The following is a 56,805-nucleotide window of genomic DNA, read 5'->3' on the forward strand; positions in this document are numbered from 1 at the left end:
GCTCGCCGCAGCTGTCGAAGCCCTGCGCGCGTAGAGCCGATCGCCCACCCGCGCACCCACGAGGCCACGATCCCCCGCACCCACGAGGACACGATGAGCAGCACCACTGTCATCACCAACATCGCCACGCTGGTCACCAACAACCCCTCCCTGGGTGACGGTTCTCCCCTCGGTCTGATCCAGGACGCGGCCGTCGTCATCGACGGCGACCGCATCGCGTGGACCGGTGAGACAAGCAAAGCACCCGCCACTGACAATCGGGTCGACGCCGGTGGGCGGGCGGTCCTGCCGGGCTTCGTGGACTCCCACTCGCACCTCGTCTTCGCGGGCGACCGCACGCAGGAGTTCAACGCGCGGATGTCCGGGCGGGCGTACAGCGCGGGCGGCATCCGCACGACGGTCGCGGCGACGCGCGCGGCGAGCGACGCGGAACTGGAGGCGAACCTCACCCGCTACCTGGACGAGGCGCTCCGCCAGGGCACGACGACGTTCGAGACGAAGTCGGGCTACGGCCTGACGGTCGCAGATGAGTCCCGAGCCCTCCGGATCGCCGCCGCGCACACGGACGAGGTGACGTACCTCGGCGCACACATCGTCTCGCCGGACTACGCCGACGACCCGGCCGCGTACGTCTCCCTGGTCACCGGCGAGATGCTCGACGCCTGTGCCCCGCACGCCCGTTGGATCGACGTGTTCTGCGAGAAGGGCGCGTTCGACGGCGACCAGGCGCGCGCGATCCTGACGGCGGGCAAGGCGAAGGGCCTGCACCCGCGCATCCACGCCAATCAGTTGTCGTTCGGCCCGGGCGTCCAACTCGCCGTAGAACTGGACGCGGCGAGCGCCGACCACTGCACCCACCTCACGGACGCGGACGTGGACGCGCTGGCGAGCGGCGCGACGGTCGCGACCCTGCTCCCCGGCGCGGAGTTCTCGACGCGCGCGGAGTGGCCGGACGCGCGCCGCCTGCTGGACGCGGGCGTCACGGTCGCGTTGTCGACGGACTGCAACCCGGGCTCCTCCTTCACATCCTCCGTCCCCTTCTGCATCGCGCTCGCGGTACGGGACATGGGGATGACGCCGGACGAGGCGGTGTGGGCGGCTACGGCGGGTGGGGCGGCGGCGCTGCGACGGGATGACGTGGGGCGGATCGCGGTGGGGGCGCGGGCCGACCTGGTGCTGCTGGACGCGCCCAGCCATGTGCATTTGGCTTATCGGCCGGGGGTGCCGTTGGTGAGTGGGGTGTGGCGGCGCGGGGCACGGGTTGTCTGACTGATGTCGGGGCGGGGCTCGGGGGAGGGTCGGGGAGCGGGTGGCCGGTAGGGCAGGCGGTTGGTATCGCGGCGACTGCCACGTGCACTCGACGTGTTCGCACGGCGGTGAGCTGACGCCGGAACGTCTCGCTGTCGAGGCCCGTGCGGCGGGGCTGGATTTCCTGGCGGCGACCGAGCACAACAACGTGGAAACGCATGGCACTTGGGGCCGGTGCGCCGGTGACGATCTGCTGGTGGTTCTGGGGCAGGAGGTCACCACCCGGACCGGGCACTGGCTTGCGCTGGGGGTGCGACCGGGGCAGGTGGTCGACTGGCGGTACGGCGTGCGGGACGGGGTGGTCGGCCGGCATCTCGACGAGGTCCGTCGCGGTGGCGGGTTGTGCGTGGCGGCTCATCCGCACGCGCCGTACGACTCGGGCATGTTCCTGTATCCGTACCAGGGGTTCGACGTGGTCGAGGTCTGGAACGGGCCGTGGAGTTCGGACCTGCCCTGGCAGGCGGACAACGAGGCGGCGTTGGCGGAGTGGGGACGGAGTCTCGGCACGGACATCCGGCGGCAGGGCGGGTGGCGGCCGGTGATGGGGAACAGCGACGCGCATCTGTCGGGCCAGATCGGTGTTCCGCACACCGTCGTGCGGGCCGAGGAGTTGAGTACGGATGCGGTGCTCGCCGGGATTCGTGCCGGGCGGAGTTGGATTGCCGAGTCTGCTGCCGTGGAGTTGTCGTTCACGGTCTCCGCCGGTACCGGTGCTCAACGGGTGGGTGTCGGTGAGCAGTTGGAGGGCGTTCGCGGACCGGTCGTGGCTCGGGTGGGCGTGCGTGGTGTGCCCTCGGGGGCGGTCAGTTTTCACACTGAGCGGGGGAAGGCTCATGTTGCTTCGCTGCCGGGCGCGGGAGTTGGCGTGGTGGAGTGGCGTACCGGTGCGCGAGAGCTGGCATTCATCCGGGTCGAGGTACGGCATCCGGGAGGGCGGATGGCGGCGCTGAGCAACCCGGTAACTCTGCTCTGATCACGGGGTGTTGGGGCTCCCGGCGCACAACGCGTGGTCGATCAGGGCGCTGGCCGCGTTCTCCTGGGCGAGGATGTGTTCCAGGGTGTCACCGCGGGCCTCGGACATGGAGACCACGGCGCTTCGACTGCCGTTGCCGGTGACGCCGTTGAGGGTGATGTAGCCGCCGTCCCCGCCCTCGTGACTCCAGTAGGTTCCTCCGCAGCTCAGGGGGCGTTCGGCCAGACCGAGTCCGTATCGGCCGCCGGGCCACAGTTGTTGGACCTCCGCACTCACGGGGACGGTCCGCTTCATCTCGGTGAGTTGACGTGTCGGCAGCAGATGGCCGGCGAGCAGCGCGCGGAAGAAGGTGTTCTCGTCCCGGGTGGTCGTGACGAACGAGAGGTTCTCGTAGTCCACCGGTATCTGGTCGGTGACGTCCACCACGGAATCGGGCCCGAAGAGTTGATAGGCCTTCGCGTGCGGACGGGGCAGGGTGGACGAAGTACCGCCCCAGCGGGTCTGGTTGAGGCCGAGCGGACGCACGATACGGTCGTCGATCTCCCGGTGGGCGGGTCGGCCGGTGGCCTTCTGGATGATGGTGCCGAGCAGGACGTAACCGGTGTTGGAGTAGCTCCAGCCCTCGCCCGGTGGGAAGTCCGGAGCGTGGGCCATGGCGCGGGCGATCAACTGCTCGGGGCTGTAGACGTCGTAGCGCTGCTGGTAGTACTCCTCCGGCGTGGTGTACCCGGGTAGGTCGTCGTGAATTCCGCTGGTGTGCTGGAGCAGTTGGCGGATGGTGATGCGGGTGCCGTCGTTGCCGTTGCCCCGCACCACACCTGGCAGCCAGCGGTCGACCGTGTCGTCCAGCGACAGCCTGCCCTCGGCCTCCAGCTGAAGTACCACGGTGGCGACCAGGGTCTTGGACGTGCTGGCCATCCGGAAGTAGCCGTCGGAACGGACCGGGCGGCCGGTGTCCAGATCGGCGGTACCGCTGGTGGCGACGGCTTCCCGGCCGTCCGGCGCGACCGTACGAGCCTGCACCCCGCTGACACCGAGGGCGTGGATCGCCTTGGTGTCCCGACGCAACTGCTCCGCGGGGGAGGGGGCAGCAGGTTGGGCTACGGCGATGCCCGCCTCGGTGGCGAGCAGTGTGACGATGCCGAGTGCCAGGGCGAGGTGCTTCCGCAGGGCCGAAGTCATGGCTGAACGCTAGTTTCGGCTTCGGCGGGGGGCGATCCGGTGTGCCTCAGGATCGGAGTGGGGGATAGCCCCCCGGGCGGGGCGTGCTCAGGTGCGGAAGCGGGCTGACTTGACGGCGTGTATGAGGTGCGCCAACGGGGTTGCGTTGATGGTGAGTTCGGTGGTGGGGCTGTCGCTTTCGCGGAGGTGGAGGGTGGTGGGTGAGGTGGCGGCGAGTTCTACGCAGGTGTTGCCTTCGCCGCCACCCGAGAAGGTGGACTTCTGCCAGTGCCTGGGCTGGGGCATACGGGTCCTCGCGCTTCCTTCTGCCTGGTGCCGCTGGTCAGGCCGTTGGGTGGAACGGGTGCCCTGACTTCACGCCGCGTATGAGATGGGCCAACGGGGTGCTGGTGGTGGTGAGTTCGGTGTCGGGGGTGTCGCTCTCTCGGAGGTGGAGGGTGGTGGGTGAGGTGGCGGCGAGTTCTACGCAGGTATTGCCGTCCCCGCCTTCAGAGAAGGAGGACTTCTGCCACTGGGCGGCCTGGGTCATGCTGACGCCTCACAATTCCTTTGCGATTTGGTGGATGAAGTCCCGGGATGCGGCCGGGCCAAGCGCTGTCTTCTCCACTTTATGGAACAGCTGTCGGAAGCGTTCCAGCTGGGATCCGGTGTCCACGAAGGCCGTGCCGTGGGGTGAGTCCCGGAGAACTGTGTCCAGTTGAGTGATCGGTCCGCCGATGTACATCATCGCGCTGCTGGCGCCGGCGAACCCGTCTGTGTCGAACGGGACGAGGCGTACCGTTGCCCGCTCCTCCTCGATGGTCCGGAGGACTTCAAGGAGTTGGGCCCGGGCGACCTGGCGGTCGGCGACGCGGATCCGCAGCGCCGACTCGTGGATGACTGTCTCGTACGTGGCTGGGTCGTCGCCTTCGAGAGCCGCTCTGCGCTGCATGCGGTGCTCGACACGTGGGGCCAGTTCGCTCGGTGGCAGCTCCGGGACCATGTACCCGAAGACGGCACGGGCGTAGTCCGGGGTCTGCATCAGCCCCGGTACATGGGTGATCACGACCTCCCGCAGGAAAGTCGCATGGTGCTCCAACTCGGCTACGTCGAGGAAGACCGGCGGCAGGACACCTCGGTACTCCTCCCACCAACCCCGGGTCCGATCGGCCGCCATTGCCACCAAGGCTTCGACCAGTGACTCGTCCGCGCAGGCGCAGTGCGCTGCCAGCCTGCGCAGACGTTCCTCGCTGATGCCGGAACTGCCTGCCTCGATCTGGCTCATGTGTGTCGAGCTCGAATTCAGCAGGCCTGCAACCTCCTTGGCAGACAACCCGGCTGCCTCCCGCAACCTGCGCAGTTCGGCACCCAGGCGCACCTGGCGTGCGGTGGGTTGGTTCCGCATGGTCATTCCGGTAACTGCCTCTCTGGGACTCCTCGTTCGGGTGTCAGATTACGCGAGCGGCTTGCCCAGGTTGGAATTACTACCCTACCTTCAGTGATGCGACGTACACGCTGCGGAAGCGCACCGCTTCGTCCTGCCATGACGGCTGCGGCAATGCCACCGCCCGCGCCACATCAACCGCCACCCCTCTGGAGCTGACGCATGCCCGAAAACGAGGAAGCCGAGCCCGAACCCTGGGAGTACTCCCTCTCCGTTCCGCACGATCGCCGTGCCGTCACCGTCTGCCGCCGCACCCTGCGCCTCGTCCTCACCGCGCACGGCCTCATCCGGGTCGTGGACACCGCCGAACTCCTCGCGACGGAGCTGGTGGCCAACGCTGTACTGCACACCAAGGGGCCGGTGATGCTCCGGGTGCGGTGGGCGGCAGGGGTGCTGCGGGTCGGCGCGTGGGACGCGGACCCCGAACCCCCTGAACCGCCGGGGCAGTTGGGGGAGCTCTTGGACGCCGAGGCAGGGAGAGGGCTCGCGTTGGTGCGGGCCTGTGCCGACTGCTGGGGGTGGCAGCCGTTGTCCAGGAACGGGCAGCGCGGCAAGTACGTGTGGTGCGAACTGGAGGTGGCGTAGTGCCCAGTTCGTCCCACGAGGCGCTGCACCGGATCTTCCAGAAGGATCCCGCGCCTCTGACCCGTGCCCTTCAGAGCGTGTTACGCATCCCCTTCCCCGAACCGCGTGAGTTCGCCGCCATGAACGTGGACCTCACCGAGATCGAACCGGTCGAGAAACGCGTGGACACGCTGCTCCGGGCGGAGACCGACGACGGGGCCTACCTCCTGGTCGTTGAATCACAGGGCAAGCCCGACGACAGGAAACGCGGCAGCTGGCCGTACTACCTCAGCTACCTGCACGAGAAGTACCGCTGCGAACCGGTGCTCATCGTCATAACCCAGAACAGCGCAACAGCCCGCTGGGCGGCGGAGCCCATTCACCTCGGGGTACGTGGATGCCCCCCGCTGACGGTGCGCCCGTTCGTCCTGGGACCGGACAACGTGCCGGTGATCGTGGACGATCGGGAGGCCGAACGGGACGTACCCCTTGCGGTGCTTTCGGCGATGACACATGGCAAGGGTCCGCAGGCCGCCGCCATACTGGAAAACCTGGCCACCGCCCTGCGGACCATCGACCCGGACAGTGCCGCGGTCTTCGTGCAGTTCGTCGACTCATGCCTGGCAGACCGCCAGGCCCAGCAGATGTGGAGGGACCTGATGACGGCGATGCAGTACTTCTGGCGGCACCCGCTGGCGGAGCAGGTGCGAGGTGAAGGCCGGGAGGAAGGCCGGGAAGAGGGCAGGGAGGAAGGGCGCGCCGAAGGATGGGCGGCTGCCATTCTGCGTACCTTCCAACGGCGTCGGATCGACGTACCTGACAGCGTCCGCGACCGCATCCTCGCCTCCACCGACCTCGACGAACTCGGCACCTGGTTCGACCGCTCCCACGAGGTCGCCGACGCGCGGGAGTTGTTCACCGAGGGGTCCTGAAGCAGAGGGCCGATCCGCCGGGCCTCACCCCGTCCCCCGCCCGGCGGACGCCCGCCCCATCGCCCCGTCCAGATGCGCGATGACAGCCGCCACGTCATCGCTCTCCGTGTGGCGGATCAACTCCAGCGCCGGCCGGACGAGAAGACCCGGCCGCGCGATCAACCGAGCCAGTACCGCAGCCCGCACATCGAGCCGTTCGATGGTCGCCTCGCGTTGCGCCTCCGTCTGGCCGGCCAGCAGGACCGCGTTGTACCAGGCCTCCTGGCGGGACTGGACGACGCTGAAGTCCAGGATCGCCTCGTCCGTACGGCCCCCGACCTTGTCCAGCAGGGACAGGAGCGGGGACAGGGCACCCACCGAGTCCTCCAGCACCAGCACCACCCGCGCGAGGATGTCGTTGATCAGCAGGAAGTCGTGCTGCAGTGCATGGATGTCCTCGCCGGGGCTGGTCCCCGCGGCGGCCACGGCCAGGTCGAGGTTGATGTGCGCGTTCACGCCGAGGATCAGGTGCTGGACGATGACCGTGTCGGAGTCGTCGAGCAGGCCGAACGTCTCGCGCCAGCAGCGCGGTCCGCTCCGGTCGCGGAGCCAGGCGTCGTGCGCTGCGAAGTAGCGGTTGCCGAAGAGCGTGTCGAAGCGGTCCATGCGGGGGCCGTCCTCGAACTGTCCCTCGTGGATGGCCTTGCGGATCTCGACGGTCACCTGTCGGTACAGGGCCGCGAAATACCCCATACGGTCACCGGCGCGGGTCGCCTCCCGCACGATCCCCGCAAGCCCGTCCACGACCTCGTCGATGTTCTGTGCCGCCATGCCAGTGGTACCCGCCATGCCCAACTCCCTTCCCGCAGTGGTCCGTTCGGCCCGCGCACCGGCCGCTGTCCGCAGTGCCGGTCCCCGTCCTACCACCGTCCTCCGGGAGTTGAGCCCCCTTTTCTCAACCTCCCGTGAGCCGTCGTAGCGAGGCACGGGCCGGCGGACCCCACGTGGACTTGCCGCCGGGGCGCCCGTGGTCGCCGGCATGGCCGATGTGGAGGCCCGCGAGGGCGCGCAGCACCGCACAGCCCCGTGCGCGGCGCAGGGTCGCGGCGTCGGGGGTCGGACTGCAAGCCTCGTGGAAGACCTCCGCCGCGCCGTCCGGCAGCAGGATCCAGGCGGCGGCGAGGTCATAGGCGGGGTCGCCGGCGCAGAGGTCGCCGAAGTCGACCACGCCGGAGAACGTGCCGTTCGTGGTCAGGACATTGGCCGGATGGAGGTCGGCGTGCAGCCACAGCGGCGGGCCCGCCCACTCGGGCGCGGCCACGGCGTCCTCCCAGACGGCACGGACGGCGTCCGGGTCGGGGATCAGGCCCAGTTCGGTGGCCGAGGCGAGCCCTCGGGCGAGGCCTTCGGCGTGGTCGGCCAGCGGGCCCCCGCGGTCCCGTCCCGTCGGCGCACCCTCGGGGGCGGGGCGGTGGAGCGCGGTCAGGAAGGCGGCCAGGGCTACGGCCGCCTCCGCGCCGCGCGTCACGGTCACGGGGGCGCGGTCGGCCGGCTCGCCCGGTACCCAGGTGGTGATGAGCCAGGGGCGTGGAAAGCGTTCGGAGGGTTCACCCAGGTGTTGCGGGACCGGGACCGGCAGCGGAAGGTGCGGGGCGAGACCGGGCAGCCAGGCGTGTTCCTTGCGCAGCAGCGCGTCCGCGGACTCCGTCGCCCACGGCAGGCGGACGGCGAGGTCGTCGCCGAGCCGCCACACCTGGTTGTCCCAGCCGAGCGCACCGAGCGTCAGGGGGCGGTCCGCCAGGTCGGGGTACTGCTCGCGCAACAGGCCCCGGATCAGGCCCTCGGTGATGTCCGTCTCGGTGACTGTCATGCGGAGCAACGGTAGTTGGCCTCGGTTTCACCCCGCCGGCTTCCGCTTCCCCTCGCCGGCCTCGGTTTCACCCGGCCCGCCTCCGCTTCCCTCCCGCCCGCGTCCGTTCCCCCCGGCCCGCGTCCGTTCCCCCCGGCCCGCGTCCGCTGCCCCCGGTCGGCCTCCGCTTCCCCCGGCCCGTCTCCGCTTCCCCCCGGCCCGCCTCCGCTCCTCCGGTCGGCCTCCGCCCCCTCGCCCGCCTCCGCCCCCCCCGGCCGCCTCCCGCTTCACCCCGCCCGCCACCGCTGCTCCGCACCCCCGCTGAGCGGCACCAGTGACACGCCCTCCTCCCCGTCCGGCGCCATCCCCGTCAGGATCGCGATCGCCGGCCGGATCACCCCGTCCGCGTCCACCGTGAACCTCAGGTTGTCGCCGTGACTCCCGTCCACGGAATCGCACTCCCAGACGCCGACCCCCTTGTCCACGGACCCCCGGCTGTCCAGGCACAGGTCGGAGTCCGCGGACGACTGCACCACCCCGCGGGCCGAGTCCACCCGCCACAACTGGGTGTCGGACGAGGTGCAGGGGGCCGTGATCACATCCGTGCCCTCCGTCAGGTCGCCGTCGCGGATGTCCAGGCACCGGCCCGTGGAGACGTTCACGACCTGGGCGTACGCGCCGTTCGGCGCGTGAGCGGCCGGAGTCGGTGAGGACGTCGGACTCGCCGATCGCGTCGGCTTCGAACTCCTCGTCGGAGACGGTGACTTGGACGGGGAAGGGCTTGTCGACGGCGTCACCGGGACCGTCGCCGTCACCGTCACCTCGGACGGGGTCGACGGAATCGCCCCCGCGCCCGCCGCCGCTCCCGGCTGTGATGAACCGCCCGGCCGCAGCAGAAAGAACAGCAGCGGCACCAGTGCCACCCCCAGCGCCGCCGAGGCCAGCACCAGTCGACGCGAGGGTGACCAACTCGCCGGAGTCTCAGGGGCGTTGCCCCTCACCTCGTCGCGCCCCCTCATCGCGTACGACGCCCCCGCCCACGGCAACAACCCCTCGGCCAGCGTCGCCCGCGGAGCGTCCCGCAGCGCCGTCAGTTCCTCGTACGCGCCCGTGCAGTGGGCGCAGTGCGCCATGTGGGCGTGCAGGTCGGCGCTGACGCGGGGGTTCTCGGGGCGTACGGACTCCTCGATCAGGCGCCGGAAGTCACCGCAACGCGGGTCGTCGGAGGCGGCCAGGCGGGACTTCAGGCAGACCTGGGCCATGGCCTGGAGGGCCTGTTCGGTGCCGTGGACGACGTCCTCGCGGGTGAGGCCGAGGAAGGCGGCGGTCACGGTTTCCGGTTCCCCGTCGACGATGCCGTACCAGACCAGGCCCTGTGTCCGAGAGGGGAGCGAGAGAAACGCCGGAAGCATGGAAGGTGCCGGGTCCGTCGTGTTCAGGAGCAGGAGCAGGCCGGCATCCAGGCCGGACGAGCGGTCGTCCTGGGACCATGACGCGGCCACCCGCCCGGTCAGCAGCAGGAGTTGGTGCCGCCAGGGGACGGCCGGGTCCACGCCGCGTGCCGTCTCGCGGGCCGCGAGGGTGAACGTCTGTGCCGCCAACTGCCGTGCCGCCGACTCGCTCGTGGTGCACAGGCGGGCGTAGGACAGGACGGACTGGTTGTGCCGGGTGCGGAGTTCTTGCAGGGCCGCGTAGACCGTGGACGTGTCGGCGCGCAGTAGTTCCGTGAGCCGCGCGTCGGGGGCGTGCGTGTGCGCGCCGCCGTCCTCGTCGGAGCGAACCATTCGCCCGCCTCCTCGCACCTGTCCTGACAGACCAGCCAGTTTGTCGGGTGACCATAGTGGTGGAAGGAGACCGGTGGGGAAAGAGGTTTCTGTGGGTAACCCCGGCAACGGTGGGGGAGAGCCCGAGAACGGAGAGGGAGAGTCCGGGAACGGCGGGGGAGAGTCCGGGAACAGCCTGAGCGCGGCGCACGCACACGCGCGCCGCGCTCAGCACAGGCAGGGGAGACGACTCGCGGCCGGCTCCCGGAGGGACCCTGGAGGGACCCGCGGAGGGGGCCGTAGGGCCTACTCCTCGACCGTGAGTCCCTTGCGCAGCCGCACCAGTGTCCGCGACAGCAGCCGCGACACGTGCATCTGCGAGATGCCCAGCTCGTCGCCGATCTCCGACTGCGTCATGTTGGCGACGAAGCGCAGGGAGAGGATCTGCCGGTCCCGGGACGGGAGTTCGGCGATCAGGGGCTTCAACGACTCGACGTACTCGATGCCTTCGAGTCCGTGGTCCTCGTAGCCGATACGGTCCGCGAGGGCGCCCTCGGAGTCGTCCTCCTCGGGTTGCGCGTCAAGTGAGCTGGCCGTGTAGGCATTTGACGCCGCCATGCCCTCGACGACCTCCTCCTTGGAGATCTGGAGGCGCTGAGCCAACTCGGCCACGGTGGGGGCGCGGTCGAGTTGCTGGGCCAGTTCGTCGCCGGCCTTGGCCAGGTCGAGCCGGAGTTCCTGCAGCCGGCGCGGGACGCGCACGGACCACGAGGTGTCGCGGAAGAAGCGCTTGATCTCACCGACGATGGTCGGCATCGCGAAGGTCGGGAACTCGACCCCGCGGCTGAGCTCGAAGCGGTCGATCGCCTTGATCAGGCCGATGGTGCCGACCTGGATGATGTCCTCCATCGGCTCGCTGCGCGAGCGGAAGCGGGAGGCGGCGAACTTGACCAGCGCGAGGTTGAGTTCGACGAGGGTGTTGCGGACGTACGAGTACTCGTACGTGCCTTCCTCGAGCGATTCGAGCCGCTCGAAGAGGGTCTTGGAGAGCGCCCGCGCGTCTACGGCGCCGACCTCGTCGTACGGGGGGATCTCGGGGAGCCCCTCGATGGCATTGGGATCCAGTTGTGCCGGTGGGGGTGTCGACGTCGCTGTCGGGGTAGGCGATGCGTCGAGCCGGGGTGACATGGCGTCCTCCATCGTTCTCGGCATATGGCTGCCGAAGCCGGTGCGTGCACTGCGGAGTGCGGCGCCTCCAAAGCCGGTCGTGTCGGTCGGTCGGTCGTATCGGCACTCGGGTCGAGATCCGGTCGGTGGCCGGACTTGTCCGTCGTGTCGAATGTCCAAATACTTGTCTCTACTAGCCCTACCCGTTTTCCGGAGCCCGCCGCAAGTGCGCTCTGCACCCATATGTCCACTTATGGGCGGTTGTTCGGGTGTTGGAGAGTGTGAGGAAGGCGTAGTGTTCCAGGGCGAACGTCAACAGCCACGACCTCGGGAGAGAGAGACGGCATGGACCGCGGGACGGTCGGCAGCGCACAGTCTGGCCGGCTTCTGGTCGAGGTGCGGAAACAGGGCCTCAGCGCTGTCGTGACACCGGCGGGTGAGTTGGATCACCACACCGCCGATCTGTTGCGCGAGCCGCTGGAGGACCTGCTCGCCCATGGGTACGCACGGCTCGTCGTGGACTGCTCACGGCTGGAGTTCTGCGACTCCACGGGCCTGAACGTACTGCTCGGCGCGCGCCTGAAGGCGGAAGCCGCAGGTGGCGGGGTGCACCTCGCGGGGATGAAGCCCGCGGTGGCGCGCGTGTTCGAGATCACAGGGGCGGAAGCGGTCTTCACCGTCCACGACACCCTCGGGGCCGCCCTCGCCGACGAGTCCGGCTGAGTCCCGTTCTCCCCCGTGCGACCGGCGGATTCCCCGTGCCTCGTCTTCCGTGCCGAGTAAGGGGTGTTTTGCCGGTTCGCTCGGGCAGGAGAACATCTGAACCTGTCGAGACCCCGAGCGACCAAATCGCTCCTGATCCACGTACTGACTCTTGAACACGTACCGACTGACTCTTGAACACGTACCGACTCTTGAATCGTGAACCGGTGAATCGGTGAGGTGAAGCGCTGATGAGCACCACCCGGCCCTACCCGCCGGGCGACCGCCCGGAGTCCGGTGGCGCCGCGGAGGCGCCCGCCGGAGGCGCTGCCGTGCCGTCCGTCGGGGACGACGCCGAACCGGCCGTGGGCCGGAACACCCGCAGACTCAGTTTCGCGGGCGAGAGCGGGGTCGTGCCGTTGGCCCGCGACTTCGCCCGCCAGGCCCTGTACGCCTGGGGCTGGCTGCCCGCCGAGGGCGCCGACCGGCGCGCCGCCGCCGAGGACGTGCTCCTCGTCGTCTCCGAGCTGGTCACCAACGCCTGTCTGCACGCCGAAGGCCCGGACGAGATGTGGATCACCTGCGAGAACAAGGTGATCCGGGTCGAGGTCTCCGACCGCGGCACGGGCCAGCCCGCCCCCAGAACCCCGCACCGCGCGGGCCGCCCCGGCGGCCACGGCATGTTCATCGTGCAGCGGCTGTGCCTGGACTGGGGGGTCGTCCGCGCCCCGGGAGTCACCGGCAAGACGGTATGGGCGGAGCTGGGCGCGCCGGCCTAGCCGGGAAGTCCGTCTCTCCGTGCCCTGACCTGGCCCTCCGCTCGCCCACCTCGGGTTACCTCCGGTCACCCCCTCCACTCGGTCACACCTTCGCGCACGCCGGATCGTCACAACTCCGGCGTGCGCCTTGTCTTCCCTCCTCACGACCCCGGGCGTACCTTGACGGCCGATCTGATGTGCCGTCAGGAATGAGGGGACCGTGTCGTACCAGAAACGAACCGCAGCGCTCGCGTCCGTCGCGGCTCTGGCCGGCTCGGCGGTATTCATGGCCGCCCCCGCAGCCCGGGCCGACGTGGTCGACGTCAACTACAAGTGCCAGACGCCCATCGGCGTCAAGACCGCCGTCTCGCCGATCGACATCAAGGGTGTCAAGAGCGGCAGCGGCTACAAGCTCACCATGTCCTGGCAGAAGGGCGTCTCGTCCAGCCCCGTCGAACTCGGCAAGGGTGCGATGAGCCCGAGCGCCACCATCAAGGTGGGCGGCGCGGACAGCGGCACGGTCTCGGTGTCGGGGCCGGCCAACCAGGCCGCGATCCCCGCCAACACCCCCATCAAAATCAACGACTTGACGGGCACGTACACCCCGAAGGCGTCCGGCAAGGTCACGTTCACGGCGGCCATTCTGACCATCAAGGCCCTCGGTACGACGACGACGTGCACCCCCACCAACAGCCCCGGCCCGTCCCTCACGCTGGACGTCACGTCGGCGAGTGGTTCGTCCGGATCCAGTGGTTCGTCCGGAGCCAGCGGCTCGACGGGTACCAGCGGCACCACCGGTACCGGTACCGATTCCGGCGGCACGCTCCCGAAGACCGGCCCCGACGACTCGGTCATCGCCCTCGGCACGCTCGGCGGCACGGTGCTGCTCGCGGGCGCGGCGGGCACCCTGTGGCTGACCCGGCGCAACCAGACGGCCCGCGCCCGCCGCTGACAGCCCCCTCCAAGCCTGCTGGAGCCGCCCATGCTGTCGTCGACCACCCGCGTCCTGTGTCTGTCCCTCCTCGCCCTCCTGGCGGCCGCGCCCACCGCAACGGCCGCCGAGGGATGGACCGTTGCGCCCGCGGGCGGCGGCCGCCCGACGTTCTACGCCGAGGGCGAGCCCGGCACGACCCTCCAGGACACGGTGTCCGTGACCAACCCCACCGCCCGCCCGATCACGGTACGGCTGCGCGCCACGGGCGTCCCGGTCACCTTCGCCGACACGGGAGTCGGCGTCCCGGCCCGCACCCGGGCCGACATCCCGTTCACGGTGAACGTCCCGGCGACCGCCGCCCCCGGCGACCGCACCGCCACGATCATCGCGCGGGACACGAGCGGTCGCGAGGCGACGGCACGACTCCAACTCCACATATCCGGCCCGGCGTTGTCCGCACTGACCGTCGAGCATGTCGCCGTCCACGGCGACCGCATCACCTACGAACTGGTCAACCGCGGCACCACCCCCCTCACCCCGAGACTCGCCGTCCACGCCACCGGCATCTTCGGCACCCTCCTGGACCGCACCCCCCGCACCCTCCCCGTCCAACTCCCGCCGGGCCAACGCCTGAAGCTCACCGAACCCTGGCCCGGCCACCCCACCCTGGACGCCGTCGACCTGCGCCTCACGGTCACGGCGACGGGCGGCGCCCACGACACGGCGGACGCGTCGGCGCGGTTCGTGCCGTGGGCGGCGGTGGCGACGGCGGGGGGCGCGCTGCTCCTCTTGGGCCTTCTCGTACGACGTCGGCGGCGCCGTACGGATGACGACGATGCGACGGCCGAACACCCGCGTACGGAAGCCGAGTTGACGGGAGCGGTGATGTGAGCGGCAAGGTTCGGATTCCGGCGCTGGTGGCGGTGCTCGCGCTGCTTCTGCTGCCGTTGGCGGGAGCGACGTCCGCCGCGGCGGCGGGCGGGCCGAGTGTGAAGCTCTCCAAGTCGCAGGCGGGAGCGGGTGGTTCGATCACCGTCTCCGGGAGCGGCTGGCGGGCGCGCGCCCTGCTGATGGTGCTGATCTGCGGGCAGGCGACGCCCGCGCGCGGGGTGATCGGCGGTACCAACTCCTGTGCGAACGCGGACGGCAGAGCCGTCACGACGGACGCCAAGGGCATCTTCAGCAAGAAGCTGCCGGTGTCCGAACCGCCGGTGCCGTGCCCGTGCGTGGTGCATGTGGCGACGGTGACGGGGGCGAGCGCGTCGGCGGACACGGTCTTCCAGGTGGCGGGCCACGCGGTCGAACCACTCCCCGCGGAGCCGTCGACCGGACGGCTGTCGGTCCTCTCCGACCCCCGGCTGGACGGTTCGAGCGGGCTGCTGACCTGGTTCGGGGCACCCCCGTCCCGCACGCTGGTCTTCACCGTCGGCAACGCCGGTTCGTCCCCCGTCAAGAACCCCGTGTTCCAAGTCGGCACCTCCCACGGGGTGTTCGCGCCGCAGTGGGACGACCAGCAGTTCAGCGGCACGATCGCGCCCGGCGGGAAGGCGGAGATCAAACTCCCGGTCGAACTCGCGGCCGGGGCGCACGGCGACTACACCGTCTCGATGAAGTACGGCGGCCGGGTGCTCGCCGAACAGCCGTGGGGCGTGGGCCGCCCCTGGGGCGTGACCCTGTTCTGGATCCTGGTCTGCGTGGTCGTACCGGCGGCGGTGTTCCGTATCGGGATGGCCGTGGTGGACCGGCTACGGCCCCGCAAGGCAGCCCGCAGCATGGGCCCGCCCCGGCACCGGAGCCTGAGCGTGCCCGCCCAAGTCACCCTGCGCATGCCGAAGTTCGGCAAGGCGGCCGCCTCCCGGGAAACAGCCGCGGCCGCCCCCACGACCTCGACCCTGCCGTGGTTCACCCCGGACTCCGATCCGGGCACGGCCGGTCGACTCTCCGCACCGCACGACGACAGCCCGACGAGTCCGACGACTCCCACCAGGAAGGGACTTACGTGAGCAAGCGAAGGAGAGTCATACCGGCCGGCGGAGGCGGTGTACGGAGAGCGGGCGCGGCCGCGTTCGCGCTGGTCCTCGGCGGTGCGGGCCTCGCGCTCGGCCTGAGCGCCCAGGCCGCGCAGGCCGCCGAGGTGTCCTACGCCACCCACTGCGTGCCGCCCGCCGGTATCGACCCGGTCGACGGCACCACCAAGGTCGAGATCACCGCGCCCGCCACGGCGAAGGTGGGCGACACGGTCGACGTCGTCTGGAAGTTCACCCAGGCCGCGTCCAAGAACCCCGACATCATCGATCTGCCCGCCAACTCGGTCCAGCCGTCCGGCACTTTGAAGGCCAAGGGTGCGCAGACCGCCGACATCGCGATGCTGGGCCCGCGCGAGAACCCGGCGATCCCCAAGGGCGCGGCGATGACCCTGTCCGACATGACGGGCAAGCTGAAGCTGACGACGGCGGGATCGGTGACGCTGACACCGGACGCGTACACGGTCAACGCGTTCTCGACGGACACGAAGTGCGCACCGACGGCGACGGTCTCGCCTTCGGCGACGATCAATGTGACGGCGGGGGACGGCAGTTCATCGAGCACGTCCCCCACCCCTTCGGACTCGACGTCGGCCTCCGCGTCGGCGTCGGAATCAGCCTCGGAGTCCGCGTCGCCCAGTGATTCGACATCGGCGAGCCCCAGCGACGGCACCGGGACCGGCCAGACGGACTTCACCGGCAAGGAGGTCTCCGTCCCGTACGCGTGCAAGACGCCGATCGGTGACAAGAACGCGACCTCGCCCGTGCAGATCAACGCCAAGAAGGACGGCGGGAGTTACGACCTCACCGTGAAGTTCAACGGGTCGGTGATGGACAGCCCGGCGGACATCCCCGCGGACTCCGTGAAACCGTCGATGGAGGTGGTCCTGGGCGGTGCCGACAGCGGCACGGTCCACGTCGAGGGGCCGACCAACTCCGCCGCCATCAAGTCCGGCGACCCGATCGCGATTCCTGACCTGACCGGCACGTACAAGCCTGGCGCGAGCGGTACGTCGACGCTGTCACCCGGCGTCCTGACGGTCAACGCCCTTGGCACGACGACGACTTGTACGCCCACGAAGTCGGAGGTCTCCCTGACCCTCGACACGACGGAACAGGCGAGCGGAGCGTCGGGCGGCTCCTCGACATCGGGCGGCACGTCGACGTCGACATCCACCTCGGGAGGCCTGGCGGAGACCGGCTCGAACAGCCACGGCGGCCTGAAGGCGCTCGGCCTGGTCTCCGGCACGGCGATCCTTCTGGGCGTGGCGGTGTTCACGTTCATGCCGGGGCGGAGACGACTCCGGTAGACGCGTGCCGGCCCAACGCGGTCGCTGAGAAACGCCGGGAACACGCACAGGGCCGCCACACCCCGAGGGGTGCGGCGGCCCAGGCGCGCTGACGTGGCCGTGGACGAGTGTCAGTGCACGTTGCCCATGAGTTGCCTGACCTTCTTGCGGTACATCCACACCGCCGCGCCCGCGAGGACCGCCAGGACGGCCTGGAGGGCGACGATGCCCGTCTTGTTCAGGTCGACGCCCGCGATGGACAGGAGGCCTGTCGTGGCGTCGCCCGCCGTGACCGCGAGGAACCAGACGCCCATCATCTGGGAGGCGTACTTCGCGGGAGCCATCTTCGTGGTGACGGACAGGCCGACGGGGGAGAGGGTCAACTCGCCGACCGTCTGGACGAAGTAGATCGCCACGAGCCACATCGCCGCCGCCTTGTGACCGCCGTCGGCGATCGCGAGCGGGGCCAGGAAGAGGAAGAAGGACGCGCCGATCAGGACCAGGCCCATCGCGAACTTCGTCGCCGTGCTGGGCTCCTTGCCGCGGCGGGCCAGGGCCAGCCAGGCCCAGGCGAAGACCGGGGCCAGCGCCATGATGAGGACCGGGTTGACGGACTGGTACCAGGAGACCGGGAACTCCCAGCCGAACACGGTGTTCTTGGCCGAGGAGTCGGCGAACAGGGACACCGTCGAGCCGCCCTGGTCGTAGATCATCCAGAAGACGGCCGCGGCCACGAAGAACCAGATGTACGCGGACATCTTCGACTGGTCGGCGCGGTCGAGGGTCTTGTCGCGCTTGATGCGGGCGATGACCACGACGGGGATGAGCAGGCCGGCGACCGTGATCGGGACCAGCAGCCAGTTCAGCGTGTAGTGGCCGGAGAAGCCGACGACCGCGTAGAAGACGACGGCGACGGCGGCCCACAGCGCGGACTTGCGCAGGGTGGCCGTCCTCTCCGCGGCGGACAGCGGCGTGGGGACGATGTCCGAGCGGGAGCTGAGGTGGCGCGTGCCGAGCAGGTACTGGGCGAGGCCGATGGCCATGCCGACCGCGGCGAGCGCGAAGCCGAGGTGCCAGTTGACGTTCTCGCCGACGGTGCCGATGGCCAGCGGCGCGGCGAAGGCACCGATGTTGATGCCGATGTAGAAGAGGGTGAAGCCGCCGTCACGGCGCGGGTCGTCCGGGCCCTCGTAGAGGTGGCCGACCATCGTGGAGATGTTGGCCTTCAGGAGACCGGAACCGATCGCCACCAGGCCCAGGCCCGCGAAGAACGTGCCCGAGGACGGCAGGGCCAGCGTGAGGTGGCCGAGCATGATGATCACGCCCGCGACGGCGACCGTCTTGCGGGGGCCGAGGACCCGGTCCGCGAACCAGCCGCCGGGGAGGGCGAGCAGGTACACGAGGGACAGGTACACCGAGTAGATCGCGGTGGCGGTGGTCGCACTCAGGTGCAGGCCGCCGGGGGCGACCAGGTACAGGGGAAGCAGGGCCCTCATGCCGTAGTAGGAGAAGCGCTCCCACATCTCGGTCATGAAGAGCGTGGCCAGTCCGCGGGGGTGGCCGAAGAAGGTCTGCTCGGAACCGGGGGTGCCCGGAGTCACCGAGTCCTTCGTCAGGCTGGACGCCATGGTCGATCCTTGCTGGTCGGGAGAGCCGCACGCAAAAGGGACCTTCAGCTGTGAATGCTCGCCAAAGGTCCCCGGTGTCACTACAGGCGGTCCAGTCACCATACGGCAGGACACTGCCGTATATGGAAGGACTTGAGACATCGATCACAGGAAGAAGTGGAACCGCGACCGACCTTTCCAAGGTGTTTACAAGGATGGCATCCCACAGGCGCAGGTTCGGACCGGATTCTTCACGCGAGTGAATCCGACTTGCCCCAAGGTAAGAATCACTCGTGGCGATCACACCTCGACCGCTGTCCGAGGCGGACTACCATCACCTCATGACCCGTGTACTGCTCGCCGAGGACGACGCGTCCATCTCGGAGCCGCTGGCCCGCGCTTTGCGACGGGAAGGCTACGAGGTCGAGGTGCGCGAGGACGGACCGACCGCGCTCGACGCCGGCATCCAGGGTGGCATCGACCTGTGTGTCCTGGACCTGGGCCTGCCCGGTATGGACGGCCTGGAAGTCGCCCGCCGACTGCGCGCCGAGGGCCACACCGTCCCCATCCTCATCCTGACCGCACGCGCCGACGAGGTGGACACCGTCGTCGGCCTCGACGCGGGCGCCGACGACTACGTCACCAAACCCTTCCGGCTCGCCGAACTGCTCGCCCGCGTCCGGGCCCTGCTCCGGCGCGGCGCGGCCGAGCCCGCGCAGCCGCCCGCCACGCACGGCGTCCGTATCGACGTCGAGTCCCACCGTGCGTGGATGGGCGACGAGGAACTCCAGCTCACCGCCAAGGAGTTCGACCTGCTGCGGGTGCTCGTGCGGGACGCCGGCCGGGTCGTCACCCGCGACCAGTTGATGCGCGAGGTGTGGGACACGACGTGGTGGTCGTCGACCAAGACCCTCGACATGCACATCTCCTGGCTGCGGAAGAAGCTCGGTGACGATGCGGCCAACCCCCGGTACATCGCCACCGTCCGGGGTGTCGGGTTCCGGTTCGAAAAGAGCTAGGTCGGCTACGCGCGTTGCGCCTGCGCCGTGGGTGGCTCGTGTGGTGTGCGCGACCGGCCGTTGTGTAGGGCTGGTCGCGCCGTTTCCCGCGCCCCTCTCGGGGCGCTGACAGTCGCCGTTTCCCGGAGAGTGCCGTGCGTCGTCGCCTTATCCAGTCCACGCTCGCCGTGGTGCTCGTGGTCATCGCTGTCTTCGGCGTGTCCCTCGTCATCGTCGAGACGCGCACGATCAGCAACAGCGCCCAGGAACGCGTGGATTCCGAGGCGCTGCGGCTGGCCAGCATCGTGGACAGCCGGATACTCGGCGCGGAGATCGTCGACTCCGAGGTGCTGCGTACGCAGGTCACGGAGGACCGCTACGCCGTGATCCGCATCCCGGGCGACCCGGTGATCGAGGTCGGCACCAAGCCGACCGGTGACGTCATCCGCTCCACCGCCAAGGGCGAGGAGGGCGAGACGGTCACCGTGGAGGAGCCGCGCTCGACCGTCACCCGTGAGGTCGGGCGGACGCTGCTGATCATCGGTGCCGTAGCGCTGCTCGCCGTGGTCGCCGCCGTGCTGCTCGCCGTACGGCAGGCCAACCGGCTCGCCTCGCCGCTCACCGACCTCGCGGAGACCGCCGAGCGGCTCGGTTCCGGTGACCCGCGGCCCCGGCACAAGCGGTACAGCGTGCCGGAGCTGGACCGGGTCGCCGACGTCCTCGACTCCTCCGCCGAGCGCATCGCCCGCATGCTCACCGCCGAGCGCAGGCTCGCCGCCGACGCCTCGCACCAGTTGCGTACGCCGCTCACCGCGCTGTCCATGCGGCTGGAGGAGATCACCCTCACCGACGACCCGGACACGGTGAAGGAGGAGGCGACCATCGCGCTGACGCAGGTCGAGCGGCTCACGGACGTCGTGGAGCGGCTGCTGACGAACGCGCGCGACCCTCGTACCGGATCCGCCGTCTCCTTCGACCTCGACGAGGTCATCCAGCAGCAGCTCGCCGAGTGGCGCCCCGCCTACCGCAGCGGGGGGCGCGCGATCGTCAGCTCCGGCAAGCGGCATCTCCAGGCCGTCGGCACCCCGGGCGCCGTCGCGCAGGTGCTGGCCGCGCTGATCGAGAACTCCCTGATGCACGGCGGCGGCACGGTCGCCCTGCGCACCCGCGTCACCGGCAACCAGGCCGTCGTAGAGGTCACGGACGAGGGGCCCGGTGTTCCCACCGACCTCGGCGCCCGCATCTTCGAGCGCACGATCAGTGGCCGCAACTCCACGGGGATCGGGCTGGCGGTCGCGCGGGACCTCGCGGAGGCGGACGGCGGGCGGCTGGAGATGCTTCAGTTGCAGCCGCCGGTGTTCGGTCTCTTCCTGTCGCGTACGCCGCCGACGAAGCGGCCGTCCGCGGAGGAAGAGGAGCCCACGGTCCGCTGAGGGCCGGAGGGCGTGGGTGAGTCAGCTCACGTGCTGCTTGGGGCGGGGGAGCGGCCCACGCTGGGGCTCGATGACGGCCTCCGCCTTCGCGACCGGTTCCCCGGCCGACTCCGCCTCGTCCTCCACCGGCAGCGCCTTGAACACCCAGCTGCGGTACGACCAGAAGCGGAACAGCGTCGCGATGCCGATGCCGAGCACCTTGAAGATGTTGCGCTGGAGCGAGCTGTCCCAGCCGAAGCCGTAGATCGCCGCGAACAGGACGCCGTTCTCGATCACCAGGCCGACGAGGCTGAACGCCAGGAACAGGCTGAGTTCCTTGGTGCGGGCGCTTTTGTCGCGGTCACGGTAGGTGAAGTACCGGAAGCCGACGTAGTTGCACGCGATGGCGACGATCGTCGCGATCACGTTGGCGCGCACGGCCTGCAGGCTGGTCAGATGCCACAGCAGATTCGAGACCGCGAAGTTCACCACGGTGCCCACCACGCCCACCGCGCCGAACTTGGCGACCTCGCGGGCGAGCCGTTTGAAAGGCCCTTCGGAACCAGGCTCCATGGTTGTGCAGGCCCCTGTCTTCTCGGATTCTCGACCCAGCCATGCTAACCACCGCTTTCCCCCGCCGCCCGTGAAGCCGCTCACAGGTCGGAAAGAGACGCGGAAAAGAACGGTAAGAGGTACGGAAATCAGGCCGACGTGGCGTGACCGATACCCTGGGGGAGTGACGTTCCCGGTAGTCGGCATGGTCGGCGGGGGGCAGCTCGCTCGTATGACACACGAGGCGGGCATCCCGCTCGGCATCAAATTCAAGCTCCTCAGTGACACCCCCCAGGATTCCGCGGCGCAGGTCGTCGGCGATGTCGTCATCGGCGACTACCGCGACCTCGGCACGCTGCGTGACTTCGCGCGGGGGTGCGATGTGATCACCTTCGATCACGAACACGTACCCACCGAGCATCTGCGTGCCCTGGAGGCGGACGGCATCCCTGTGCGCCCCGGCCCGGACGCGCTCGTGCACGCCCAGGACAAGGGCGTGATGCGGGCGAAGCTCACGGAGATCGGTGTGCCGTGCCCCAGGCACCGCATCGTGACCGACCCGGCGGACGTGGTCGCGTTCGCGGCGGAGGGGGACGGCTTCCCGGTCGTCCTCAAGACCGTCCGCGGCGGCTACGACGGCAAGGGCGTGTGGGTCGTCGACTCCCCGGAGGAGGCCGCCGATCCGTTCCGCGCCGGCGTCCCCGTCCTCGCCGAGGAGAAGGTCGACTTCGTACGGGAGCTGGCGGCCAACGTCGTACGCTCCCCGCACGGCCAGGCCGTCGCCTACCCGGTCGTCGAGTCCCAGCAGGTCAACGGCGTCTGCGACACGGTCATCGCGCCCGCCCCCGACCTGGACGAGTCCCTCGCGCTCCAGGCCGAGGAGATGGCGCTGCGCATCGCCAAGGAACTCGGGGTCGTCGGCCACCTCGCCGTCGAGCTGTTCCAGACCGGCGACGGCCGCATCCTCGTCAACGAACTCGCGATGCGCCCGCACAACTCCGGTCACTGGACCCAGGACGGCGCGATCACCAGCCAGTTCGCGAACCACGTCCGCGCGGTCCTCGACCTCCCGCTGGGCGATCCGCGCGCACGGGCCCCCTGGACCGTGATGTGTAACGTTCTCGGCGGCGACTACCCGGACATGTACTCCGCGTACCTGCACTGCATGGCCCGGGACCCCCAGCTGAAGATCCACATGTACGGCAAGGACGTGAAGCCCGGCCGCAAGGTGGGCCACGTCAACACCTACGGCGACGACCTGGACGACGTCCTCGAGCGCGCTCGTCACGCAGCCGGCTATCTGAGAGGCACGATCACCGAATGAGCTCCGTCGCTGGACCCGTCGTAGGAATCGTCATGGGGTCGGACTCCGACTGGTCCGTCATGGAGGCCGCCGCGAAGGCCCTCGACGAGTTCGAGATCGCGTACGAGGTCGACGTCCTCTCCGCGCACCGCATGCCCCGCGAGATGATCACGTACGGCGAGCGCGCCGACGGCCGCGGCCTCAAGGTCATCATCGCGGGCGCGGGCGGCGCCGCCCACCTCCCCGGCATGCTCGCCTCGGTGTCCCCGCTCCCGGTGATCGGCGTCCCCGTGCCGCTCAAGTACCTGGACGGCATGGACTCGTTGCTGTCCATCGTGCAGATGCCGGCCGGTGTCCCCGTCGCCACCGTCTCGGTCGCCGGCGCGCGCAACGCGGGCCTGCTCGCCGCCCGCATCCTGGCCACCCACGACGAGGAACTCCTCGTCCGCATGCGGGAGTTCCAGCAGGACCTGAACGACCAGGCCACCGAGAAGGGCAAGCGCCTGCGCGCCAAGGCCGAGGGTTCCGGCAGCGGCTTCGGCTTCGGGAAGTGACGGCGATGACCTCACTCGACGAGGCGCGGGCACTCCTGCGCGAGTTCCCGGTCGTCGACGGGCACAACGACCTGCCCTGGGCCCTGCGCACGCAGGTCGCCTACGACCTCGACGCCCGCGACATCGCCGTCCACCAGAACGCCCATCTGCACACCGACATCCCGCGCCTGCGCGAGGGCGGCGTCGGCGCGCAGTACTGGTCGGTGTACGTCCGCTCGGACCTGCCCGACCCGGTGCCGATGACGCTCGAACAGATCGACTGCGTACGGCAGTTGCTCGCCCGCCACCCGCGGGACCTGGCGCCCGCGCTGACCGCCGCGGACATGGAGTCGGCGCGCGCGGAGGGCCGTATCGCCTCCCTGATGGGTGCGGAGGGCGGGCACTCGATCGCCAACTCCCTCGGCACGCTGCGGGGGTTGTACGCCCTCGGCGTCCGCTACATGACGCTCACCCACAACGACAACGTGGCGTGGGCGGACTCGGCGACGGACGAGCCGGGCGTGGGCGGCCTGTCGGCGTTCGGCCGCGAGGTCGTGCGGGAGATGAACCGCGAGGGCATGCTCGTGGACCTCTCGCACGTGGCGGCGACGACGATGCGCGACGCGCTGGACACGTCGACGGCCCCGGTGATCTTCTCCCACTCCTCGTCGAGGGCGGTCTGCGACCACCCGCGCAACATCCCGGACGACGTGCTGGAGCGCCTCCCCGCCAACGGCGGCATGGCGATGGTGACGTTCGTGCCGAAGTTCGTGCTCCAGGCCGCCGTGGACTGGACGGCCGCGGCCGACGACAACATGCGCGCGCACGGCCTGCACCACCTGGAGACCACGGAGGAGGCGATGAAGGTGCACCGCGCCTTCGAGGAACTCCACCCGCGCCCGGTCGCGACCGTCTCCACCGTCGCCGACCACCTCGACCACATGCGCGAGGCCGCGGGCGTCGACCACCTCGGCATCGGCGGCGACTACGACGGCACGGCCTTCACCCCGGACGGCCTGAACGACGTCTCCGGCTACCCGAACCTCATCGCGGAGCTGCTGGACCGCGGCTGGTCCAGGCCCGACCTGGCCAAGCTGACCTGGCAGAACGCGGTACGGGTGCTGGGCGCGGCGGAGGACGTGGCGCGCGGGATCCAGGCGACGCGGGGTCCGTCGAACGCGACGATCGAGTCGCTCGACGGCTGACCGGCGCGGCGCGGGAGCGCCCACTCCCGCGCCGTACCCCGAACGCCCCGCTCACCAGGTGGCCCCCTCGCGGGCGTGCGACGGTGACCGTACTGCCGTAACGACGTACGGAGCCCGCCATGGCCGACCTCCAGGACCAACTGCACGCGACGACCGAGGTCGGCGAGCTCGACGACTTGGTCCACGAGCCCTTCCCCGCCGGGGTCTTCCCGCCGGACACCGCGGAACCGTACGACCCCGTCTCCGACCCGGCCGCCGCCCCGCTGGAGCGCGCGCACGCCATCCTCGCCGCGCACCCGGTCGCGGACGGCTACAGCGGGCTGCCGTGGGCGCTGCGGCACCTGCCGTGGTTCGACCTGGAGCTCGGCGAGAGTTCCGTGGACACCGATGTGCCGCGGCTGCGCGAGGGACACGTCGGCGCGCTGTTCTGGTCGCTGCACCTGCCCGAGGGCCTCGCCGGGGACCGGGCGGTCGGCGCCACCCTGGAACAGCTCGACCTCGTGAACACGGTGGTCCGCGCCCACCCCGAGGGCCTGCGCCTGGCGTACACCGCCGGCGAGACCACCGACGTGCGCCACTGCGGCCGTATCGCCGTGCTCCTGGGCCCCGCCGGAGCCGCCGCGCTCGGCGACTCCCTGGGCATCCTGCGCTCCCTGCACGCGCTGGGGCTACGGGTCCTCACGCTGTCCGGGGTGTCCTGGGCGAGCGAGGCCGGGCTGACCCGGTTCGGCGAGGAGGTCGTCCGCGAGATGAACCGCCTCGGCGTGCTCGCCGACCTCTCCGGCGCCTCCGACGGCACGATCCGCCGCGCGCTGGCGGTCTCCAAGGCACCGGTGCTGTTCACCCGCTCCGCCGCCCGCACGCTGCGCCCGCACCCGGCCAACCTCTCCGACGAACTCCTCGCCGCGGTCGGCGCCGCCAAGGGCCTGTGCATGGTGCCGCTCACCGCCGAACAGACCGGCCCGTCCGTCCGGGACGTCGCCGACCACCTCGACCACGTCCACGAGGTCGCGGGCCGCGAGTGCGTCGCCCTGTCCGGCACGTACGACGCCGGCACGGCCCATCCGCAGGACCTCGCCGACGCCTCCTGCTACCCGAACCTCATCGCCGAGCTCCTCCACCGCGGCTGGTCCGAGCCCGACCTCGCCCTGCTCAGCTGGGGCAACGTCCAACGCGCCCTGCGCAGCGCCGACTTCACGGCCCGCGCCGCCCAGCAGCGCCGCGAGCCGTCGACGGCGAAGATCGCCGAGCTGGACAGCTGACACGCGGTCGTACGGGTTCTACGGGTGGTCGATCCGGCAGAGGCAGAAGGGATGCCCTGCCGGATCGGCGTACACCCGGAAGTTCTCCTTGTCCTCCTGGTGCAACGGCCGCGCGCCGAGCGCCAACGCCTTCGCCTCCGCGACCTCCAGTTCCTCCCAGGTCGCCCCGGAGTCGAAGTCGAGATGGAGCTGCTGCGGCCGGTCCGCGCGCGGCCACTGGGGCGGGGTGTAGTCCGTCACCCGCTGGAAGGCGAGCCGCGGCCCGTCCGGAATATCGAGTACGACCCACTCGTCGTGCGCGACGTGGGGTGTGCCGCCGAGGATCCCGGCGTAGAACTCGGCGAGCGCGAGCGGGTCGGGGCAGTCGAGCACGGTGGAACGGAAACGTGCCACGGCGGACATGGTGATCTCCCTGGTGTCGGCTGTGACGGCGGTCTCAGCAGGCGCAGAGGCAGAACGGGTGCCCCGCCGGGTCCGCGTACACACGCCACGCGCGCGAGCGGTCCTCGGTGTCCAGCGGCGTCGCGCCCAGCGCCAGTACGCCCTTCTCGGCCGCGTCCAGGTCCGTGACGGTCAGGTCGAGGTGGAACTGCTGGGAGTCGCCGGACGCGGGCCACTTCGGCGGTACGTGCCCGGGCGCCTCCTGGAACGCGAGCGTCCGCCCGCCCGGCAGGTTCAGGTCCACCCAGTCGCCGCCGTCCTCGTCCTCGACGGTGCCGCCGAGGATCCCGGCGTAGAAGCCGGCGAGCGCGCGCGGATCGGGACAGTCCAGGACGACGGCACCCAGCTCGGCGATGGGGGTGGGGGTGGGATCGGTCATGACGGACTCCTCCTAGTTACCTACAGGTGGCGTTAGCCGGTAACGGTTACCTCATGCTCCCGCATTGGAGGTAACGTCGCAAGCATGAGTGAGAGAGTTCCCGCGCCCGGCGACCTGGCCCTGATCGAGGCCCTGGTCAACACGCTGGACCTGGAGGCGGGCACCGACGAACTCGACACGGTGGACGGCCGCGCACGCTTCGGACTCGCGGAGGGGGAGACGGAGTCGGCGCGCGAACTACGCGAATCGCTGCGGGCGACCCTGCTCGCCCACGCGGGCCACCCCCCGCACCGCGAGACCACACCACTCGGCGAACTCCTCGTACGGGCACCGCTGTTGGTGGTGATCGACCCGCACGACGGCTCCGCGCACCTCGGGCCCGCCGACGGGGACCCTTTGCTCTCCCGCGTCGCGTCAGCCATCGCCCGGTCCCTCGCCGAAGGCACCTGGCCCCGCCTCAAGGCCTGCGAAGCCCCCACCTGCCACTGGGCGTACTACGACCGCAGCCCGGCGGGCCGGGGCCGCTGGTGCTCGATGGCGGTCTGCGGCGCGCGCGCGAAGATGCGCCGCTACCGCGCCAAGTAGCCCTCACGAAAGCCGACTTGAGCGGTCCCGACGCCCAGCACAGCCCAGTGGTGCAGAATGCAGCCAGACGCCGGTCCGGCCGACTGAGCCTCGGCCGGACCGGCGTCGTCCGCTCACGGGCGTGTGCCTATGCGGTGGGACGCCCCATCGCCCGGAACGTCCACCCCGCCTTGCGCCACAGTGCCGGGTCGAGGGCGTTGCGGCCGTCCAGGACCACACGGGCGCGTACGGCCTCGCCGAGGGTCGCCGGGTCCAGCTCGCGGAACTCCCGCCACTCCGTCAGGTGCAGGACGATGTCGGCGCCGCGTACGGCCTCCACGGCGGTGTCGGCGTACCCGAGCGTCGGGAAGAGCCGTAGCGCGTTGGGCATGCCCTTCGGGTCGTACACGGTGACCTGGCCGCCCTGGAGGTGGATCTGGCCGGCGACGTTCAGGGCGGGGGAGTCGCGTACGTCGTCGGAGTCCGGCTTGAAGGTCGCGCCGAGGACGGCGACCCGCTTGCCGAGGAAGGAGCCGCCGCCGAGCGCCTCGCGGGTCATCTCGACCATCTGGCCGCGCCGCCGCATGTTGATGGAGTCGATCTCGCGGAGGAACGTGAGCGCCTGGTCGGCGCCCAGTTCACCGGCGCGTGCCATGAACGCCCGGATGTCCTTCGGGAGACAGCCGCCGCCGAAGCCGATCCCGGCCCGCAGGAACTTCTTGCCGATCCGCTCGTCGTGCCCGATCGCCTCCGCCAGCTTCACGACATCTCCGTCCGCGGCCTCGCAGACCTCGGCCATCGCGTTGATGAAGGAGATCTTCGTGGCGAGGAAGGAGTTCGCGGCCGTCTTCACCAGCTCGGCGGTGGGGAAGTCGGTCACGACGAACGGCGACCCGGCAGCGATCGGCTTGGCGTACACCTCGCGCAGCAGCTTCTCGGCCCGCTCGCTCCGGACACCGACCACGATCCGGTCCGGGTGCAGCGTGTCCTGGACGGCGAAGCCCTCACGCAGGAACTCCGGGTTCCAGGCCAGCTCGGCGTCCGCACCGACGGGCGCGTGCGCGGCCAGATACGCGGCCAGCCGGTCCGCCGAGCCCACCGGCACGGTGGACTTGCCGACGACCAGCGCGGGACGCGTGAGATGCGGGGCGAGCAGCTCGAAGGCCCGGTCGACGTACGACATGTCGCAGGCGTACTCGCCGTGCTTCTGCGGGGTGTTCGTGCACATGAAGTGGACGTCGCCGAACTCCGCGACCTCGGCCCAGTCCATGGTGAAGCGCAGCCGCCCGGTGGAGCCCTCGATCCCGGCGACGTGCTTGCGCAACAGCTCCTCAAGGCCCGGCTCGTACATCGGGACCTCACCCCGTTGGAGCATCTCGATCTTCTCTGGGACGACGTCCAGACCGAGCACCTCGTAGCCCAGCTCGGCCATGGCCGCGGCGTGCGTCGCGCCGAGATAGCCGGTGCCGATCACGGTGATCTTGAGGGCCATGAGTGCTCCAGAAGGGGTACGGGGGCGATGCGCGCCCGAGCATAACCGGCGCTCCCACCGGGCACCTTTCCCCCTGTCGCCAAGCTCACGTATCACTCCCGCGGGCGGGCCCCTAAAATTTGGGTTACTTAACGGTAATTAGCATCGTCATCGCAATGAGCACCGTCATCACAGCGTCCTTGGAGCGTGAGAGACCTTGGCCGGATCGGCTGACTTCGACCTGTACCGCCCGTCAGAGGAGCACGACATGCTCCGCGACGCGATCCGCTCACTGGCCGAGGCGAAGATCGCGCCGTACGCCGCAGCGGTGGACGAGGAGTCCCGCTTCCCGCAGGAGGCCCTCGACGCCCTGGTCGCGAACGACCTGCACGCCGTCCACGTACCCGAGGAGTACGGCGGCACCGGCGCGGACGCGCTGGCCACGGTGATCGTGATCGAGGAGGTGGCACGCGTGTGTGCCTCCTCCTCCCTCATCCCCGCGGTGAACAAGCTGGGCTCGCTCCCGGTGATCCTCTCGGGCTCCGAGGACCTGAAGAAGCGGTACATGACCCCGCTCGCCAAGGGCGACGCGATGTTCTCGTACGCCCTCTCCGAGCCGGACGCGGGCTCGGACGCGGCCGGCATGAAGACGAAGGCGGTCCGCGACGGCGACCACTACGTCCTGAACGGCGTGAAGCGCTGGATCACCAACGCGGGCGTCTCCGAGTTCTACACGGTGATGGCGGTGACGGACCCCGAGAAGCGCAGCAAGGGCATCAGCGCCTTCGTCGTCGAGAAGTCCGACGAGGGTGTCTCCTTCGGCGCCCCGGAGAAGAAGCTCGGCATCAAGGGCTCCCCGACCCGCGAGGTCTACCTCGACAACGTCCGCATCCCGGCCGACCGCATGATCGGCGCCGAGGGCACCGGCTTCGCCACCGCGATGAAGACCCTGGACCACACCCGCATCACCATCGCGGCCCAGGCCCTCGGCATCGCCCAGGGCGCCCTCGACTACGCCAAGGGCTACGTCAAGGAGCGCAAGCAGTTCGGCAAGCCGATCGCCGACTTCCAGGGCATCCAGTTCATGCTCGCCGACATGGCCATGAAGATCGAGGCCGCCCGCGCCCTGACCTACCAGGCCGCGGCAGCGTCGGAGCGTGGCGACAAGAACCTCACCTTTCAGGGCGCGGCAGCGAAGTGCTTCGCGTCGGACGTGGCGATGGAGGTGACGGTCGACGCGGTCCAGCTCCTCGGCGGCTACGGCTACACCCGTGACTACCCGGTCGAGCGCATGATGCGCGACGCCAAGATCACCCAGATCTACGAGGGCACGAACCAGGTCCAGCGCATCGTCATGGCCCGCAACCTGCCGTAGCCGACGAGGAGTTACGAGCAGTAGCGGTATCGAGGGCGCCCCCGGTCTCCGGTGGGTGCCCTCACCGTTTCGTCGGGCATGCTGCGGCCCATGACCGACCCGGCACAGACACGGACCGCCTTCGACACCGCCGAACGCACCATGTGGGCCGGCCGCGCCCACGCCTACGCGGCAAGCTTCGCCCGGCTCTGCGCGCACCCCGTGGAACGGCTCCTGGACGCCGCGGAGGTCGAGACGGGGACGCACGTCCTCGACGTCGGCACCGGGACCGGTACGGCGGCCCTGGCCGCGCTGGCGCGGGGCGCGCGGGTGTGTGCCGTGGACGCCGATGCCGGGATGGTGGCGGTCGCGCGGGCGGCGGGGGTGGCGGCGCGGGCCGCCGTACTGCCCGAACTGCCCTTCCCCGACGGCGAGTTCGAGGCCGTCGTGGGCAACTTCGTCGTCAACCACGTCGGCCGCCCCCGCACCGCCCTCGCCGAACTGCGGCGCGTGCTGAAGCCCGGCGGCCGGATCGCGCTGACCCTCTGGGGCGCGCGGAGGGGCGCCGGGCAGGAGCTGTTCGGGCGGGCGTTCGCGGCGGCGGGGGCGGTGATCCCCGCGGACCTGCCGCGGCTCGACCCGGCCGAGGACTTCGTGCGTACGGCGGACGGGTTCGCGGAGCTGCTCCGCGAGGCGGGCTTCACGGACGCCGGGGCCCGCGAGCTGGAGTGGGACCACCGCACCACCGTCGACGAGTGGTGGGGCGGAGCCGCCGCCGGTGTCGCCACCGCCGGGCTCATCGTCACCTCGCAGGACGAGGGGACGGTCGTACGGATCAGGCGGGAGTACGAGCGGTTGGCCGGCGAATTCGCCGCAGGGGAAAATGAGTTGGCCCTGCCGCACATCGCCTTGGTGGCGTGCGGCAGGGCCCGATGACTGTCAGTCCCTCGGTCTCTCAGTTGCCCGAGACCGTGACCTTCTGGTCGTTGTTCAGCTCGTTCACCAGCGTCTTGACCTTCGCCTTGTCCCAGACGAGGTTGCCGCCCGTGGAGCCGGAGATCGGCATGTTCATCGAGGTGCCGTCACCGCCGCTGACGCCCTTCATCGCCCAGAACATGGAGGCCAGGTCCCAGAGCGACATGTCCTTGTCGACGCTCAGCGAGTCCAGGCCCGCGCCCAGCGTCGGGTAGAGCTTGAAGGGGTTCATGAGGGTGCCCGGGGTCGCCACCTGGTGGGCCAGGGCCGACAGGAACTTCTGCTGGTTCTTCGTGCGCTGGAGGTCGGAGGCGGCGAACGCGTGCCGGGTGCGGACGAAGGCCAGGGCCTCCTCGCCGTTCAGCTTCTGCTTGCCCGCCTTGAAGTCGGCGCCCGAGTACGAGTCCTTGAAGCCCTTGTCGATGTCGATCGTGACCCCGCCGACCGCGTCCACGATGTCCGCGAAGCCGTTGAAGCCGATCTCGACGTAGTGGTCGATGTGCAGGCCCATGTTGTACTCGACGGTCCGGACGAGGAGCGTCGGCCCGTCCTCCGCGTACGCCGCGTTGAGCTTCGTCTGCCGGCCCGTGTTCTGGTACGTCTTGCCCGAGGTGGAGCCCACGTACGAAGGGATCGTGACGTTCGAGTCGCGCGGCAGCGAGATCAGGGTGTCGCCGCTGTCGCCCACGTGCAGGATCATCATCGAGTCCGTGCGCTTGCCCGCGGCGGAACCGGTGTGCAGCTTCTTCTTCTCGGCCGCGGACAGCCCCTCGCGGCTGTCGGACCCGACGATCAGGTAGTTCGTGCCGTCGCCCGCCTCCGGCCGGTCGATCACCTTCGACAGGTCGACGTCGCGGTTCAGCTTGGAGTCGGCCCAGAAGTAGGTCGCCACGGAGGTCACGACCAGCACGGTGACCAGGGTGATCGCGCCCCACTTGATACGACGGCGCCAGTTCGGCGGACGGCGCGGTCCACGCCCGCCGGGCCCCTCGGGACCGCCGGAGCCGCCACCGCCGTAGACCTGGCCGGTGTTGTAGCCGTCGTGCCCGTTGTTGTCGTAGCCGCCCTGGCCGTAGCCGTTCTGGCCCTCGTCATAGCCCTGGCCGCCCGTGTACGACGGCTGCGGCGGGACTCCGGCGCCGTACGGCGGGGCCTGCGGGCCGCGTCGTACCTGGCGCATCACACGTGCGCTCTCCGGCTGTGCGTTCGCGCTACCGCGTCCGTACTCGTTGCCGCGGTTGCCGCCGGACCATCCCTCGGGCCAATCGTTCATGGGGCCCAGTGTGCAGGTAGCGGCCATGTCGTTTACAAGGGTCGTAGGAAAATCAGGGCACTGCTGTTGCGAAGCCAACACAAAGTCCGCAGATGTCCACCCCGGCATAGGGTGGCGTCCATGACAGACCTGCCGGGCAAGCCGACGTCCGCCTCCCGGACCACCCTCAGCCACATCATGACGAACGCCGACACGAACCTCCTCGGCACGGTGCACGGCGGGGTCATCATGAAGCTGGTCGACGACGCGGCGGGCGCCGTCGCAGGGCGGCACAGCGGCGGACCGGCGGTGACCGCGTCGATGGACGAGATGGCGTTCCTGGAACCGGTCCGCGTCGGCGACCTCGTCCATGTGAAGGCCCAGGTCAACTGGACCGGGCGGAGCTCCATGGAGGTCGGCGTACGGGTCATGGCCGAGCGGTGGAACGAGTCGACCCCGGCCACCCAGGTCGGCTCCGCGTATCTCGTCTTCGCCGCCGTCGACGCCGACGGCAAGCCCCGCGCGGTGCCGCCGGTCCTCCCGGAGACGGAGCGCGACGAGCGCCGCTACCAGGAGGCCCAGATCCGCCGCACCCACCGCCTGGCCCGCCGCCGCGCCATCATGGAACTGCGCGAGAAGCGGGCCGCGGAGGGTCTCGACGAGTGAGGAACCGGCGTCCGTTCTGTTACGAACGCCTCACTTGGTCCCTGATACCCGCTCTGTTACGAACACCCCACCTCGTCCCCGGTCACCACCCCGAACTCACCCTGCTGCACATCCGTCGCCCGCACCCGCGTGACCTGCTTGAAGTCACTGCCGGCGATCACCTTCAGCACCGGCCCCTGCCCCTTCACCGCCCGCAGCTCGCTCCCGGGCAGCGCCGCGGAGAGGGACTTCGCGGACCGGTCCCAGCGGGGGTCGTAGGCGACGACCGTCCGTCGTACGGCGTGGTCGGCCGCGCTCGTCGGCAGGTGCGTCGTGCGGAAGCCGGTCGCCGCCAGGGCCGCGTCCACGCGCTTGCCGAGACCGCCCGTCGCCGTCCCGTTCTCCACCTGGACCCGGATCTGCTGCGGGGCCACGTCCACCTTCACGGCGTTGGCGTGCGCCGCCTTGTGCACGGCCAGGGGCTTGTCGTCGCGCAGGGCCTGGAAGAGCTTGGCCGCCTTCGCCCGGTCCCATTTCAGGGTGGAGCCGATGCCCTTCACGACGTAGCCCATCTGCCCGATCGGCACGGTGGTGAACTCGGAGGAGGACGGCGAGAAGGTGCGCATCGCCCGCCCCAGGTCGAGGAGTTCGTCGGTGCCGAAGCCCTTGTCCGCGCGGACCGAGCCGAGGACCGCGCGGGTCACGTCACGGAACTTCAGCGGGTTCAGCAGCACCCCGGAGGAGGTGGCCTGGTCGATCAGCGCCGCCAGGAAACGCTGCTGGCGCTTCATCCGGCCGAGGTCGGAGGCGCCGTCGACGTGCCGCGAGCGGACGTACTGGAGGGCCTGCCCGCCCATCAGCGTGTGTGTGCCGGCGGCGAGATCGAGACCCGTGTACGAGTCCTTCATGGGCTCGGCGGTGCAGATCTTCACCCCGCCCAGGACGTCGACCGTCTTCATGAAGCTGGTGAAGTCGACCTCCAGGTAGTGGTCGATCTTCACGTGGGTCATGGACTCGACGGTCTGGACGGTGAGGTTGGGGCCGCCCTCCGCGTACGCCGCGTTGATCTTGATGGGGTGCGGGCCGTGGTGCTCGCCGGTGGTCTGGTCGGTGTGCGGGGGCGTCTCGGCGTAGGAGTCGCGGGGGAGGCTGACGACGCTGGCGCGCTCCCGGTCCTCCGAGATGTGCACGATCATGATCGTGTCGGTGCAGTGACAGGGCGCGCCGCCGAGGTGGTACTGGCGCCGCTCCTGCTCGGTGATCTTGTCGCGGCCGTCGGTGCCGACGAGGAGGACGTTCATGCCGTGGCCCGCGCGCGGGCGGTTCTTCATGTCCTTGAAGGGGTCGACGCGGGAGATGTCGGCGTCGAGGCTGGTGACCACCGCGTGCCCGATCCCGGCGGACGCGAGCACCACCACGGACAGCGTCGTCGCCGCCCGCATGGCCCAGCGCGGCTTCTTCGGCCGTACGGGGGGCCGTGGGCGGCGCTGTGGGGGACGGGCGGCGGGGGAGCGGCGGGGCGGCGTGGGCATGGGGGACACCTCCGCGAGGGCCGAACGTGGGATCTTGAGCACCGTAGGCCGATACGATCTGATACGACCGCCGCCGCCCCGGGCGGGCGCATCCGTGTCCCCCGTTCGCGGTAACGTGAGCCCCCTATGAACGCCAAGCCCGACGTGCGACTCCCCGCCGTTTCTGTGATCATGCCCGTCCTCGACGAGGAGCGGCATCTGCGCGGAGCCGTCCAAGCGATCCTCGCGCAGGAGTACGACGGCGAGATGGAGGTCGTGATCGCCATCGGTCCCTCGAAGGACCGTACGGACGAGATCGCGGCCCAGCTCGTAGCCGAGACCGCGTCTTCTGAGAACAAGCGCGTCCACACCGTCCCGAACCCCACCGGCCGCACGCCCGCCGCCCTCAACGCCGCGATCAAGGCATCCCGCCACCCGATCGTCGTCCGCGTCGACGGCCACGGCATCCTCTCGCCGAACTACATCGCCACCGCCGTACGCCTCCTGGAGGAGACCGGCGCGCAGAACGTCGGCGGCATCATGCACGCCGAGGGCGAGAACGCCTGGGAGGACGCGGTCGCCGCCGCGATGACCTCGAAGATCGGCGTGGGCAACGCGGCCTTCCACACCGGAGGGGAAGCGGGCTCCGCCGAGACGGTCTACCTCGGGGTGTTCCGCCGCGAGGCACTGGAGCAACAGGGCGGCTACAACGAGGAGTTCATCCGCGCCCAGGACTGGGAGCTGAACTTCCGCATCCGCGAGGCCGGCGGCCTGATCTGGTTCTCGCCGGAGCTGCGCGTCTCGTACCGCCCCCGCCCGTCGGTGAAGGCCCTCGCCAAGCAGTACAAGGACTACGGCCGCTGGCGGCACGTCGTCGCCCGCTACCACGAGGGCTCCATCAACCTGCGCTACCTCGCCCCGCCGACCGCCGTCTGCGCGATCGCGGCCGGCATCGTCGTCGGCGCGGCCCTGACCCCGTGGGGCTTCCTGATCCCCGGCGGCTACCTCGCGGCGATCGCGCTCGGCTCACTCCCGGCGGGCAAGGGCCTGTCGCTCAAGGCCCGCCTCCAGATCCCGGTGGCCCTCGCCACCATGCACATGTCGTGGGGCTACGGCTTCCTCACCAGCCCCAAGTCCCTTGCGCGCAGGGTGATCGCGTCCCGGCGCCCCGCGGTACTCAGCTCGACCAGCAGCTGAGCACCGCCACCCGCTTCGGCCCGGACTACGACCAGACGTAGTTCGGGTCGACGTGCATGCACGCCGTGGTGTCCGAACCGTTCAGGGCGTCGGCCGACGTCGGGGTCGTGTCGTCCTCGACCGGTGCCTTGTACTTGGTGCCGGTGCTCCAGTCCGCGCCGACGACCAGGGTGACCCCGGAGACGCTCGTGGACTTCTTCACCGCGCTCATCGGGATGCCGAGGGCCTTGGCGACCCGCTGGGCGTCGCCCTCCAGATCGGCGCTCGGATAGCGGACGACCGTCGTGCCCTCGCTGAGGATCGCCGACGAGTCGGCCACCGCCTCCTTGAAGCCCTTGTCGACGAGGAGCCCGGCCACCGCGGTCGCCCGCCCCCGTACCGCGCTCGTCGTGTCGGTCCGGGTGCCGTTCTCCACCTGTACGGCGATCTTGTCGTCGGCGGCGGCCGGATCGGTGGACGCCTTCGCCGCCGTGGCCGTCTTCTTCTTGTCCTTGCCGTCCAGCGCGATGTCCTCACGGACCAGCCGGAACAGCTTCGCCGCGTCGGCCGGCTTGGGCACCACCCGGCCGCTGCTGGTCGTCGAGTACTCCCACGGCATCGTCGTCATGGTGATCCGGCCCGTCGGAACCTTCTTCAGTTCCTTGCTCAGGTCGTACAGCTTGGCGACCGTCCCGAGGCCGGTGTCGACCGTGAGCGCCTTGGTGGCCGTCTCGGCGAGGCTGCGCAGCTTCGTCGGATTGCTCAGCGTGGCGTTCTCCCGCAACTGCCGGACCATCGAGTTCATGTACTGGTGCTGCGCCTTGGTCCGGGCGATGTCGGTGTCGTCCTCGAAGCCGTAGCGCGTGCGCAGCCACTGCAGGGCCTGCTTGCCCTTCACGGCCGTGGTGCCCTTCTTCAGCTTCAGGCCGGAGCCCTTGCCGGAGGAGGTGTGCGAGTAGATGTTGGCGTCCACGCAGACCGGCACCCCGCCGATCGCGTCCGCCATGGACACCACACCGGCGAAGTCGACCATCATGAAGTGGTCGATGTGGATGTCGGTGAGCTTCTCCCAGGTCGCCACCGTGCAGCCGGGGCCGCCGCGGCCCAGCGAGTCGTTCGTGATGACGTTCGTCTCGGCCGCGTACGTCTTGCCGGTGTCCGGGTCCGTGCACTTGGGGATGTCCGTCAGGGTGTCGCGCGGCATGCTCACGACCGACATGTTCGAGCGGTCCGCCGAGACGTGCAGCAGCATCTGGACGTCGGCGCGGGGCGCGCTGCCGAAGGTGTCCTTCGCGCCGCCGAGCTTCTCGTTCTCCGCGGAGTCCCGCGCGTCCGAACCGATCAGCAGGATGTTCAACGGCTTCTGCCCGGCCGCGTTGGCCTTGGACTCGGCCGCCCGGTCCTTCTCGTCCCCGATGTTCAGGGGGTCTTTCTTGATGTTGTGGTTGAGGTGCTCGTAGTACAGGTATCCGGCGCCGGCCGTCCCGGTTATGACCACCGCGAGGACGATCGCCGACCAGCGCAACGCCCGCCGCCGACCGCCCTTGCGTCTGCCCCCGTCTCCGTCCGACGGTCTCTTCCCGTCCACCGGCGTGAGCGACATCGTGTCCTCAACCGCCGGCACCTCCCCACGCACGCTGCTCTGAGTCAAGTCCCCACCCCTCCCACGCCGCGCCCTGACACACGGGTCCGCCCCGCGCCCCGTTAGACGCGGAACGGACCCGTGTGGTCACTTACTTGGCGCACTCAACCTTGTCCGCCGTGGACTTCTGGACCCCCTCCGGCGTCGACCCCGCGGTCGAGGTGAGCGGAACGCCGGCTCCCTTGAAGTCCTTGCCCAGGGTCAGCGTCATCGCCGGCAGCCCCTGAGAGTTCTGCACACTCTTTCCCGGCTTCATCGCGGACCCCGAAAGACCCATGATGTCGGCGAGCCGTCGAGCCTGGTCCGCCTGGTCGGGTGCGTACTCGAGGGTCGTCTTCGCGAGCGCCGCCGGAGCGTTGCCCGCGTTCTCGGACTTGAGCACGCCCTCATCATTCTGCAGCCACGTAAGAGTTTCCTGTGCGCTGCCGGCTACGGCCCCTCCGTTGAGGATCCGCACCCGCACCGCGGAGGCGGCGGACTTGGTGCCCTTGAGCCGGGCGGCCACGGCGGCCTTCTCCTTCGCGGCCTGCTGCTTGACCGCGGTGAAGGAGGTGTCGCTCTTGATCAACGAGAAGACCTGCGGGGCGGTCGTGTTGTTGAGGACGACCGTCACCGGGGTCTTCTCCGCCGGGTTGTCGACGACCGGCACGGTGGTGAACGTCAGGTTCTTCGGATTGAGCTTGCCCAGCTCAAGACCGAGGTCCTTCAGCTTGCCGATGGAGTCGAGGTTGTCGTCGACGGTCAGCGCCTTGGTGCCGGCCTCGGCCAGCTTCAGCATCTTCGTGGGGTTGGTGAGCGTGGAGTTGGACTTCAGCTTCCGCATCAGCGCGCTCAGGAACTGCTGCTGGAGCGTGATCCGGCTGAGGTCACCGCCGAAGCCGACCGAGTGCCGGGTCCGCACGAAGGCCAGCGCCTGCTCGCCCGAGAGGTTGTGCGTGCCCTTGGACAGCTTCAGATGCGAGTCGGAGTCGTCGATGTTCTTGGCCAGACAGACCTCGACCCCGCCGACCGCGTCCGTCAGCGTCTTCACGGCGTTGAAGTCGGCCACCATGAAGTCGTCGGGCTGGATCCCGGTCAGCTCGGTGACGGTCCGCACGGTGCAGCTCGCCGTACGGCCGTCCTGCCCGAGGCTGGTGTTGAAGCGGACGCTCGTCGTGCCCGGGATGACCTTGGAACTGCCGTCCGACTGGGCCGTCTCGCAGTCCGGGACGTCGGTGATCAGGTCCCGGGGGATGCTCAACGCGGTCGCGTTCGAACGGTCCTTGGACACGTGCAGCAGGATCGTGGTGTCCGCGTGGCCGACGCTGCCGGAGTCGCCGTAGCCCTCGTTGCCCGCGCCGGTGCGCTTGTCGGTGCCGATCACCAGCAGGTTGATGGCCTTGCCCTTGCTGAAGCCACCGGTGCTCGCGCCGTCGTCGGAGACGGACGTGATGTTGTCGTTGAGGTGCTTGATGTAGAGGTAGCCGCCTCCGGCGACGGCGACCAGCACGAGGGCCAGACCGCCGCCGGTCCACATCAGGATCTTCTTGCCCTTGGCCTTCTTCTTCACCGGCCGGCGCCCGCGCCGCCCCGGTGGCTCCTCGGGCACACCCCGCCGTCTGCGCGGCGCCGGCACCTCACGCCCGGGAGTTCTCGGGACCGTCTCCCGCTCCGGCGCCGCCACACTGCGGTTCTGCGCAGTGGCTCTACGGGGCCCCGGCACCGCTGACTGCGGTGTGGAAGGAGTCAGTCGCAGTTCGTATTCACCAGTGTTCGGATTGAGTACCCACTGGTCTGCGGGGTCGATGTTGTCCGCCCGCCCACGGCCTTGCGCGTCCACGGTTTACCGAATCCTCCGTCGGGGCCACGCGGCGCCTTCCCCCTCCAGGCGCTCGGGTCTCGTTCATCCGGTGGGCAAGCACACAGCCCACCGGATCGCTCACACTATCCGTCCAGTTGAGCGGCAAGTGACTGCGGTGACAAATTCCACGTCCCTACAACCGGTCAATCCGTCCTATTTTTCGGAACAAAAGTTCGTCGACTTGGTGATCGCTTTACCCACAGGTGTCTTCGGCGGCCGTGTTCCCGCGAAACGTCGGCACGGGGGTGACCCCCGAACCCGGCACCGTATTAAGGGCGTTTGCGGCGGAATCCTGCGGAACCTGCTTCGTCACCGCGACGGTCGCGTCCGCCCGGAGCCGGGCGAACAGCTTTTCGGCCTCGGGCTCCACGAGCTGGTCGCGATTCGCGTTGTAAATGTACGACTCCCGCGGAACGGTGAGGAATTGCACATGTTCGGTGGGGATGTTCCGCAGCCCGCGCACCAGTTCGTACAAACCACGCAGATTCGCCAATTCCGGATCGGTGGTGAGCGAAGAGGTGGCCGCGTCCAGCACGGGATACAACTTCACCGGATTGAACAGCACGTCGTCGCTCTGCACCTTGTTGACGAGCGCCCCCAGGAACCCCTGCTGACGGTCCATCCGGTCGGTGTCACTGCCGTTCCCGAGCGACTTCCTGGCCCGCACGTACCCGAGCGCCTGCTCCCCGTCGAGCGTGACCCGCCCCGCGGGCAGCCTCAGCTTGGCGGCCTTGTCCCGAATGGGAGCCTTCAGGCAGACCTGCACCCCGTCCACGGCGTCGACCATGTCCTTGAACCCATGGAAGTCCACCACCATGTGATGGTCGATCCGCACGTTCGTCAGCTTCTCCACGGTCCGGATCGTGCACCCCGAACCCCCCACCTGGAACGCGTAGTTGAACATCGCGAACATCGGCTCGCTCCGCGTCCCGTCCGGCCGCAGACACCCCGGTACGTCCACCATCAGGTCCCGCGGCAACGACACGGCGGTCGCACTGCGCCGGTCGGCCGCCAGATGCAACAGGATCGTCGTGTCCGACCGCTCGGTCCCCGAGTCCCGCCCGTACTCCGCGTTCCCGTCCCCGGACCGCGAGTCGGACCCGATCAGCAGAATGTTCTGCGCCCCCTTCACGAGGGCGGTGGGCCGCTCCTTCTCGTACCGGGCGAGTTCGGCGGCGGCGGCGTCGTCGGGCGTGATGTTCGAGTCGAGCTTGGCGTAGACGCCCCATCCGACACCGGCGGCCCCTACGAGGAGTGCGGCCACCCCGACCCCGGCCCACCGCATCCACCGCCGACGCCGCCGCCGTATGAGCCCCGGCCCGGCCGCGGAGGCCCCCGCACCCGGCCCGAGAACGCCTCCTGCGGTGTCGTCGAACACGTGCGGTTCCACCCCTCATGGCCGAGGACGAGCATGTGGTTCTGCCTGTGGTTCTACGTCGGCTTCTGCTCTTACGACCATGGCGTGGATGGGGTGGGGAGGGCGGGCGTTGCTGACCCGTTCGGGTGACTGGTCGCCTTTTGCTTTCAGGGGCGCGGGGCTGTGTCGATTTGCGGCTCCGCCGCGTGGGCGCGACCAGCCCCCACCGGGCCCGCACCCGCCAAACAACCTTCGCCACCCCCTCTCAGAGGCGCGAAACAGTCACCCGCTCACTCTCAACCCGCTTGGCCAAGGACTCCTCACCCAGCTGATCAAGATTCCGGCACAACACCACGGACCCCCCGGAGGCAAGCGGCGCATACAACCCCGAGCTCAACCCCTCCCACGTGTCGTACGAGAGCCCCGACAACACCCGAGCCCCCGCATCCACACCCCCGTCGGCAAGGGCCCGCTCAACAACCTCCGCCCCGGTCAACTCCACCCCACCCACGACCAACGCGGGCTCCCCAGGATCAACCGGCGAGAACGCAACAAACCGATCCCCCTGACTCGGCACCTCGACGGCATAGTCGGCAAACCCGGCCGGAGTCTGCGGAAAACGCCCCCCGAGCGGCCGCAGGGCAAGAGCAACCCGCTCCCCACCACACGCCCGCGCCGCCTCCAACGACTCCGGCCCACTCACCACCACATCGGCGATGCCGGGATCGCCCCCCACGTCCGCGACCACCCCCACGGACGAACACGCCAGCAACCACACCGCCGTCTGCCAGTGCGCCGGCAACAACACCGAGACCCGATCACCGGGCCCGGCCCCGAGATCCCCCTGAAGGAGATTCGCGGTCTTGGCCACCCAATTGGCGAAGGTGGCCACGGACAATTCGACACGTTCCCCCGTGGCGTCGTCGTAGAAGGTCACCAGGGGGCGGCCGGGATCCGCGGCGAGCGCGGAACGCAGCAGGTCGGCAGGGGTGCGATCGGTGGCGTTCACCCGCGCAAGCGTACGCGGACGCCCGTCGCCGCACGCCCCCGCACGGGCGCTCCGGACCACCGGTTCGGACGAACGGCAGCCGACGGTCCGTCAATTCCCGGATAGACAGATATGTATGACTATGTCCAGGATCAGGGGCATGCGTGGATTCCTTGCTTCCTCGATCGGCGTCACCTGCGCGGCCGCACTGGCCCTCCCGCTCACCCTGCCCGCCGCTGCGGCACCGGCACCGGCGACGCAGTCAACGAGCGGCGCGAGAACCGCGTCGACGACCGCCGCACCGGACCTCCCCGGCAGCACCGAGTCGCTGCCCCTCACCCCCCGTACCCGCGACCGCACCCTGGGCGCGGCCCCCGAACAGGGCCTCACCCGTGACGACGTCCACCGTTTCTCCCTCGTCGGCGTCACCTGGACCGACCCCGACACCGAACTGCGCGGCCAGGTCCAGGTCCGCACCCGGGCCACCGGCACCGGCGAGTGGTCCGGCTGGCAGGACATCGACACCCACAACGAGGACCACGGCGCCGACCCCGGCACCGCCGAACGCGACTCGGGCCACGTCCACGGCTCCACGGCCCCGCTGTGGGTGGGCGACTCGGACGGAGTGGACGTACGGGTAAGAGCGAACACGGCGGCGACACGGACCGTAGGAAACATCGGCGAACAGCCGTCAGCGCTCCCCACCGGCCTGCACCTGGAACTGGTGGACCCAGGCGCGGCACAAGACCCAACCGCGGGCGCCCGCCCCGCGACCGCCAACCGCACCGCCACCCCCCGCCTCGCCGCCACCGAGCTCCCGGCACTGAGCAAGCAGGCCACGGAACGGGACATGGTCGCGCTGGGCGCCAAGCTGCAGCCGTACATCGGCCCGCGCCCGCGGATCGTCACCCGGCACGGCTGGGGTGCCGACGAGAAGCTGCGGGAGAAGGGGTTCGTGTACACGAAGCAGGTCAAGGCGGCCTTCGTGCACCACACCGCCACCGGCAACAACTACCGCTGCTCGCAAGCGCCTTCAGTCATTCGCGGTATCTACCGCTACCACGTCAAGAGCAGTGGCTGGCGCGACATCGGCTACAACTTCCTCGTCGACAAGTGCGGGACCATCTACGAGGGCCGCGCCGGGGGAGTGGCGAAGGCGGTCATGGGCGCCCACACCCTCGGTTTCAACACCAACAGCATGGGGATCGCGGTCCTCGGAACCTTCGGCAGCGCCAAACCGTCCTCGGCGGCAGTGACCGCCATCGCCAAGCTCACCGCCTGGAAGCTCGGCCTCTACGGGGTCAATCCGCGCGGCAAGACATACCTGAAGTCCGGTGGTGGCAATCTCTACCGAAAAGGAAAGAACGTACGACTCAATGTGATCTCCGGCCATCGGGACGGGTTCGCCACGGAGTGCCCAGGACGGCAGCTCTACGGCAAGCTCGGCTCGGCCCGCTCCACGTCGGCCCGGTACCAGGGCCGCTGACAGGGGCGGACCGACAGGGGGGCCGGGAAGGGTCTGCGGAACACGCGCGCAGCCGCACGGACACACAGCTGTGCGCGTGCACGGTCTGCATACACTGGCCGGCCGAAAAAACACTTCGGCCGGTCCCGGCAGGAAGCAGAGACGACAGGTGACAGAAGCGATCCTCCTGGTCGGCGGCAAGGGCACCCGGTTGCGCCCGCTCACGGTGCACACCCCGAAGCCGATGGTCAGGGCGGCGGGGGTGCCGTTCCTCACGCATCAGCTGGCGAGAGCGAGAGCGGCGGGCGTTGACCACATCGTCCTGGCCACTTCCTATCTGGCGGAGGTGTTCGAACCGCACTTCGGTGACGGTTCGTCCCTCGGCCTCCACATCGAGTACGTCACGGAGGACGAGCCCCTCGGCACGGGCGGCGCGATCCGCAACGTGGCCTCGCGTCTCCACTCGGGTCCCGACGACCCGGTCCTGATCTTCAACGGCGACATCCTGACGGGCCTGGACATCAGGGCACTGGTCCACACCCACGAGACGACGGGCGCGGACGTCTCCCTCCACCTCACGAAGGTGACGGACCCGCGCGCGTACGGCCTGGTCCCCACGGACGGGACGGGCCGGGTCCTGGCCTTCCTGGAGAAGCCCCAGACCCCCGAGGAGATCGTCACCGACCAGATCAACGCGGGGGCGTACGTCTTCCGCCGCTCGATCATCGACACGATCCCGGCGGGCCGGCCGGTCTCGGTGGAACGGGAGACGTTTCCCGGTCTGCTGGCGGCCGGCGCCCATCTGCAGGGCCTGGTCGACTCGACGTACTGGCTGGACCTGGGCACTCCAGCCGCCTTCGTCCGAGGCTCGGCGGACCTGGTCCTGGGCCGGGCCCCGTCCCCCGCGATCCCCGGCCGCTGCGGGGACCGCCTGGTCCTCCCCACGGCCAGGGTGGCCCACGACGCCAAACTCACGGGCGGCACGGTGGTGGGCGAGGGCGCGTTCGTCGCGGAGGGCGCGAGGGTCTTCGGCTCGACGATCCTGCCGGGCGCGGTCATCGAACCCGGCGCCGTCATCACCGACTCCCTCATCGGCACCCGAGCCGTCGTAGGCGAACGTTCCATCCTCACCGGCACGGTCATCGGAGACGGCGCGATCATCGGCGCCGACAACGAACTCCGGGACGGCATGCGGGTGTGGTGCGATGCGCGGATCCCGGCGGGGGCGGTTCGGTTTTCTTCGGATCAGTGAGGGGTGGTGGGGCGGCAGACGGGGTGGTGGGGCGGTAGGTAGGGGGAGGGAGACGGGAGGGGGAGGGGTGCTGTCCGTGGGGGCTGCGCCCCGCTGCCTTTGGCTGACGAGGCTGTTCGACCTGGGGAGTCGGATGCTGGGCCAGATAGGGGCGTGCCGAGGTGGCTGGTGCCGACGGCCAGGTGTGCTGGGGTGGTCGGTGGTCGTCGTCCCGGCGTATCGAGTGGGTCGTTGGTTGACGTCTAGGTGTGCCGGGTCGGTGGGTGGTCGTCGTCCCGGCGTATCGAGTGGGTCGCTGGTCGACGTTCAGGTGTGCCGGATCGGTCGGAGGTCGTCGTCCAGGCCTAGCGAGTCGGTCGGCGGCTGACATCTCGGCCTACCGAGTCGAGCGCCGGCGGACTTCCAGGTCTGCCTGGTCTGGTGGTGGTCCGCTTCTGGGCGTGCCGAGTTGCTCGGTTGTCGCGCCTGGGCCTACCGAGTCGGACGGTCGTAGATTTCCAAGGTCGCCGGGTCAGTCGGTGATCGACGCCTTGCCGTACCGAGTCGGTTGCCGGTCGGCTTCTTGGCCTACCAAGTCGATCGCTGGTCGACTTCTCGGTCCACTGAGTCGGTCGCCGGCCGACTTTTCGGCCTACCGAGTCGAGCGCCGGCCAACTTCTCGCCCCGAGTCGATCGCCGGTGCACCTCCCGCCCCCCCCGAGTCGGTTGCCGGTGCACCTCCCGGCCCACCGAGTCTGTCGTTGGCCCACCTCTGAACCCACCGAGTCGGGTGGTGGGTGGGCATAGGCTTGGGGGTCTGGGGGCGGAGCCCCCAGGGACGGTGGGTGGGATCCCGGTGACTTCGCAGCTTCCCGGTGTGACCCCGTGGAACCGTGAAACCCCGGGCAAGTTCACAGCTTCCCGATGTCACCCCGTGGCATCTTCGGTGCCCGTCGCGCCGGCGTACGTCCGCTCAGCAGAATCAACCGAGCCGCCCGATGCCGCTGCCCCGCATACGGCTCCAGCAACGACAGCATCACGGAGTCGTCCGCATCCCGGTCCCCGGCCAACGCCCACCCCACGATCCCGGGCAGATGCAGATCCCCCACGGTCACCGCATCCGCCGCCCCATGACTCCGCTGCACGGTCTCCGCGGACGTCCACACCCCCACCCCTGGCACAACCTCCAACCGGGCCCGCGCATCCTCCGCGGACATCGACACCGCCTGCTCAAGCCGCGCAGCGACCCGTACGGCACGCAGGATCGTCGAGGCCCGCTTGTCGTCGACCCCGGCCCGATGCCACTCCCACGACGGAATCAACGCCCACGCACGAGGCGCCGGCATCACCCACATCCGCCCGCCGACAGGACCAGGCCCAGGCGCCGGCACCCCGAACTTCCGTACCAACAACCGCCAGGCCCGATACGCCTCGTCGGTCGTCACCTTCTGCTCCAGTACCGACGGAATCAACGACTCCAGCACCAGCCCGGTCCGCGTCAACCGCAACCCCGGCCGCCGATGCCGAGCCACCGCCACAAGCCGATGCCGAGGCACGAACGCATCAGGATCGTCAGCGGCGCCGAGCATCTCCGGCAACCGCTCCAACAACCACTCCGCCCCCGGCCCCCAGGCCTCCCCGCGCACCTCACTCCCGTGAGCGGAAACCCGCAGCGTCCCGGGCCCGACGGGCGTAAGACTGGCCCGCCACACGGACCCGTCCGCCGTAGCCCGAAACGTGGGATCCCCGGGCCCCCGCCGTAGCGGACCAAGCACCAGCCCAAGATCAAGCGGCCAGTCCGGCACCCACCTCCGCACCCGCCCCGCTTCGCCGACCTGCCGAGGCACACCCCCAGGCACGACAACATCCCCACCCCGCACGGTCGTACGAGTGGGCCGAGGAGCAAATCGTCCGGCCACAGTGAGATCCAGGGTGATGTGAGAGGTCCGAGAGTGTCACGAGCCTAGGCTGTAGCGCCCTTCAGGGGCGCGGGGCTGTGTCCATATGCGGCTCCGCCGCGTGGGCGCGCTCAGCTCCCACTCACCTGCACTCGCACTCGCATACGGTCCCCCCTCAACGGCGATTCACCGCACCTCGATAAACGCCCCCGCATCCCGCTCAGCCCGAGCGGCAGGCGACGCGGCCGCATGCCCCACAGCCACCGCCCCCATCGGATCCCAGCCCTCCGGCAGCCCCAACACCTTCCGCACGACATCCCGGCAGAACATCGTCGACGAGACCCACGCCGACCCCAGCCGCTCCCCGGCCAACGCCACCAGGAAGTTCTGCACGCCGGCCCCCGCCGCCACCACGAACATCTCCCGCTCGGCCCCGTCCCGCCGCGCGTCCCCGTACGTGTGCGACCCGTCCATGACGAGACACGGCACCACCAGATACGGCGCCCCGCGCAACACGTCCCCGCGCCGCACCCGCTTCGCGATGGACTCCTCGGACTTCCCGTCCCGCCGCAGATCCGCGATCCACGCGTCCCGCATCGCGTCCAGCAGCGAGGTCCGCGACTCCGCGGACTCCAGCAGCACGAACCGCCACGGCGTCGTGTGATGCGGCGCCGGCGCGGTCACCGCCGCGGCCACGGCCCGCCGTACGGCACCGGGATCGACCGCCTCGTCGGTGAAGGCCCGCACCGTACGACGCTGGGTCACCGCCTCCCGTACCGCCTCCGACGTCCCGAGCCGGAACATGTCGTCACGCCCGCCCCGAACCATCGCCCGCGCGCCCAACCCGTCGTCCTCGGAGGCCACGACATGCGGCAGCCCCCGCACCACGGCGACCGGCAACCCCGCGGCCTTGCCCTTGACGAGATCACCGGCGGCGGCCAGTTCGTCCGCCGTGGCCACGACCGTCGCGCTCAGCGGATTGCCGTAGGCATCCGTGCCCCCGCGCAGATCGTCCAGCACGCGCACCCCGGCGGCGCCGATCGCGACGTCGGTGAGCCCCGTGCGCCACGGTCGCCCGAAGGTGTCGGTGACGACGACGCCGATGGTGACGCCGAGCGCGTCCCGCAGCCCGTCGCGGATCGCGCGCGCGGACGCGTCCGGGTCCTCGGGCAGCAACAGCACGGTCCCGGCAGGGGTGTTGGAGGCGTCGACACCGGCGGCGGCCATGATCAGCCCCTGCCGGTTCTCCACGATCCGCAGGGGCCCGCGCCGCGCCACGACCCGTACGGTCTCGGCGTCGATCGCGGCCTCCCGGTCGGCCGCCTCCACGATCCGCCCCTCCGCCTTGGACACGATCTTCGAGGTGACGAGCAGCACGTCCCCGTCGACGAGCCCGGGCTCGGCCGCGGCGATCAGCTTGGCCAGATCGTCCCCGGCCGCCACCTCGGGCATCCCGGGCACCGCCCAGACCCGGTACCCCTCCACCGGCGCCACCTCGCTCATACCGCCCGCACCTCCTCCGCCAGCGCCAGCGCCTCCCGCGCCATCCGCGCGGTCGCCTCGGTGTCGGTCATCATCAGCGGCACGGCCCGGCAGCGGATCCCGGCCGCCTCGACCTCCGCTACGGCGGCCGCGTCCACGGTGTCGACGAGCCAGCCGTCGAGGAGCCCCGAGCCGTAGTGCTCGGCCACCGCCGTGGCCGTGGACTCCACGCCCACCGCCGCGAGCACCTTGTCGGCCATCCCGCGCACGGGCGCGTCCCCGACGATCGGGGAGAGGCCGACCACGGGCACCCCGGCCTCGGCGATCGCCTCCCGGATGCCGGGCACGGCGAGGATGGTGCCGACGGAGACGACCGGGTTGGACGGCGGGAAGAGGATGACGTCCGCCTCCGCGATCGCCTCCAGGACGCCGGGCGCGGGCTTGGCCTGCTCGGCCCCGACCGGCACGACCGCCTCGGCGGCCACCGACGCGCGCAGCCGTACCCAGTACTCCTGGAAGTGGATCACCTTGCGCTCGCCGTCCACCTCGACGGCGACATGCGTCTCGACGCGGTCGTCCGTCATGGGGATCAGCCGCACCCCGGGCTGCCACCGGTCGCACAGTGCCTCGGTGACCGCGCTCAGCGGGAAGCCGGCGCCGATCATCTGGGTCCGCACGATGTGCGTGGCGAAGTCCCGGTCGCCGAGCCCGAACCACTCGGGCCCGACCCCGTACGCCCCGAGCTCCTCCTTGAGGTGGAAGGTCTCGTCGGCGCGACCCCAGCCCTGCTCCTCGTTGATGCCGCCGCCGAGCGTGTACATCACCGTGTCGAGGTCCGGGCAGACCTTCAGCCCGAAGAGGTGGATGTCGTCCCCCGTGTTGCCGATCACCGTGATGTCCGCGTCCGGCACGGCCTGCTTGAGACCGCGCAGGAACCGGGCACCACCGATACCGCCTGCCAGAACCACAATGCGCATGGGGACAAGTCTTGCAGGCGGGTGTGACAACGCGGCAGGCAGTCACCGCATCGAGGGCCGGACGGCCACCACGTGACCGGTTCCGATCAGGCGGTCACGGCATCGACCGGTTCGGACCCGGTGCGCCGCGCGCAGGCCGTGTGCATCGGCATCTCGGTCAGGCCCGGGAAGTAGACGTGCAGGCTTATGGCCGGTTCGAGGGTGTCGTTGACGACCTCGTGGACGTACCCCGGCGCGAACACCCGCTGCGCGCCCGCCCCCAACGCGCGCGTGCCCCGTTCGGTGCGCTCGGTCAGCGTGCCGTCCAGGACGGTCAGCACACCGGAGGAGCGGCCGTGGTCGTGCAGCCCGCTGCCCTGTCCGGGCACCCAGGACAGCAGCCACACCTCGTAGCCGGGGCCGGTGTGCAGCCGGTGGTACCAGCGGGTCGTCGCGTCGTACTCGACGAGGTGCTCCCACTGGGCGCGGTCGGCCGCGAGGGAGCGCGCCAGGCCAACGAACTCGGCCACGGTGGCAGGGTGTTCGCGCGGCGGCTGGAGAAGGTGCGGGACTTCGAGGATGTCGCCGGCGATCTGGAGGTCGCTGTCGCTGTTCATGGGGGTGCGGTGGTTCCTCGGCGTAAGTAAGTAACGGCGGGGGTTGGGTGTCACCAAACAGACAAGCAAGTGGGGCCGGAGCGCGTGGGGCTCAACAGCCGGAACAGCAACAACAGCTACAGCGAGCGTGGGCAGCACCGAGGGACCCGGCGGTGCGGGTCGAGGTGAGTGCCAAGTTCGCGAGCATGCCCACAAGGACAGCGGTTCACACCCGCACTGTCAACTCGACGCCCGGTATGTGGGACATGTTTCACCTCATCCGGTTCATCTCCCAGCTGAAAGGTTTGTTCATGCGTCTACCGGGACACATGGCGCACAACCGGGCGCACAAACCCCAGTGGAACGAGATCGAACTCCTGGGCGTCCTCCCCCGTACAGGCTCCGTCTCGGGGTAGGAGGCGCTCGGGGGGTCTCTTCTGCTTGTCAAGGTTTATGCCGATTTGAACACTTTCCGCTAGCCCTTGGTTCCGCAGAGTGAATAAGGGGCCCAATAGCAGATCTCGGCTTGACTCGCCCGGAGCAGCACACTTGTAATTTCACTCGTGTCGTTCAGCCGACATCGGTAACGGCTACATCACGGGGACGCGAAAGACAGACGAGGGGCGCACATGACCGAGCTGGTGCAGCAACTGCTGGTCGACGACGCGGACGAGGAACTCGGCTGGCAGGAGCGCGCGCTGTGCGCCCAGACCGACCCCGAGTCCTTCTTCCCCGAGAAGGGCGGCTCCACCCGCGAGGCCAAGAAGGTCTGCCTGGCCTGCGAGGTCCGCTCCGAGTGCCTCGAATACGCCCTCGCCAACGACGAACGCTTCGGCATCTGGGGCGGCCTCTCCGAGCGGGAACGCCGTCGGCTCAAGAAGGCCGCCGTCTGAAGCCGGACGGCACACCTCAAGACATACCTCGGGACGTACTGAACGGCCCGTCGCAGCTGGGTTATCCACAGGCGGCGGGCCGTCGCCATGCCCAGCCGATAGTGTGGGCGCTCGTCCGAGACGTATCGCAGTCCCCTCGGGACGCGGGCGTCCACCGCAGTCCATCGAACCGGGGCCCGTACCTCGATGTCCGTGCACAGCCACACGGCAGCCCAACACGACGCTGCCACTCCTGAGTTCCCGCGTCACGTGGTGACCGCGGTGCTCGTCTCCCACGACGGCGCCCGCTGGCTGCCCGACGCGCTCGCCGGGCTGCTCGGTCAGGAGCGCCCCGTGCAGAGCGTCATGGCCGCCGACACCGGCAGCGCGGACGACTCCGCCCAGCTGGTCACCGACGCCCTCGGCGCCGACCGCGTGCTCCACCTCGCCCGGCGCACCGGCTTCGGCCAGGCCGTCGAGGAGGCCAACCGCACCGCACCGCTGCTGACCCCGGACGAGCTGCCGTACCTGAAGCGCCCCAGCGGCTGGGACCCCGTCACGCGCACGTGGCGCGACGACGCCTACGACATGCCCGAACTCCCGTACGGCGAACCCGTCCAGTGGCTGTGGCTGCTGCACGACGACTCCGCCCCGGAGCCGGACGCCCTGGCGCAACTGCTGCGGGTCGTGGACCAGGAGTACGAACTGGGCCGCGACGACGTGGCCGTCGTAGGCCCCAAGCTGCGCGGCTGGTACGACCGGCGGCAGCTGCTGGAGGTCGGCGTCACCATCGCCCACTCCGGCCGCCGCTGGACCGGCCTCGACCGCCGCGAACAGGACCAGGGCCAGCACGACCACGTACGGCCCGTGCTGTCCGTGTCCACCGCCGGCATGCTCGTCCGGCGCGACGTCTTCGACGAACTCGGCGGCTTCGACCGCCGGCTGCCCCTGATGCGCGACGACGTCGACCTGTGCTGGCGCGCCACCGCCGCCGGCCACCGCGTCCTCGTCGCCCCCGAGGCGGTCGTACGGCACGCCGAGGCGGCCTCCCGCGAGCGCCGCGCCGTCGACTGCGCGGGGCGCACCGTCGCCTCCCCGCACAAGGTCGACAAGGCCGGCGCCGTCTACACCCTGCTCGTCAACAGCCGTACGTCCGTGCTGCCCTGGGTCCTCTTCAGGGTCGTCGTCGGCACCCTGCTGCGCACTGTCGCCAACCTCGTCGGCAAGGTTCCCGGACAGGCCCTCGACGAGATCCGCGGCCTCCTGGGGACCCTGCTGCGCCCCGAGCGGATCCTCGCCGGGCGGCGCAGGCGAAGCGGCGCGCAGATCGACAAGGCCGAACTGCGGCCCCTGTTCCCGCCGCCCGGCGCGACCGTGCGGGCCACCTTCGAACAGGCCGCCGCCAGCTTCGTCGACACCTCCGACCCCGAGATCACCTCCGGAGCCGGCCGGCACGGCGGCGCCGTCGAGTCCGGACCCGGCGGCGACGACGCGGACTTCCTGGAGATCGAGCAGTTCGCGCGCGTGAAGCGCATCGCCCGCAAGCCGGGCCCGGTGCTGTTCCTGGTGCTGCTGCTCGTCTCGCTCGTCGCCTGCCGCGGCCTGCTCGCCAGCGGCGCGCTCACGGGCGGCGCGCTGCTGCCAGCCCCGGGCGACTCCAGCGAGCTGTGGTCCCGCTTCCTGGACTCCTGGCACCCGGTGGGCGTCGGCGGCACCCCGTCCGCGCCGCCGTACCTCGCGCTCGTCGCGATGCTCTCCTCGCTGCTCTTCGGCTCGACCGGCCTCGCGGTCACGGTCCTGCTGGTCGCCTCGGTCCCGCTCGCCGGGTTCACCGCCTACTTCGCCTCCCGCCCGCTCGTCGAGTCCCGGCTGCTGCGCGCGTGGGCGGCCGTCGTCTACGCCTTCCTGCCCGCCGCCACAGGCGCCCTCGCGGGCGGCCACATCGGCACCGCCGTCCTGGCCATACTGCTCCCGCTGATGGCCCGCGCGGGCATCGCGGCCAGCGGCCTCACCCACACCTCCGGGTCCCGCGGCAGCTGGCGCGCCACCTGGGCGTACGCCCTGCTCCTGACGATCACCACGGCCTTCACGCCGATCATCTGGCCCATCACGCTGCTCCTGGGCGTCGCGCTGCTGGCCGTGCGCCGCGGCGACCTCGTCGGCTACGGACCGCGCTTCCTGGCCCAGTACGGCACCCCGCTGCTGATCCTGGCGCCCTGGTCGCTGACCCTGCTCCCGTTCGGCTTCTTCCAGCAGGCAGGCCTGGAGTACGGCTCCGGGTCCGCGTCCCCCCTCGACCTGCTCGGCGCCAGCCCGGGCGGCCCCGGCACGGTCAGCGGCCTGATGCTCGTCGGCATCGTCCTGGCCGCGCTCGCCGCCCTGCTGCGCACTGAGCGTCAGTTCGGCATCTGGACGGCCTGGGGCGTCGCCCTGGTGGGCCTCGTCTTCGCCGTCCTGTCCAACAGCTCCACCTGGGCGGGCCCCGCGACCCTCGTCTACGGCCTCGCCCTCCTCGCCGCCGCCGCGCTCGGCGCTGACGGGGCACGCGCGCGTGTGGCCGAGCAGAGCTTCGGCTGGCGCCAGCCGGTGGCCGTCCTGATCGCCTTCGCCTCGGCCGCGGGCCCGCTGCTCGTCGCCGCCGGCTGGATGATCCGCGGCGCCGACGGCCCCCTGGAACGCCACGACCCGACCCAGGTGCCCGCGTTCGTCGCCGAGGAGAGCGGGACCCAGGACCAGGCCCGCACCCTCGTCCTCGACAGCGACTCCGCCGCGCACGTCGGCTACATGCTGGTGCGCGGCTCCGGCGCCCGCATGGGAGACGGTGAGTTCGCCGCGGCGGACGGCGAGAACACCAAGCTCGACAAGGTCGTCGCCAACCTCGTCGCCGGCTCCGGCGCCGACCAGGCCGACGAACTCGGCGGCTTCGCCGTGCGCTACGTCCTCGTCCACAAGGGCGCGCCCCGCGAGGTCAGCCGCATCTTGGACGCCACTCCCGGCCTCAGCAGGCTCAGCCAGGCCGACGGCAGCGCCCTGTGGCGGGTGAACGAGGAGGTCTCCCGCGCGGCGATCGTCGCCGGCTCCGCCGCCCCGAAGCCCGTCGCCGCCGGACCCGTCGACATCCACACCACGATCCCGTCCGGTGCCACCGGCCGCGTTCTGCGCCTCGCCGACTCGGCCGCCACGGGCTGGACGGCCACCCTGGACGGCGAGCCGCTCACCCGCACCACGGTCGACGGCTGGGCCCAGGGCTTCCAACTCCCCGCCTCCGGCGGCAAGTTGGACGTCACCTACGACGACCCGATCGGGCACACCGCGTGGCTGTGGACACAGGGCGCGCTCGCCCTCGTCCTCGTCGTGCTCGCCCTCCCGGGCCGCCGTCGCGAGATCGACGACGACCTCCCCGAGGAGGAGCTGATCCCGGCCCAGGCGGTCGCGGGCGAGGGCCGCCGGGCCCGCCGCCTGCGCGCCCAGGCGGAGGCCGAGTCCACCGACCAGGTCGACGACCCCGCGGACACCGGTCAGTTCGACGCGTTCGCCGCGGGCGCCACTCCTCCTCCGGAGGAGGAGGCCGTCGCCGCGATCCCGCAACAGCAGTCCTACGGCGAGTGGGACGCGGCGAGCTACGCGGGCGCCGAGTACGGCACCTACGGCGGCGAGCAGTACCAGGCAGGCGAGCAGTACCCACCGGGTACTTACGACCAGTCGTACCAGGCGGACCCCTACCAGGGCGCCCAGGCCGGCCAGTACGACCCGTACGCCTACGGCGGCCAACCCGCGACACCGGCGTACGACCCGACGTACGACCAGAACCAGGGGCCGAACCAGGGCTACGACCCGAACTACGACCCCGCCTACGACCCGACGTACGACCCGGCCCAGCAGCAACAACCGCACAGCAATGAGCGCCCCGACGGGAGCCAGCAGTGAACCGCCCCGCCCTGTCCCTCCTCGCCGGCGTGGTCGCGCTCGCCGCCGTCACCGGGTTCGCCGAGATGAAGGCACCGGCCGCGTCCGGCGCCGGCACCGCCAAGGCGGCCGCCCAGCTGCCCGTGGAGCGCACCAGCCTGCTCTGCCCGGCTCCGAGCACCTCCGACCTCGCCGACACGTCGTACACGTCCTTCACGCCCGTCACGGCAGGCACGGACAGCAGCGGCAAGGGCGAACTCCAGTCCGCCACCGAGGAGTCGGGCGACGGCACGAGCAGCAAGAAGAAGCCCGCCAAGCCCGTCCTGGAACCCAAGGACCCCGGCACCCCGGCCACCGGCGACAGCTCCGGCGCCGACGCGCCCGCGCTGCTCGGCACCGCCGAGGGCAAGTACGCGCCCGGCTGGACCGTCCAGGAGACCACCGAGGTCGCCGCGGGCAACGGACGCGGCCTCCAGGGCGTCAACTGCACCGCTCCGGACACCGAGTTCTGGTTCCCCGGCGCCAGCACCTCCGCCGACCGCACCGACTACGTGCACCTCACCAACCCGGACGACTCCGCCGCCGTCGTCGACATCGAGCTCTACGGCAAGGACGGCGACCTCAAGTCGACGGTGGGGGAGGGCATCACGGTCGAGCCGCACGCCAGCGAGCCGATCCTGCTGTCCACGCTCACCGACGACCAGGAGACCGACCTGACCGTGCACGTGAGCGTGCGCAGCGGCCGGGTCGGCGCGTCCGTGCAGGCGCTCGACGCCAAGCTCGGCGGCGACTGGCTGGCCGCGTCCACGGACCCGGCCGGCAGCCTGGTCATGCCGGGCATCCCCAAGGACGCCACCTCGGTGCGGCTGATCGCCTTCACGCCGGGCGACTCGGACGCCGACCTGAAGGTACGGCTGTCCTCACCCACCGGGATGATCACGCCGGCCGGGCACGAGACCGTGCACGTGAAGGCGGGCATGACGACCGCCGTCGACCTGGGCGACGTCACGCGCGGCGACCCGGGCTCCCTGGTCCTGACACCGACCGACCAGTCCGTGCCGATCGTCGCCGCCCTGAAGGTCGTACGGGGCAAGGGCAGCAAGCAGGAGACGGCGTTCATCCCCGCGACCGCCCAGGTCGGCACGCGCGCGACGTCCGCCGACAACAGTGCCAAGGGCTCCACCCTGTCTCTGGTCGCCCCCACCCGCACCGCGACCGTCAAGGTCACCGCGTCCGCGGGCAGCGGCGGCGGCACCCCCGTCTCGAAGACCTACACGATCAAGGCCGGTACGACCCAGGACGTCGAACTCCCGGTCCCCGGCGGCCTGAAGGGCACCTACGCACTGACGGTCGAACCGCAGTCGGGCGGCCCGGTGTACGCGGCCCGCACACTGTCGGCGACCGAGGAGGGCGTACCGGGCTTCACGATCCAGACGCTGCCCGACGACCGGGGGACGGTGTCGGTGCCGCAGACGGACGAGGATCTGTCGGTGCTTCAGAAGTAGCGGTTCGCGGCACGCGCGCGGGGAGGGCGCTGCGGGGAGGGCGCTAGTCCTCTCCGTAGCGCGGATCGACCGTCTCCGGGGTGAGCCCCAGCAGTTCGGCGACCTGCTCCACGACGATCTCGTGGACGAGGGCGGCCCGTTCGTCGCGCCCCTTCGTACGGATCTCGACCGGACGCCGGTAGATCACCACGCGCGCGGGCTGGCCCTCGCGGGCGGCGATCGTGCCCCCCAGGGGCACCGACTCGTCGTTCCAGCCCTCGCCCGCACCACCCAGCCGAGGGACTTCCAGGACGAGGAAATCGATGTCGGACAACTGCGGCCAGCGTCGCTCCAGGCGCTCCACTGAGTCCTGCACCAGATCCGCGAACGCGTCGGCGCGGCTCGCGGCGAGCGGAACCTGGGGCGGCGCGATCGGGCCGCGCATGCCCCGGCCGTGGCGATCGCGGCGGCGGGGCCCGGGGCCGGCGGCGGAGGGCGGTACGGGGGTGTCCATCACTGGTGAAGCGTAGTCCCCGCCGAGTGCGCCCGCCGGACTCCACTCGCCGTCCGGCCCTCCGCAGGCCATGTCGCCGGATGACCATTCCGGCCAAGGTTGGGCTCGATTCCGTATGTCTCGAAGACCGTCCCTCTCAAGGCAATTGACGGTGTTTGTGCCGAGTGGTGACCGGGTTCGACCCCGTTCGAGATCTCGGGAAGGGGCGTCCGCGCAGGTCAGGGGCGTGTTGCCGGTGAGGTGCGTGGGGCGTTTCACAGCCCGACACGGTGGGGTGACCTGGGGGAGAGTCGTCGCGGCCCGTTCAAGAGTGCGGTACCGTCCAACGTCGTGAGCCCTGTACGTCGCTGTTCGCGCACCGCTTGCGGCCGCCCCGCCGTCGCGACGCTGACGTACGTCTACGCCGACTCGACCGCGGTCCTCGGCCCGCTCGCCACCTACGCCGAACCCCACTGCTACGACCTGTGCGCCGAGCACTCCGAGCGCCTCACCGCGCCCCGCGGCTGGGAAGTCGTCCGCCTCCTCGACAGCTCCGCTCCGGCCCGCCCGAGCGGCGACGACCTGGAAGCGCTCGCCAACGCGGTGCGCGAGGCGGCCCGCCCCCAGGAGCGGGCGGCGGGCGCAGGTGGTGGAGGCGGGGCCCGTACGGTGGACCCGATGGAGGTCGCACGTCGGGGGCATCTTCGGGTGCTGCGCTCACCGGACAACTGACCGCGTCCGTCGTGTCCGTGGACAACTGACCGTCTCCGTCGCGGAGTTAGATCAACGATCCGGTTGTTCAACGATTCTTTCGGTCGGTGCTGCGGTCGTTCAACGATTCACTCGGCCCGTCCTCCCAACTCACCGACATCGCCGCCTCCTTGATGGGTGCTGCCCTGAGCTGAGGTAACGGTGTGTGGACGGCTCGGTTGCCGCGCGTCGCACGTCGGTCCTGGCGGGTAGTTTGAGGCGACCGATAGGACTTTCTGGAGGGTTGGCCGTGTCTGCTGATCTGTCACAGCTTGTGAAGGCGTACGACGTACGGGGCGTCGTCCCGGACCAGTGGGACGAGTCGTTGGCCGAGCTGTTCGGAGCGGCCTTCGTCCAA

The 56,805-nt window shown here is 70.3% G+C and carries 53 protein-coding genes (2 of these 53 only partly in view); 29 read left to right on the plus strand and 24 right to left on the minus strand.

Annotated features, from left to right (window positions below):
• The 3 genes in view from OG714_RS30220 to OG714_RS30230 are tightly spaced (at most 59 nt apart) and all read left to right on the plus strand, a layout consistent with a single transcriptional unit that may run on beyond the window.
• Window positions 1–34 carry the 3' end of a formimidoylglutamate deiminase gene (locus OG714_RS30220; RefSeq protein ID WP_406125684.1) on the plus strand. Its footprint begins 1,313 nt before the window's first position, so only the last 34 of its 1,347 coding nucleotides appear in the window; its start codon lies beyond the left edge, outside the window; the stop codon is at window positions 32–34.
• A gap of 59 nt (window positions 35–93) precedes the next feature.
• Window positions 94–1,269, plus strand: a complete 1,176-nt coding sequence (gene hutI / locus OG714_RS30225) for an imidazolonepropionase (protein ID WP_406125685.1) — start codon at window positions 94–96, stop codon at window positions 1,267–1,269.
• A 40-nt stretch (window positions 1,270–1,309) separates the two neighbouring features.
• Window positions 1,310–2,281: a CehA/McbA family metallohydrolase gene (locus OG714_RS30230; protein WP_406125688.1), complete on the plus strand. Its 972-nt coding sequence runs from the start codon at window positions 1,310–1,312 to the stop codon at window positions 2,279–2,281.
• Here the strand turns inward: OG714_RS30230 and OG714_RS30235 are convergent, their stop codons facing one another.
• The 4 genes from OG714_RS30235 to OG714_RS30250 all read right to left on the minus strand — a co-directional run bounded on the left by OG714_RS30235 (window position 2,282) and on the right by OG714_RS30250 (window position 4,853).
• A complete protein-coding gene (locus tag OG714_RS30235; protein ID WP_406125689.1) occupies window positions 2,282–3,463 on the minus strand; it encodes a serine hydrolase domain-containing protein in 1,182 nt (393 codons plus the stop codon).
• Window positions 3,464–3,550: 87 nt separating this feature from the next.
• Window positions 3,551–3,748 (minus strand): DUF397 domain-containing protein, encoded by a 198-nt coding sequence (locus OG714_RS30240; protein WP_406125691.1) that lies wholly within the window; start codon window positions 3,746–3,748, stop codon window positions 3,551–3,553.
• 37 nt (window positions 3,749–3,785) lie between these two features.
• Complete coding sequence (locus tag OG714_RS30245; RefSeq protein WP_406125692.1) at window positions 3,786–3,992, minus strand: DUF397 domain-containing protein; 207 nt, start codon at window positions 3,990–3,992, stop codon at window positions 3,786–3,788.
• A 9-nt stretch (window positions 3,993–4,001) separates the two neighbouring features.
• Window positions 4,002–4,853: a helix-turn-helix domain-containing protein gene (locus OG714_RS30250; protein ID WP_406125693.1), complete on the minus strand. Its 852-nt coding sequence runs from the start codon at window positions 4,851–4,853 to the stop codon at window positions 4,002–4,004.
• Window positions 4,854–5,048: 195 nt separating this feature from the next.
• Between OG714_RS30250 and OG714_RS30255 the strand changes: the two genes are divergently transcribed.
• A complete protein-coding gene (locus tag OG714_RS30255) occupies window positions 5,049–5,471 on the plus strand; it encodes an ATP-binding protein (RefSeq protein WP_406125695.1) in 423 nt (140 codons plus the stop codon).
• Complete coding sequence (locus OG714_RS30260; RefSeq protein ID WP_406125696.1) at window positions 5,471–6,382, plus strand: hypothetical protein; 912 nt, start codon at window positions 5,471–5,473, stop codon at window positions 6,380–6,382. The genes OG714_RS30255 and OG714_RS30260 overlap by 1 nt, the downstream gene beginning before the upstream one ends.
• Before the next feature lie 24 nt (window positions 6,383–6,406).
• On the opposite strand, the gene OG714_RS30265 is transcribed toward OG714_RS30260, so the two are convergent.
• The 4 genes from OG714_RS30265 to OG714_RS30280 all read right to left on the minus strand — a co-directional run bounded on the left by OG714_RS30265 (window position 6,407) and on the right by OG714_RS30280 (window position 11,161).
• Window positions 6,407–7,210, minus strand: coding sequence for a DUF5995 family protein (locus OG714_RS30265; RefSeq protein ID WP_406125698.1), 804 nt, complete (start codon window positions 7,208–7,210; stop codon window positions 6,407–6,409).
• A 106-nt stretch (window positions 7,211–7,316) separates the two neighbouring features.
• Complete coding sequence (locus OG714_RS30270) at window positions 7,317–8,231, minus strand: aminoglycoside phosphotransferase family protein (RefSeq protein ID WP_406125699.1); 915 nt, start codon at window positions 8,229–8,231, stop codon at window positions 7,317–7,319.
• A 266-nt stretch (window positions 8,232–8,497) separates the two neighbouring features.
• Window positions 8,498–9,994, minus strand: a complete 1,497-nt coding sequence (locus OG714_RS30275; RefSeq protein WP_406125700.1) for a ricin-type beta-trefoil lectin domain protein — start codon at window positions 9,992–9,994, stop codon at window positions 8,498–8,500.
• 285 nt (window positions 9,995–10,279) lie between these two features.
• Complete coding sequence (locus OG714_RS30280; RefSeq protein ID WP_406132009.1) at window positions 10,280–11,161, minus strand: RNA polymerase sigma factor SigF; 882 nt, start codon at window positions 11,159–11,161, stop codon at window positions 10,280–10,282.
• A 324-nt stretch (window positions 11,162–11,485) separates the two neighbouring features.
• On the opposite strand from OG714_RS30280, the gene OG714_RS30285 reads away from it, so the two are divergent.
• The 6 genes from OG714_RS30285 to OG714_RS30310 all read left to right on the plus strand — a co-directional run bounded on the left by OG714_RS30285 (window position 11,486) and on the right by OG714_RS30310 (window position 16,868).
• Window positions 11,486–11,863 (plus strand): STAS domain-containing protein, encoded by a 378-nt coding sequence (locus tag OG714_RS30285; protein WP_033284379.1) that lies wholly within the window; start codon window positions 11,486–11,488, stop codon window positions 11,861–11,863.
• A 230-nt stretch (window positions 11,864–12,093) separates the two neighbouring features.
• Window positions 12,094–12,621, plus strand: coding sequence for an ATP-binding protein (locus tag OG714_RS30290; protein WP_327403536.1), 528 nt, complete (start codon window positions 12,094–12,096; stop codon window positions 12,619–12,621).
• Window positions 12,622–12,820: 199 nt separating this feature from the next.
• A complete protein-coding gene (locus tag OG714_RS30295; protein WP_406125702.1) occupies window positions 12,821–13,552 on the plus strand; it encodes an LPXTG cell wall anchor domain-containing protein in 732 nt (243 codons plus the stop codon).
• A gap of 33 nt (window positions 13,553–13,585) precedes the next feature.
• Complete coding sequence (locus tag OG714_RS30300) at window positions 13,586–14,425, plus strand: hypothetical protein (protein ID WP_406132010.1); 840 nt, start codon at window positions 13,586–13,588, stop codon at window positions 14,423–14,425.
• Window positions 14,422–15,537, plus strand: a complete 1,116-nt coding sequence (locus OG714_RS30305; protein ID WP_406125704.1) for a hypothetical protein — start codon at window positions 14,422–14,424, stop codon at window positions 15,535–15,537. Before OG714_RS30300 ends, OG714_RS30305 begins: the two co-directional genes overlap by 4 nt.
• A complete protein-coding gene (locus OG714_RS30310; protein WP_406125705.1) occupies window positions 15,534–16,868 on the plus strand; it encodes a hypothetical protein in 1,335 nt (444 codons plus the stop codon). The genes OG714_RS30305 and OG714_RS30310 overlap by 4 nt, the downstream gene beginning before the upstream one ends.
• Window positions 16,869–16,978: 110 nt before the next feature.
• Here OG714_RS30310 and OG714_RS30315 read toward each other — a convergent pair whose 3' ends face one another.
• Window positions 16,979–18,475, minus strand: a complete 1,497-nt coding sequence (locus OG714_RS30315; protein ID WP_406125707.1) for an oligopeptide:H+ symporter — start codon at window positions 18,473–18,475, stop codon at window positions 16,979–16,981.
• A 320-nt stretch (window positions 18,476–18,795) separates the two neighbouring features.
• Between OG714_RS30315 and OG714_RS30320 the strand changes: the two genes are divergently transcribed.
• Complete coding sequence (locus OG714_RS30320) at window positions 18,796–19,473, plus strand: response regulator transcription factor (RefSeq protein WP_174447603.1); 678 nt, start codon at window positions 18,796–18,798, stop codon at window positions 19,471–19,473.
• Window positions 19,474–19,607: 134 nt separating this feature from the next.
• Window positions 19,608–20,885 carry an ATP-binding protein gene (locus tag OG714_RS30325; RefSeq protein WP_406125709.1) on the plus strand — a complete coding sequence of 426 codons (1,278 nt, stop codon included), beginning with the start codon at window positions 19,608–19,610 and terminating at the stop codon, window positions 20,883–20,885.
• A gap of 21 nt (window positions 20,886–20,906) precedes the next feature.
• Here the strand turns inward: OG714_RS30325 and OG714_RS30330 are convergent, their stop codons facing one another.
• Entirely contained in the window at window positions 20,907–21,437 is a 531-nt protein-coding gene (locus OG714_RS30330; RefSeq protein WP_406125711.1) for a GtrA family protein, read from the minus strand.
• Window positions 21,438–21,600: 163 nt separating this feature from the next.
• On the opposite strand from OG714_RS30330, the gene OG714_RS30335 reads away from it, so the two are divergent.
• From OG714_RS30335 to OG714_RS30350, 4 genes are all read left to right on the plus strand, one after another.
• Entirely contained in the window at window positions 21,601–22,740 is a 1,140-nt protein-coding gene (locus tag OG714_RS30335; RefSeq protein WP_406125713.1) for a 5-(carboxyamino)imidazole ribonucleotide synthase, read from the plus strand.
• On the plus strand, window positions 22,737–23,273 hold the full coding sequence (gene purE, locus OG714_RS30340; protein WP_406125715.1) for a 5-(carboxyamino)imidazole ribonucleotide mutase: 537 nt from the start codon (window positions 22,737–22,739) through the stop codon (window positions 23,271–23,273). The genes OG714_RS30335 and purE overlap by 4 nt, the downstream gene beginning before the upstream one ends.
• Before the next feature lie 5 nt (window positions 23,274–23,278).
• Window positions 23,279–24,457 carry a dipeptidase gene (locus OG714_RS30345; RefSeq protein ID WP_406125716.1) on the plus strand — a complete coding sequence of 393 codons (1,179 nt, stop codon included), beginning with the start codon at window positions 23,279–23,281 and terminating at the stop codon, window positions 24,455–24,457.
• Window positions 24,458–24,576: 119 nt separating this feature from the next.
• Complete coding sequence (locus OG714_RS30350; protein WP_406125717.1) at window positions 24,577–25,719, plus strand: dipeptidase; 1,143 nt, start codon at window positions 24,577–24,579, stop codon at window positions 25,717–25,719.
• Window positions 25,720–25,737: 18 nt separating this feature from the next.
• On the opposite strand, the gene OG714_RS30355 is transcribed toward OG714_RS30350, so the two are convergent.
• Together OG714_RS30355 and OG714_RS30360 are read right to left on the minus strand one after the other, a co-directional pair.
• The gene (locus tag OG714_RS30355) at window positions 25,738–26,121 is read right to left on the minus strand and encodes a VOC family protein (RefSeq protein WP_406125719.1); all 384 of its coding nucleotides are present in this window, start codon (window positions 26,119–26,121) and stop codon (window positions 25,738–25,740) included.
• Between the two features lie 34 nt (window positions 26,122–26,155).
• A complete protein-coding gene (locus OG714_RS30360) occupies window positions 26,156–26,539 on the minus strand; it encodes a VOC family protein (protein ID WP_406125720.1) in 384 nt (127 codons plus the stop codon).
• Between the two features lie 84 nt (window positions 26,540–26,623).
• Here OG714_RS30360 and OG714_RS30365 point away from each other — a divergent pair, with 84 nt between their 5' ends.
• Window positions 26,624–27,124 carry a CGNR zinc finger domain-containing protein gene (locus OG714_RS30365; protein ID WP_406125721.1) on the plus strand — a complete coding sequence of 167 codons (501 nt, stop codon included), beginning with the start codon at window positions 26,624–26,626 and terminating at the stop codon, window positions 27,122–27,124.
• 127 nt (window positions 27,125–27,251) lie between these two features.
• Here the strand turns inward: OG714_RS30365 and OG714_RS30370 are convergent, their stop codons facing one another.
• Window positions 27,252–28,595, minus strand: a complete 1,344-nt coding sequence (locus OG714_RS30370; protein ID WP_406125722.1) for a UDP-glucose dehydrogenase family protein — start codon at window positions 28,593–28,595, stop codon at window positions 27,252–27,254.
• 196 nt (window positions 28,596–28,791) lie between these two features.
• Between OG714_RS30370 and OG714_RS30375 the strand changes: the two genes are divergently transcribed.
• Both OG714_RS30375 and OG714_RS30380 read left to right on the plus strand, forming a co-directional pair.
• Window positions 28,792–29,949: an acyl-CoA dehydrogenase gene (locus OG714_RS30375; RefSeq protein WP_406125724.1), complete on the plus strand. Its 1,158-nt coding sequence runs from the start codon at window positions 28,792–28,794 to the stop codon at window positions 29,947–29,949.
• 90 nt (window positions 29,950–30,039) lie between these two features.
• Window positions 30,040–30,864, plus strand: a complete 825-nt coding sequence (locus OG714_RS30380) for a methyltransferase domain-containing protein (protein ID WP_406125726.1) — start codon at window positions 30,040–30,042, stop codon at window positions 30,862–30,864.
• Between the two features lie 19 nt (window positions 30,865–30,883).
• On the opposite strand, the gene OG714_RS30385 is transcribed toward OG714_RS30380, so the two are convergent.
• Complete coding sequence (locus OG714_RS30385; RefSeq protein WP_406125727.1) at window positions 30,884–32,176, minus strand: LCP family protein; 1,293 nt, start codon at window positions 32,174–32,176, stop codon at window positions 30,884–30,886.
• A gap of 120 nt (window positions 32,177–32,296) precedes the next feature.
• Between OG714_RS30385 and OG714_RS30390 the strand changes: the two genes are divergently transcribed.
• Entirely contained in the window at window positions 32,297–32,821 is a 525-nt protein-coding gene (locus tag OG714_RS30390) for an acyl-CoA thioesterase (protein WP_406125729.1), read from the plus strand.
• 56 nt (window positions 32,822–32,877) lie between these two features.
• Here the strand turns inward: OG714_RS30390 and OG714_RS30395 are convergent, their stop codons facing one another.
• Window positions 32,878–34,332: an LCP family protein gene (locus tag OG714_RS30395; RefSeq protein WP_406125731.1), complete on the minus strand. Its 1,455-nt coding sequence runs from the start codon at window positions 34,330–34,332 to the stop codon at window positions 32,878–32,880.
• Window positions 34,333–34,458: 126 nt separating this feature from the next.
• Between OG714_RS30395 and OG714_RS30400 the strand changes: the two genes are divergently transcribed.
• Window positions 34,459–35,508 carry a glycosyltransferase family 2 protein gene (locus tag OG714_RS30400; RefSeq protein WP_406125733.1) on the plus strand — a complete coding sequence of 350 codons (1,050 nt, stop codon included), beginning with the start codon at window positions 34,459–34,461 and terminating at the stop codon, window positions 35,506–35,508.
• 25 nt (window positions 35,509–35,533) lie between these two features.
• Here OG714_RS30400 and OG714_RS30405 read toward each other — a convergent pair whose 3' ends face one another.
• The 4 genes from OG714_RS30405 to OG714_RS30420 all read right to left on the minus strand — a co-directional run bounded on the left by OG714_RS30405 (window position 35,534) and on the right by OG714_RS30420 (window position 41,335).
• The gene (locus OG714_RS30405) at window positions 35,534–37,090 is read right to left on the minus strand and encodes an LCP family protein (RefSeq protein ID WP_406132011.1); all 1,557 of its coding nucleotides are present in this window, start codon (window positions 37,088–37,090) and stop codon (window positions 35,534–35,536) included.
• 130 nt (window positions 37,091–37,220) lie between these two features.
• The gene (locus OG714_RS30410) at window positions 37,221–38,948 is read right to left on the minus strand and encodes an LCP family protein (protein ID WP_406125735.1); all 1,728 of its coding nucleotides are present in this window, start codon (window positions 38,946–38,948) and stop codon (window positions 37,221–37,223) included.
• Window positions 38,949–39,162: 214 nt separating this feature from the next.
• Entirely contained in the window at window positions 39,163–40,254 is a 1,092-nt protein-coding gene (locus OG714_RS30415; protein ID WP_406132013.1) for an LCP family protein, read from the minus strand.
• Between the two features lie 337 nt (window positions 40,255–40,591).
• Window positions 40,592–41,335, minus strand: coding sequence for a TIGR03089 family protein (locus OG714_RS30420; RefSeq protein ID WP_406125737.1), 744 nt, complete (start codon window positions 41,333–41,335; stop codon window positions 40,592–40,594).
• A gap of 139 nt (window positions 41,336–41,474) precedes the next feature.
• Here OG714_RS30420 and OG714_RS30425 point away from each other — a divergent pair, with 139 nt between their 5' ends.
• Both OG714_RS30425 and OG714_RS30430 read left to right on the plus strand, forming a co-directional pair.
• A complete protein-coding gene (locus OG714_RS30425) occupies window positions 41,475–42,800 on the plus strand; it encodes a peptidoglycan recognition protein (RefSeq protein ID WP_406125739.1) in 1,326 nt (441 codons plus the stop codon).
• Window positions 42,801–42,948: 148 nt separating this feature from the next.
• Complete coding sequence (locus OG714_RS30430) at window positions 42,949–44,031, plus strand: sugar phosphate nucleotidyltransferase (protein WP_406125741.1); 1,083 nt, start codon at window positions 42,949–42,951, stop codon at window positions 44,029–44,031.
• A gap of 890 nt (window positions 44,032–44,921) precedes the next feature.
• Here OG714_RS30430 and OG714_RS30435 read toward each other — a convergent pair.
• The 4 genes from OG714_RS30435 to OG714_RS30450 all read right to left on the minus strand — a co-directional run bounded on the left by OG714_RS30435 (window position 44,922) and on the right by OG714_RS30450 (window position 48,963).
• Window positions 44,922–45,929 carry a DNA-3-methyladenine glycosylase family protein gene (locus OG714_RS30435; RefSeq protein ID WP_406125743.1) on the minus strand — a complete coding sequence of 336 codons (1,008 nt, stop codon included), beginning with the start codon at window positions 45,927–45,929 and terminating at the stop codon, window positions 44,922–44,924.
• A gap of 165 nt (window positions 45,930–46,094) precedes the next feature.
• Window positions 46,095–47,411: a coenzyme F420-0:L-glutamate ligase gene (locus OG714_RS30440; protein WP_406125745.1), complete on the minus strand. Its 1,317-nt coding sequence runs from the start codon at window positions 47,409–47,411 to the stop codon at window positions 46,095–46,097.
• Window positions 47,408–48,367: a 2-phospho-L-lactate transferase gene (cofD, locus tag OG714_RS30445; RefSeq protein ID WP_406125747.1), complete on the minus strand. Its 960-nt coding sequence runs from the start codon at window positions 48,365–48,367 to the stop codon at window positions 47,408–47,410. Before cofD ends, OG714_RS30440 begins: the two co-directional genes overlap by 4 nt.
• Before the next feature lie 86 nt (window positions 48,368–48,453).
• Window positions 48,454–48,963, minus strand: coding sequence for a cysteine dioxygenase (locus OG714_RS30450; RefSeq protein WP_406125748.1), 510 nt, complete (start codon window positions 48,961–48,963; stop codon window positions 48,454–48,456).
• Between the two features lie 608 nt (window positions 48,964–49,571).
• Between OG714_RS30450 and OG714_RS30455 the strand changes: the two genes are divergently transcribed.
• The 3 genes from OG714_RS30455 to OG714_RS30465 all read left to right on the plus strand — a co-directional run bounded on the left by OG714_RS30455 (window position 49,572) and on the right by OG714_RS30465 (window position 55,225).
• Window positions 49,572–49,835 (plus strand): WhiB family transcriptional regulator, encoded by a 264-nt coding sequence (locus OG714_RS30455; protein ID WP_003975777.1) that lies wholly within the window; start codon window positions 49,572–49,574, stop codon window positions 49,833–49,835.
• A gap of 186 nt (window positions 49,836–50,021) precedes the next feature.
• Window positions 50,022–53,741, plus strand: a complete 3,720-nt coding sequence (locus OG714_RS30460) for a glycosyltransferase (protein ID WP_406125750.1) — start codon at window positions 50,022–50,024, stop codon at window positions 53,739–53,741.
• On the plus strand, window positions 53,738–55,225 hold the full coding sequence (locus OG714_RS30465; protein WP_406125752.1) for a DUF5719 family protein: 1,488 nt from the start codon (window positions 53,738–53,740) through the stop codon (window positions 55,223–55,225). Before OG714_RS30460 ends, OG714_RS30465 begins: the two co-directional genes overlap by 4 nt.
• A 43-nt stretch (window positions 55,226–55,268) precedes the next feature.
• On the opposite strand, the gene OG714_RS30470 is transcribed toward OG714_RS30465, so the two are convergent.
• Window positions 55,269–55,718, minus strand: coding sequence for a metallopeptidase family protein (locus tag OG714_RS30470; RefSeq protein WP_033286654.1), 450 nt, complete (start codon window positions 55,716–55,718; stop codon window positions 55,269–55,271).
• A gap of 279 nt (window positions 55,719–55,997) precedes the next feature.
• Between OG714_RS30470 and OG714_RS30475 the strand changes: the two genes are divergently transcribed.
• Window positions 55,998–56,429 (plus strand): DUF3499 domain-containing protein, encoded by a 432-nt coding sequence (locus tag OG714_RS30475; protein WP_406132015.1) that lies wholly within the window; start codon window positions 55,998–56,000, stop codon window positions 56,427–56,429.
• Between the two features lie 268 nt (window positions 56,430–56,697).
• Window positions 56,698–56,805: the start of a phosphomannomutase/phosphoglucomutase gene (locus tag OG714_RS30480; protein WP_406125754.1), read on the plus strand. Its footprint extends 1,257 nt past the window's final position; the window shows 108 of its 1,365 coding nt (coding positions 1–108); it begins with the start codon at window positions 56,698–56,700; its stop codon lies beyond the right edge, outside the window.

This window comes from Streptomyces sp. NBC_00989 (genome assembly GCF_045162655.1).
GTDB lineage: Bacteria > Actinomycetota > Actinomycetes > Streptomycetales > Streptomycetaceae > Streptomyces.

Excerpts from the sequence above, each read along its gene's own strand:
- hutI (WP_406125685.1), top strand. The coding sequence starts at position 94 with ATGAGCAGCACCACTGTCATCACCAACATCGCCACGCTGGTCACCAAC.
- OG714_RS30235 (WP_406125689.1), bottom strand. The coding sequence starts at position 3,463 with ATGACTTCGGCCCTGCGGAAGCACCTCGCCCTGGCACTCGGCATCGTC.
- OG714_RS30240 (WP_406125691.1), bottom strand. The coding sequence starts at position 3,748 with ATGCCCCAGCCCAGGCACTGGCAGAAGTCCACCTTCTCGGGTGGCGGC.
- OG714_RS30245 (WP_406125692.1), bottom strand. The coding sequence starts at position 3,992 with ATGACCCAGGCCGCCCAGTGGCAGAAGTCCTCCTTCTCTGAAGGCGGG.
- OG714_RS30250 (WP_406125693.1), bottom strand. The coding sequence starts at position 4,853 with ATGACCATGCGGAACCAACCCACCGCACGCCAGGTGCGCCTGGGTGCC.
- OG714_RS30255 (WP_406125695.1), top strand. The coding sequence starts at position 5,049 with ATGCCCGAAAACGAGGAAGCCGAGCCCGAACCCTGGGAGTACTCCCTC.
- OG714_RS30265 (WP_406125698.1), bottom strand. The coding sequence starts at position 7,210 with ATGGCGGGTACCACTGGCATGGCGGCACAGAACATCGACGAGGTCGTG.
- OG714_RS30270 (WP_406125699.1), bottom strand. The coding sequence starts at position 8,231 with ATGACAGTCACCGAGACGGACATCACCGAGGGCCTGATCCGGGGCCTG.
- OG714_RS30275 (WP_406125700.1), bottom strand. The coding sequence starts at position 9,994 with ATGGTTCGCTCCGACGAGGACGGCGGCGCGCACACGCACGCCCCCGAC.
- OG714_RS30280 (WP_406132009.1), bottom strand. The coding sequence starts at position 11,161 with ATGTCACCCCGGCTCGACGCATCGCCTACCCCGACAGCGACGTCGACA.
- OG714_RS30285 (WP_033284379.1), top strand. The coding sequence starts at position 11,486 with ATGGACCGCGGGACGGTCGGCAGCGCACAGTCTGGCCGGCTTCTGGTC.
- OG714_RS30290 (WP_327403536.1), top strand. The coding sequence starts at position 12,094 with ATGAGCACCACCCGGCCCTACCCGCCGGGCGACCGCCCGGAGTCCGGT.
- OG714_RS30315 (WP_406125707.1), bottom strand. The coding sequence starts at position 18,475 with ATGGCGTCCAGCCTGACGAAGGACTCGGTGACTCCGGGCACCCCCGGT.
- OG714_RS30320 (WP_174447603.1), top strand. The coding sequence starts at position 18,796 with ATGACCCGTGTACTGCTCGCCGAGGACGACGCGTCCATCTCGGAGCCG.
- OG714_RS30330 (WP_406125711.1), bottom strand. The coding sequence starts at position 21,437 with ATGGAGCCTGGTTCCGAAGGGCCTTTCAAACGGCTCGCCCGCGAGGTC.
- purE (WP_406125715.1), top strand. The coding sequence starts at position 22,737 with ATGAGCTCCGTCGCTGGACCCGTCGTAGGAATCGTCATGGGGTCGGAC.
- OG714_RS30345 (WP_406125716.1), top strand. The coding sequence starts at position 23,279 with ATGACCTCACTCGACGAGGCGCGGGCACTCCTGCGCGAGTTCCCGGTC.
- OG714_RS30350 (WP_406125717.1), top strand. The coding sequence starts at position 24,577 with ATGGCCGACCTCCAGGACCAACTGCACGCGACGACCGAGGTCGGCGAG.
- OG714_RS30355 (WP_406125719.1), bottom strand. The coding sequence starts at position 26,121 with ATGTCCGCCGTGGCACGTTTCCGTTCCACCGTGCTCGACTGCCCCGAC.
- OG714_RS30360 (WP_406125720.1), bottom strand. The coding sequence starts at position 26,539 with ATGACCGATCCCACCCCCACCCCCATCGCCGAGCTGGGTGCCGTCGTC.
- OG714_RS30365 (WP_406125721.1), top strand. The coding sequence starts at position 26,624 with ATGAGTGAGAGAGTTCCCGCGCCCGGCGACCTGGCCCTGATCGAGGCC.
- OG714_RS30370 (WP_406125722.1), bottom strand. The coding sequence starts at position 28,595 with ATGGCCCTCAAGATCACCGTGATCGGCACCGGCTATCTCGGCGCGACG.
- OG714_RS30380 (WP_406125726.1), top strand. The coding sequence starts at position 30,040 with ATGACCGACCCGGCACAGACACGGACCGCCTTCGACACCGCCGAACGC.
- OG714_RS30385 (WP_406125727.1), bottom strand. The coding sequence starts at position 32,176 with ATGAACGATTGGCCCGAGGGATGGTCCGGCGGCAACCGCGGCAACGAG.
- OG714_RS30390 (WP_406125729.1), top strand. The coding sequence starts at position 32,297 with ATGACAGACCTGCCGGGCAAGCCGACGTCCGCCTCCCGGACCACCCTC.
- OG714_RS30395 (WP_406125731.1), bottom strand. The coding sequence starts at position 34,332 with ATGCCCACGCCGCCCCGCCGCTCCCCCGCCGCCCGTCCCCCACAGCGC.
- OG714_RS30400 (WP_406125733.1), top strand. The coding sequence starts at position 34,459 with ATGAACGCCAAGCCCGACGTGCGACTCCCCGCCGTTTCTGTGATCATG.
- OG714_RS30405 (WP_406132011.1), bottom strand. The coding sequence starts at position 37,090 with ATGTCGCTCACGCCGGTGGACGGGAAGAGACCGTCGGACGGAGACGGG.
- OG714_RS30415 (WP_406132013.1), bottom strand. The coding sequence starts at position 40,254 with ATGCGGTGGGCCGGGGTCGGGGTGGCCGCACTCCTCGTAGGGGCCGCC.
- OG714_RS30425 (WP_406125739.1), top strand. The coding sequence starts at position 41,475 with ATGCGTGGATTCCTTGCTTCCTCGATCGGCGTCACCTGCGCGGCCGCA.
- OG714_RS30440 (WP_406125745.1), bottom strand. The coding sequence starts at position 47,411 with ATGAGCGAGGTGGCGCCGGTGGAGGGGTACCGGGTCTGGGCGGTGCCC.
- cofD (WP_406125747.1), bottom strand. The coding sequence starts at position 48,367 with ATGCGCATTGTGGTTCTGGCAGGCGGTATCGGTGGTGCCCGGTTCCTG.
- OG714_RS30450 (WP_406125748.1), bottom strand. The coding sequence starts at position 48,963 with ATGAACAGCGACAGCGACCTCCAGATCGCCGGCGACATCCTCGAAGTC.
- OG714_RS30455 (WP_003975777.1), top strand. The coding sequence starts at position 49,572 with ATGACCGAGCTGGTGCAGCAACTGCTGGTCGACGACGCGGACGAGGAA.
- OG714_RS30460 (WP_406125750.1), top strand. The coding sequence starts at position 50,022 with ATGTCCGTGCACAGCCACACGGCAGCCCAACACGACGCTGCCACTCCT.
- OG714_RS30470 (WP_033286654.1), bottom strand. The coding sequence starts at position 55,718 with ATGGACACCCCCGTACCGCCCTCCGCCGCCGGCCCCGGGCCCCGCCGC.